This window comes from Streptomyces sp. NPDC096048 (assembly GCF_044763415.1).
GTDB lineage: Bacteria > Actinomycetota > Actinomycetes > Streptomycetales > Streptomycetaceae > Streptomyces.
Map to the genome: position 1 here is coordinate 115,344 of NZ_JBIWGG010000010.1, position 57,162 is coordinate 172,505.

The window sequence follows — 57,162 nt, forward strand, 5'->3', positions numbered from 1 at the left end:
GGCGCTGCGCCGCCTGGAGCAGGACCGGCTCGTGGAAAGGACCGGGCCCCGCTCTGTGCGCATCGCCAAGTATGCGGAGGAGGAGCTGCGGGAGTTCTCCATGATTGGAGACTCGCTGCGTGCCCTGGCCGCGCGTCTGGCCGCCCACAAGTCCACCGCGGAACAGACACGGCAAATGCGCAGCGTCCTCGACAGAGCCGACCAGATGCGCGTCCAGGCACTTCCACTCGCCCCGGGCAGCGACGACGAGCGGAAGCTGATCGAGGAAATCCTTGACTGTATGCAGGAGTTCCATACGCTGGTGAACCGGGCCAGCGGGAACGCGACCCTGCTGCAGATGCTACAGATGGTCGATGCTTTCGGTTCGGACGAACGGCGCGATACCGTCCTGTCCGACGTCGGCGGTGACCGGCGCAGCGCCGTGGAAGCGCGTTACCACCAGCACCGCGCCATCCTCGACGCCATCACCGCCGGAGACGGCGGCCGTGCGGAGGAACTGATGAAGGCACACAGCCGGTCATCGAGCTCCTCTCTGCTCGCGGCGCGCTTTTCGCACTAGGAGAGCCGCCGGAGTTTTACCCCTTCCTCTTGATGCTATAGCACATAGCCTCATACGCGCCTCACCCTCCTCCCGACAGCCGCACCCCTCGGACACCTGGCAGGCAACGGGCGAGCGTTTCATGCCATGCTGTTTATGCTATGGCATATGGCAAAGGAGCCTCCATGCCTGACACCGCACCTCAGCCCGAGCCGCTTGAGGACACCTCCGTCGACAGGTCGTCCAAGGAGAAGCCCGCCCCGCCACGGCGGATGAGCGCCAAGGCGGTCCTGTGGGTCGCCCTCGCCGTCTTCGCACAGGAGTCGGTCTGGAACTTCTACGACGCCCAGGTCCCCTCCGAGTTGCGGCAGTACATCGCCTCTGCCGGCCTCGTCGGACTGATCATGGGTATGGACAACTTCCTCGGGGTCGTGATCCAGCCCTGGATGGGGTTCCTGTCCGATCGTCGTGCCCGCCAGGGCAGGGGCCGATGGGCCATCATCCTGACCGGTGCGGTCCTGGCCTCGGTGCCCTTCGCCCTGATCCCCTGGACGAACAGTCTGCTGCTGCTCATGGTCTGTGTCGTCAGCTTCGCGGCCATGGCCAACGCGTTCAAGGGGATCACGGAGACCCTCGTCTCCGACTACGTCGAGCCTTCGCACCGGAGCAAGGCCCAGAGCTTTGTCAAAGCGGGGGTCAGTCTCACGATCGTCGTCTCTTCCCTGATCAGTCTGTTCGTCGTCGACCGCAGCATCACTCTGGCGTTCGCGATTCCGCCCGTTCTCATGCTGCTGATGCTCGCAACGTCCTTCCTGGGCCGCCGGCACCACGCGAACACGCTGCCGCCCGCCGGTGAGCCGACAGCCACCGGGACGGACTCCGCCGAGGAAGCGGGCCAGACCGACTTCACGTCGCCGTGGGCGGTCATCAAGGACATGGTGCGCGACCCATCTCGGGCGCGGGCCCTGCTCATGCTCGGCATCTTCTGCTTCGCCGGCATGTGGTCCGCCCTGCGCGCACTGCTGACGCCGTACGGCATCGAGGCGCTGGGATTGTCCCGCGGCGCGGCGGGCGGACTCGCTCTCCCGGGCGCCATCGCCTTTCTGATCTCCGTCGTCCCCCTCGCCTACGCCTCCTCCCGGCTGGGGAAGGTGCGGGCCATGCGCTACGGCGTCGGCCTGTTCATCGTCGGGCTGATCGTCGGCTTCGCCGTCCCCACGGTCCCCGGCACGGTCACCTCCATGGTGATCGCTTCCGTCGGCTATGCGACCTTCGCCGTCAACGCCCTTGTCGCCCTGTGGGACCTCGCTCCCAACAGATACGTCCTGGGCACCTACACCGGCCTCTACACCGTCGCCTCCTCCACCGGAGCGGCACTCGGCCCCGCCCTGCTCGGCCTCACCGTCGACGTGACCGGATGGCGCTTCATGCTCCTGAACGGCGCGGTGTTCGCCGCGATCACCTTCGCCGTCTTCGCACGCCTGGACCGCCGTACCAGCCCTCGCGCCGCCTGACCAACCACCCCAACGCCCCTCACCAAGGACGCTCCCGATGGAATTCCGCATCCTCGCTCCCACCGGAGCTCTCGGAGCCGGTTTCGATGCCGCCGCCTTCCAGCGCGGCGTCGATGCCCGCCCTCATGTCATCGCCTGCGACGCGGGGTCCACCGACTCCGGGCCCTCTGCCCTGGGCTCCGGTATCCCCAAGCTGTCCGATCAGGCCGTCGCCCGGGACCTGCGCCTGCTGCTCACCGCGCGCCACGAGCTCGGCGTGCCACTGATCATCGGCTCGTGCGGCACCAGCGGCCGCGACGTAGGAGTCGACCGCGTCGCCGCCCTCGTCCGCGACATCGCCGCAGCCGAGGGCTTCCACTTCCAGCTGGGCCTGATCTACTCCGATCAGTCGGCGGAGCGTCTCGAAGCCCTCTTCGACGCCGGCCGGGTCCAGCCTCTGACGCACGCCCCCGCCATCGACCGGGAGGTGTTCAGGCGCGGTCACACGGTCGCCATGATGGGCGCCGAACCCATTGAGGAGGCACTGCGCTCCGGCTGCGACGTCATCCTGACCGGACGGGCCAGCGACACCGCGCTCTTCGCCGCGCTCCCCCACATGGAGGGCGCCGACCCCGGGCTGACCTGGCACATGGCCAAGACGATCGAGTGCGGCGCCGCCTGTGCGGTTCCCGCGTCCGCCAACGGGCTGCTCGCCTACCTGCGCGACGACCACTTCGACGTCACCACACTCGCCGAGGACAGTCGCCTCACCCCCCGATCGGTCGCCGCCCACACGCTGTACGAGAACGCCGACCCCTATCGCATTCTGGAGCCGTCCGGCACCCTCGACACCAGCGAAGCGACCTATGAGGGCGTCGACGACCGCACCGTCCGGGTGCGTGGGGCACGCTTCATTCCCGCGGACGGCTATACGAACAAGCTCGAAGGGGCCGAACTCGCGGGCTATCAGACCGTCATCATCGGAGGAGTGCGCGACCAGGTGGTCATCCGGCGCCTGCCCGGCCTCGTTCCCTTCGCCAAGAAGTACTTCGTGGACAAGATACTCGACGTGTTCGGCGGCAGTGTCGACCCCGGCGACGTCGACATCGACTTCCGTCTCTACGGTGACGGGACCGTACTGGCCGCCATGGAACCGCGGTCGCTGCAGCCCCGCGAACTCGGCGTCCTCATCACCGTGACCGCCCCGGACCAGGCGACCGCACACGCCGTCGCGACCTTCGTCGCCCATGCCAGCAGCCACCTGCCCATTCCTGAGTACGAGGGCCTGGTATCCACCCTCGCCTACCCGTACTCGCCTCCCGAGATGGACCGCGGACCGCTGTACCGGTTCACCCTCAACCACGTCGTCACCGACGTCGCTCCGACCGAACTGTTCCGTACCGTCACCGAGGAGCTGTAACCCATGGCCACCCTGCTCGACTACTGCTCCTTGGTACGTTCAAAGAACGCTGGCCCCTTCACCCTCACCTTCGACTTCCTGTGCCACGACCAGGCCGCCTACGACACCCTCGTGGCCAGCGGATTCCTCAACAGGGAGCTGTTCGCCGACCTCTACGCCACCGACCCCGCCGACATCCTGCTCGTCAACCACCCGCTGGCCCTCGCGGTGAAGGTCTCCCTGCCCCGCCCGGTGGTCCAGGGCGACCTGCACGACAGCGACTGTTACGCGGGGCAGCAGTACGCCCCCCTGATGGATCTCGCCGTGAACGACGTCGACAAGGAGCCCGGCGCATGACGACCGAACGCCCGCTGGCTCCCTGGGACCTACCCGCCGGCCATCCCGGGATCACCTTCCTCACCGGCCCCACCTCATTCTTCGCCCTTTCCAGCGACCCGCGCTTCTCCTACTGTCTGTACGTCCCTAGCGGGCACACGCCCGACGGCCCGCCCAGCCAGCTGGTCGTCACCGTCCATGGAACCCGGCGCCGCTGCGAATCGCTCCGCAATGCCTTCGCCGACTTCGCCGAAGCCCACGACTGCGTCATCCTCGCCCCCCTCTTCCCCGCCGGAATCACCGGACCGAATGACGTGGACAGCTACAAGCTTCTGTCCTCCGACGGATTCCGCGCCGACGAAGCACTGCTCGACATGGTCGCGGCAGCAGCGGACCGATGGCACCTGCGGAGCGACCGCTTCCACCTCCACGGCTTCTCCGGGGGAGGCCAGTTCGCCCATCGTTTCGCCTACCTCCACCCCGACCGGCTGGCCTCCCTCTCGGTGGGTGCGCCCGGACGCATCACTCTCCTCGACCCGGAAGCGACCTGGTGGCACGGCACGGCAGACATGAAGGAGCAGTTCGGGATCGAAGCCGACCCGGCGGCCCTGCGCGACCTGCCCGTTCAACTGGTCATCGGTGAGAAGGACACCGGCACGGCCGAGCTCTCGCCCGAGCACAGGCACGCCCCAGGGCCCGCAGGGCTGGGGCGCACCGAGCAGATCAACTCCCTGCGAGCCAACTGGCGTGTGCACGGCATCAACGCCCGCCTCGACATCGTTCCCGACACCGCTCACGACCACTTCGCGGTCCTGTCCGCGGTGCAGGAGTTCCTTGCCACCCAGCTGGCCACGTAGGACACGGCGCCACACCGGATCACCCGCGTGAAACGTGTGGACCCCATTGGCGTGACCACCCACATGCCCCTGTCCGGCCTCGGCGCCGGACAGAGTAAACCTCGGACCCCTGTGGTCCCCGCCCCTCTTCTCCCCCGGCACCGGAGGTCCCACACGTGGTCCCCCATGGAATCGATCCCCAGGTCGCCAAGCTCATGGCCGCCCGTACCACCGTCAGGCACGACGCCCCACCCAACCTTCGAGCGCTGCGTGAGTCGGCAAGCGCCGTAGCGGGCGCCGACCGTGCGAAGCGGTCGGCGGACGACTCTTGGGATGACGTCGTTCCCCTCGACGGGCGCTCACTCCCCGTCCGCGTGTACCCCGGCACACCCGACGGCTGTATCGTGCTCTTCTTCCACGGGGGCGGCTTCGTCAAGGGCGACCTCGACACCCATGACACGCAGGCGCGGATGCTGCGCGATGTGACGAAGCGATACGTCGTCTCCGTCCACTACCGCCTCGCGCCCGAGCACCGTTTTCCGTGTGCGCACGACGATGCCGTCGACGCCGTCCGGTGGATCGGGGCGAATGCGAACGCGCTGACCGGCCACTCCTCCGGGCCGACCAGGATCGCGGTGGCCGGCACCAGCGCGGGGGCCAACCTCGCCGTCGGCGCCGCACTCGCCCTAGCGGGCACGCCGTTCGCGCCGGTTGCCCAGCTACTGGCCTATCCCCTCCTCCACGGGGACCCCACGACGCAGTCGCGCACAGACTTCGCGGATGGATACGGCCTGACCTCGCAGGCGATCGAGTGGCTCGTCGACCAGTACCTGACTCATCCGGCCCAACGCCAGGACCCTCGCTTCGCTCCCGCGCTCTCAGCGGACCTCGCCGCCCTTCCACCGACCGTGCTGGTCGGCGCGGGCCTCGACCCCCTGCGCGACGACGCCCGCGAGTTCTTGGGCCGGCTACGTGCGGAAGGCGTGCGGACGCTCGCCTTCGAAGAGCCGACTCTGCCTCACGGATTCTGGAAGTACGCCGCGCTCGCCAACACCGTGTCCGAGGCCGCGATCAGGATGTGTGAGGCCTTCCGCGGTCTCCTCGACGACACCGCCGGCCCAAGGGCTCCCTGAAGCCGACCACCTACGAGACTGCTTGGCATTCGGCGGCCGTCCTGCATCTGTCAAGCTCAACGCGGTGATCGATCCTCTCGGCATTCACGACAGGCTGATCGGCCCTCATGCAAGGTGTCGCAGCCCCGATGCGACAGGGCCTGACGCCTCGTCCCTTCGCTCCGTGCCCCCTGGCTGTTGCTGTAGTCAGTTCAGGTTGTTCAGCCTGGGCTGACTATCTATTGTGGGAGCATGACCGCGGACGAGGAACCCCTGACCGAGGCCGCCCTGCAGGCGGCCGGCGACATCTGGGTGGTGTTCAGCCGCATCCGCCGCAGGCTGCGGGCCCTGGAAGCGGCCGATGAGCAGGTCGGGCGAGACCAGAACAATAAGAGGGAGCGGGAGCCGTCCCCACCGCAGAGTTCCGTCCTGCGTCGCCTCGCTCGCAGCGACTCCGCCTTCGCCAGTGATCTCGCCGCCGCCGAGAGCGTACGACCTCAGTCGATGGCCAAGACCCTCGTGGCCTTGGAACAGGCAGGGTTCATCGCGCGCAGGCCGGACCCCGATGACGGGCGGCGGCAGTTCGTGTCACTCACTGACCGGGGCCGAGAACGACATAGGGGCGACAGCCTCGCCCGGCAGACATGGCTCGCCGGGGCCCTGCAGGAGTACGGCACCGAGGAGGAAGTGCGGGCGGTCATCACCGCCATGGCCCTGCTCGACAAGATTGCGCAGGCGTGATGCGACTCTCCGAGCGGATACGCCGACAGCGTCGGGCCGAGAAGGGTGGCTTCGACCGACGTCTGATCGCACCGATGGTCCTGGGCTCGATACTCAATCCGATCAACTCCTCGATGCTCGCGGTCGCGCTAATCCCCATCAGCCGCGCCTTCGGCGTTCCACCGTCGCAGACGGCATGGCTGGTCTCCGGCCTCTACCTCGCAACCGCCGTCGGCCAGCCGGTGATCGGTCGTCTGGTCGACGTCTTCGGCCCGCGTCGGTTCTATCTGCTGGGCACCGCGCTGGCCGGCCTCGCCGGACTGCTCGGCACCCTCGCCCCCAACCTCTGGGTGCTGGTCGTCTCCCGTGTCCTCCTCGGATTCGGCACCTCGGCGGCCTTTCCGGCGTCGATGTCGCTGCTGCGCTCCGAATCCGCGCGCACGGGCAGGAGAAGTCCGAGCAGCGTCCTGGCCATGCTGTCGATTTCCAACCAGGTCGTCGCGGTCGCCGGCCCGCCCCTCGGCGGTCTGCTGATCGACGCCGGTGGCTGGCAGCTGATCTTCGGCATCAACGTGCCGCTCTCACTCGCGTGCCTAGTCCTGGGCACACTGTGGCTGCCGCGAACGGGCCCGGCAGGCGGTACGACCCGCATCGATGTGATGGGCATGCTGTTGTTCGCCGGCTCCCTGACGGCGTTCATGTTCTTCCTGATGGAGCCGGCCGTCGCACACTGGTACCTGCCGGTGATCGGCCTGGTAGCGGGCGCGGTGTTCGTCCGCCGCGAACTCGGCACCGACCAGCCCTTCATAGACCTGCGCATCCTCGGCGGGAATATCCCGCTGCTCACCACGTTCATGCGCCAGTTCCTCGCCTACACCACGTCGTACGCCTTCTTCTACGGTTACAGTCAGTGGCTCCAGGAGGGCCGAGGACTGAACGCGTCGCAGGCCGGTCTGCTGCTGCTGCCGCTGTCGGCGACAGCCATCGGTGTCACCGCGCTCACCGGACGCCGTGACCGAGTGCGAGGCAAACTCGTTGTCGGCGCGGCCTTCCAATGTCTCGGCTGCGCGGGACTGCTGCTGCTGCACGCCGGCACTCCCGTCTGGCTGCTCGTCCTGCTCAGCTCACTCGTCGGCGTACCCCACGGACTGATCGGGCTGGCGAACCAGAACGCCCTGTACGCACAGGCCGACCCCGCCCGCATGGGCTCGTCCGCAGGGCTGCTGCGCACCTTCATGTACATCGGCGCGCTGTTCGCGTCGGCGGCGAACGCCGTGTTCTTCAGCAACGGTGCCACCAGTTCCGGGATGCATGACTTGGCCTGGCTGCTCATCGGCGTGGCTGCTCTGTTCCTCCTCGTATGCATAGCCGACCGGTCGCTGAGCAGTGTCAACATCGCTCCCGACCACACCGACCGGACGGGCAAGCCCGCCTCCTAGTGCTCTGACCGGGAAGGTACGCCGGGTCGGCGGTTCCGGCGGTTGGATGTCCGGAGACGTCCGACCCAACCGTTGCGGGTGTGGTGGCTGAGCCTGTCCGTGTGCGCAGATTGACCGACCAAGAGGGGCAGAAGCTGCAGCAGATCGTGCGCCGGGGCAGTACCAGCTCGGTGCGATCGCCCGACCGAAGAAGAACCGAGTCGAGCTGCGCTTCACCCCGACCTACGCCTCGTGGGCCAACCCGATCGAAGCCCATTTCGGGCCACTGGCCACTGCGGCAGTTCACGATTGCCAACTCCAACCGCCGCAACCACCGCGTGCAAACCCGGGCCCTGCATACCTACCTGCGCTGGCGAAACATCAACACCGGCCACCCCGGCATCCTCGCGGCGCAGCGTCGCGAGCGTGCCCGCGTCCGAAGCGAAAAGGGGATCCGCTGGGGCGGACGTCTCTTGCCGTCGCAACTGAACGCTCTGACAAATCCATGCGGTCGCGGCCCGAACGTGCAGCAGAGCACCGGACAGACGAATCACTCGCGCATACGGCCTGACGCGGGCGAGGCGAGCATCGCTTTGAGGATGCGTTGCAACTCAACGCGGTCCTGGGGGGTGACCCTCGCCAACCTGCGGTCGTACTCCGCCGCGAGAGCTGCAAGTGCTCGATCGCGTGCTTGCGTGCCCTCAAGGGTCAGTACGAGCCGGTGACGCCGCAGGTCCGCGTCGTCGATCTCGCGCCGGATGAACCCCTTGGCGACGAGGTTGCGAACGTAGACCGTCACGCTCGCCTTGGGCAGCAGCAGTGCCGTCGCGATCTCGGCCGGGTACGGCGATGCCTCCACCTCGGCCAGAACGAAGAACTCCTTCGTCTCCAACCCGAGCTCGGCCAGCTCCCCCGTGCAGGCATCCATCACGACACCCAGCAGCCGCTGGTTCAGCGTCCACAGCTGCGCCCCGTCGACTGACATCGACCCTCCATCCAGATGATACAGTTTCGTATTAGTTTCAGATCGTACAAGATATTGTTTTGTACTGGACTCCTATGGAACAACAGTCTCACGAAGGAAGCCAGGCATGCTTCAGCACCTCACGATCCCGCGCGGTCCCATCCACCTCGCCGCGGACCTCCACCTGCCCGACAACGCCGACAGCAGCGCACCGCTGCGCGCCGTGGTGCTCTCCACTCCAGGCAGCAGCGTGAAGGAGCAGATCGGCGCCAACTACGCCTCCCGTCTCGCCGCTCACGGCATCGCCGCCCTTGTCCTCGACCCCGCCCACCAGGGCCGGAGCGAGGGCGAGCCCCGCGACCTCGAAGACCCCTACCGCCGAGGCGAGGACATCTCCTACGCCATCGACGTGCTCACCACGACCCCCGGCATCGACCCTCAGCGCATCGGCGTCCTCGGCATCTGCGCCGGTGGCGGCTACGCCGTGCACACCGCTCGCACGGACCACCGCATCAAGGCGGTCGGCACGGTCGTCCCCGTCAACATCGGCGCCGCGTTCCGCAGCTTCTCCCCCGACGGTCCGGCCGCAGCACTCGACGCCCTCGCGGACGCACGGACCGAAGAGACCCGCTCCAGCGAGACGACCCGCGTGAACTGGCTGCCCGACACCCTCGAGGACGCCGCGGCAGCGGGCCTGACCGACATCGACACCACTCAGGCCATCACCTACTACCGCACCGAGCGCGGCGGTAACGAACAGTCCACGAACCGACGCCTCCTGCGCGGCGACTCCCTCCTGCTGGGCTACGACGCCTTCCACCTGGCCGATCAGCTCATGACCCAGCCACTCCAGGTCATCCTCGCCGGACGCATCGGCAACACCGGCTCCTACGACACCGGCATGCAGCTGTGGAAACTGGCCCCCGACCCCGTCGACCTCATGGTGATCGACGGCGCCGGCCACTACGAGATGTACGACGAACCCGAATACGTCGACGCCGCCGTCGAACGACTCACCAGCTTCTATGCGAACAACCTGTAAGGCATCCGAACCAGCGAACCTTCCCGGTCAGAGCACTAGCGACGCGGCAGGCCGTCCCCCTGTCGAGCACGGCCGGCCGCGGCACTCGTGATCGCCAGGTTCCTTCGGCCTGGCCGCGTCGCCCGGGGCTGAGGCACGGGTCTCAGGCCAAGCCGTGCCCCGCCTCCGAACGGAGCCGGCGCAGGCATCCCTGGTGGAGCCGCTGAATCCGCCGGGACCCGCAGTGATTGTGACGGCAGGGGCGGCCGGACCGGTGACACAGGCGACCGGCGCGCGTCGAGAAGGTGTGACGAGCCCCCTCGTGCCTCTTCTTCCGTCCACGCGCCGAGCGTCCCGCTCTCCGGTTCGTCGAGAGCACGGAGAGAGCGGGCAGTCCGCGCTGGTCAGTGGGCGAGTCGGTGCAGCCAGTCCCGGAGCAGGGCCGCCTCGGTCGGGCGGAGCGGGAGGTCGGCCGGGTCCACGGCGGTCAGAGCGGCGTCGAGGGCCAGGGCCTGGGAGGCGAGGCCGGGGCCCACGGATGGGGAGGGATAGGTGGTCAGGTTTTCGATCAGGGCGTCCCGCATTCTCGAGGAGAGCTCGAGGTCACGATTCTCGGCAGGCGTGCCGATGAGCGACAGGGTGACGCCACTGGCCGCGGCCTGGAAGAGGCCGGCGGCCAATGCCGGCGGGACCCTGAGGCAGCCCGCCGCGGCAACGCGATCGAGCCACTTCAACAGGAGGTCGTGGGCCTCGTGCGCGGCGGGCGGTCGACGGTACGGGCGGTCGGTGCCGAACATCAGCAGGTAGAAGGCCGGATGGCACAGGCCGAACTCGACGTGCGCGTCCCAGCCGCGGCGCATGTCGTCGATCGGGTCACCGGTGAGAACGAGCGCCTGCTTCTCGGCGAGGTAGACGTCGAAGGCGTGGAGGGCCAGAGCTGAGAGCAGGCCCTCCTTGTCGCCGAAGAACTGGTAGAGGGAGGCGGGTCGGATGCCCGCCGCGGCTGCGACCGAACGGGTGGAGACCGCCTGGGCGCCCTCGCGTTCCAGGATTCCGGATGCCGCTTCGATGATCCGCTGCCGGTTTCGGGTCTTCGCTTCATCCACGCTTGCAATGCTACGGCATTCGACGTAACACTGATACGGTCACTGATACGGATGATTGCGTATCACCGATACAGCAAGGAGCAGCCGATGAATCGAGTCGGATACGGCGTCATGCAGCTCGCCGGACCCAACGCCTGGGGACCGCCGGACGATCCCGAGTCGGCGCGGCGGATACTGCGCCTGGCGGTCGAGCTGGGGGTCACATTCTTCGACACCGCCAACGCCTATGGACCGCGTACCGTGAACCAGCTGATCGGGGGGACGCTGCGACAGCTCCCGGAGACGGTGATCATCGGTAACAAGGTGGGCGCCGATCGAGGTCCGGACGGATCGTGGCTCATCACCAACCACCCGCGCACCGTCCGCCGCCAGGTCCACGAAGCCTTGACGGACCTGGGGACGGAGACGAGTGAGCTGACCTATCTCCGGCTTGCCGGAGACCTGCCGGGCGCTCAGGACGAAGCGCCGCTGGAGGAGGCGCTCGGCGTGCTCGTCGAGCTGCGGAACCAAGGGCTCATCCGCCGTATCGGCCTCTCCGGCTCGTCACCGGAGATGCTGGCACGCGCACAGAGGATGACGCCGATCGCCGCCGTGCAGAACCGCTTCAACCTGTTCGACCGCAGCGGCGTGCAGGTCCTCGCCGACTGCGAGGACCAGGGTGTCATGTTCGTCCCGTACACCCCGCTGGCCTCCGGTCAGCTCTCCAACTACGCGGAGTTGACGGGCCCGGCCCAGCGGCTGGGTGCGACGCCGACCCAGGTCGCACTGGCCTGGCTGCTGCGCCGTTCCCCGGCCATGGTCGTCATTCCCGGCACGACGAACCCCGATCACCTCCGCGCGAACACGGCCGCGGCCGACGTGGCCGACCGCCTGACCGATGCCGAGGTAGCGCGCCTCACCGGCCTCGTCGACGAGGCGCACGCCGTCATCGACCAGCCTCCTGGGCCCACAGCCGCCGTTCTCAGGTCCGCGACGAACAGCCACTGAGTCTCTCGGCGGCGGGCCGGCGGATCAACCGTCCACCACCGCCGCAGCCGCTCTCCCTGCCGCACGCCCCACAGCGACGCACCGACCGCCCCGGCTGGACGTCTACCTCGACTGGAGAACGCACGCGGTCGGAATGCCCTGGCTCTGGGACATCCATGAACTGCGCCCTCCCGAATACCTGCCCGGCGCCCCGACGATCCACCGCACACGTGACGGACTGTCTACCCGGGTAAAGGCATGAGCATGGTGAGCGACGCCGAAGCGAGGCAGGAGTTCACAAAAGGGCATGTGGCATGCGAAATGGCGCACGATTGGAGAGGCGCGCTCGACGCGATGACCCACAGGCCGTTCCACGAGCACTACCCGCCGGGCATCCGAGTGCGCGGCCGGGCGGCCGTCAAGGAGATGTGGATCCGCCTGGTAGAAATCCGGGCTCATCGAGAGCGAACGCGTCTACTGCGACAAGAGCGCTGCACACCTGGCGGAGAAAGAGCTTGACGGCGAGGGGTTATGGGGATCCGCAGCGTCGAGCGCATTCCCGGAGACCGAAACCGAAACCGCGGCGTGGCAGCGGCCGAAGGCTGGGCGCCCACGCAGCGGGCGCCGGCAGACACGGGTTCACCGTCACAGCGTCGGCGTCAGTCGTTGTCGTCCGCGTCAGGAAAGTACAGGTACAGGTCCATGGCCTGCATCATGCTGCGCAGCACCCGCTGGAGCTGTCGTTGCTGCTCGTCGTCGAGGAAGGCCAGGGTCCGGTCCTCGACCTTCTTGATCGCCGCCTGTGCGCGCGCAAGGAGCTCGGCTCCTTCCGGTGTGATCCGCACCTGGAGGATACGCCCGTGCGTCGGATGCGGCTCGCGATCCACGAGTCCACGCTCCCGCAACCCCGCGATCGCCGTCGACATGGACTGCGCGGTGACCCCGATGCGCTGCCCCAGCGTGGCTCCGGAGAGCGACTCGGGGGCCACGAGACCGAGCTGGGCCAGCGCGCCCAACTGGGCGTGAGTGAGGGAGAACTCCCGCAGCGTCCGGTCGACCCGCTGAGTGAGCGCTGAACTCACTCGCCGCATCAGATACGGCAGCCGTTCCTCGAAGTTCTCTGCCACCTTGCCCCTGCTCCGTCGCCCGCGTCGAGCCCGTGCCCGCCTCGCCACACTAGCAACCTCCGCCCGCCCCCCTCTTGATCGTCCGGTGATCCGGCCGGTCACCCAGGTCACCCGCCGTGCGGTGCGGGACACGCGGTCGCTGGGTGAGGAGCGGCGGCGGCGAGGCGGGTATCCGAACGCCGACACCGTGCGGGGCGGGAACCAACGTCCACTTATAAGCTATCTGATAAGGTGGCTGATACACAGTGGATCGGATCAGAAAGGGCAGCCATGAACGCCCAACGCACCGTCGTGATCACCGGCGCCGCCGGTGGTATCGGTTCCGAGATCGTCAACCGGTTCCTGAACCACGGTGACACCGTCATCGCCAGTGACGTCTCACAGAAAACGCTCCACAAGTGGCGCACCCGGTGGGACTCCGCCGCCCCCGATGGGCGCCACCCGTCGCTGCGCACCGTCGCCGCGGACGTCTCCAGCGAGGAAAGCCTGGCGAGGCTGGCCGAGACCGTGCAGCAGACCCACGACACGGTCGACGTCCTGATCAATTGCGCCGGACACTTCCCGCAGACCGCCTTCGAAGAGATGAGCGCCGAGGAATGGCGTCGGGTCATCGATGTCAACCTCACCGGCACCTTCTATACGGTCCGGTCCTTCGTTCCTCTCATGAAGAAGAGCTCCCGCGGCCGCATCGTGAGCATCGGATCCGGCTCGGTCTTCGCCGGCACTCCGAACCAATCGCACTATGTGGCCGCCAAGGGCGGCGTCCTGGGGATGACCCGGACTCTGGCCCGCGAGCTCGGCAAGTACAACATCACGGTCAATCTCGTGACTCCGGGGCTCACGATCACCCCGGCGGCCGCCAAGGTACTGCCCCCGGCCCTGCTGGAGATGCAACGCAACACCCGCGCCCTACAGCGGGACGAGTTCCCTGAAGACGTGGTCGGTCCCGTCTTCTTCCTCGCCTCTGACGACGCAGCCTTCATCACCGGCCAGACACTCAACGTGGACGGAGGCCGCCACCTGCTCTGACCTCGAACTGCTGTGGGTGCGCGAGGGTGACCGCAAGGATGGATGGGGGCAGCAGGCCCCTGCATGCCGCCAAGGCCGAGGCCGAGCGACGCGGCTGTGACCGCGTAGCTGTCTCTTCCTCTACTTTCCAGGCCCCCGACTTCTACCGGCCGGCACGGCTGTTTCGAGACCGGGCGAACCCTGGGCATTCCCGGCGAACATGCGGACGCGAGCATGTTCAAACAACTAGCGTCAGGGCAGACGGCCTCAGACGAGGCGTGAACGTCGGCCTCATAGCCACTCATCGCTCGCGACGATCAGCACGGGGGCTCCGTAGCGCACGGCGAGTCTGTCGTGCGGGTGGCCGGCCACCGCGGAAGCCGAGCTTCTGGCGGTTGCGTGCCTGGGCGGCCCTATCCGGGATGGTGCGGCGGATTCCTCGGTGGCGCAGGTAGGCACGGTTCCCACGGGAGGCGTACGCCTTGCCCGCGCGGACCCGATTGGGGCGGACGTGTGGTCGGCCTGGTCCGATACAGGGGCAGCAGCAGCCGGGACCAGACAGACGGCCGCCCCACCTTCGCCTCCTCCGGCAAGATGGACGCGCTGGAGTGGCGGCCGACCGCGCCGGAGGAGGATCAGGTCGCCTCGGCCGACTTCCGGCGAGGTCGGCTCGCACTGTCGAGAGCGTCCGTAACCTTCGGTATGGTCGGCTCAGCCGCGCGACGTACCGCGGGCTGTCCAGGCGCTCGCGTCCTGGCCGTAGCGGGTGAGGAAGCGGGCGAACTGCAATCGGTCCGCCCTGTCCCAGCGCGCGGTGATCTCCTCGAAGACACGACGCTGCTCAGTGGCGTAGGCCCTGCGCGCAGCCTCTCCCGCGTCGGTGAGTTCGAGCAGGGTGCTGCGCCCGTCCTGCTGGGAGGCGACGCGGCGCAGCAGGCCCTCCGCTATGCACGCGGCGACGGCACGGCTGGCGACCGGCTGGGCGACGCCCATCTCCTCGGCAACGCCCCCCACCGTAATCCTGCCCGCCGCCTCACCGACCACGTTCAGGACGATGTTGCGCGTCAGATCCCCGCGTCCGGAGCCAACGCGCCTGCGTAGCCGGGAGAGCGCCGGCCCCACGTTGTCGAGGAGCGAATCGTCGTCGGCAGGCACAGGTTGCCCTTGGCTGGTCACGCGCACAATCTACGACACCACCGATCGACATGCATATTGCATGTATATGACTTAAGGTATCAATGAAAGGTTGGTCCACCGAAGCGAGGCACGATCATGAGCACTACCGCCATCACCGGCGCGCAGGTCTTCGACGGGGAGAAGCCGCTCGGCGTCACCACCGTGGTGATCGAAGGAGACAGGATCATCCAGGTCGGCGGCGGCGTCCCGACCGAGGCCGAGGTCTTCGACGGGGCCGGGGCGACACTGCTGCCGGGCCTGATCGACGCGCACGTCCACACCGACCACGCCTCTCTCGCGCTGGCCCTGAAGTTCGGCGTCACCACGGAGCTGGAGATGCAGGGCGTGAACACCCGCGACCGGCGCGGTGCGATCAGCGAGGATGACTCCGTCGCCGATGTGCGCTCCTCGGGCTTCGCGCTGACTCCGCCCGGTGGGCATCCCAGCGAGCTGTTCCCCAAGGACTTCAACCCGGGCAAGCCCGCCGGCGGCGAGGCTGGTGGGCATCAGGGCGAGCCTCCGTACCACCCCGACGCCACCAGCCCCGAGGCTGCGGCGGCATCCATTCCGCAGCTGCTCGCGCACGGCTCGGACTACATCAAGTTCATGATCGACGACGGCAGCGTCGAGGGGCACCCGGGCCTGCCCATGCTCGATCAGGCCACCTTGAACGCCGGGGTGGCCGCGGCGAAGAAGCACGGCGCGCTGACCGTCGCCCATGCGTTGACCATCGACGCCACCCGCATGGCCATCACGGCGGGGATCGACGGCCTGGTCCACCTGTTCGTCGAACCGGCCACCGCCGAGATCATCACCATGATCAAGGACGCCGGGGTGTTCATCGTGCCCTGCTCTGTGCTGAACGCTTCCATGATGGGCATCACCGGTGACCAGCTGGCCGACGACCCGCGCGTGGCTTCCCGCCTGGACACCGACTGGGACGCCACCTTGCGCTCCTGCTTCGGCCACTACCCGCAGGGCAAGCTTCAGGACGTCCTGGATAGCGTCAAGGCGCTGGCCGAGGCCGGGGTCGACCTGCTGGTGGGTACCGACGTCTCCCGGCCCATGCCGTTCCTCGGCGGCCTCGCGCACGGCGCCAGCGTCCACCAGGAACTGCAACACCTCGTCCAGGTCGGCCTGACCCCCACGGCGGCGCTGCGCGCGGCCACCGCCACGACCGCCCGTCGTTTCAACCTCTCCGACCGGGGCCGCATCGCCGAGGGTTTGCGTGCCGACCTGCTCCTGGTCGACGGCGACCCCACCACCGCCATCACCGACACCCTCAACACCCGCGCGGTGTGGCGCCGCGGCACCCAACTGATCGCCTGAAGCCGGTGACATCCAGGGCCGGGAGCCGAAGGGCCCGGCCCCGGTCCGTTCTCTTACCCCTTCCTCCTCCTTCACACAGCGAGGTGACTGCGCCACGCCCGCCCACCGCATCGACGTCCACGCCCACTACTTCGGCGGCGCCATTGCCGCCCCGGCCTGGAAGCAGCCCGCGCCCGGTGCAAGAGCACCGTGGAGTTCCGAGGCCACGCTGGAGGCCATGGAGCGCACCGGCACCGCCGTCCAGATCCTGTCGGTCCCCTTCATTCCTCGGTCCCGAAACGGCGGGGACGCCCGCGCCCTGGCCCGGCGCATCAACGAGGACCTGGCCACTCTGATCGAGCAGCATCCCGAGCGGTTCGGTGGGCTGGCCTGTCTGCCGGGCGACGACCCTGATGCCATGCTCGACGAACTCGCGTACGCGCTGGACGTCCTGCGCCTGGACGGAGTCGGTCTGACCTCCAACGTCGCCGGCCGCTACCTCGGCAACCCCTGGTGGCAGCCCCTCCTGGCCGAACTGGACCGCCGCGCCGTCCCGACCTTGGCCCACCCGGCCAGCTGCCCCCACGTGACCGACCTGGCTCTCGGGCGTCACCCCTCGGTGATCGAGTTCCCCTTCGATACCGCCCGCATCATCACCGATGCCCTGTTCGCCGGGGTCTTCCACCGGCACCCCGACCTGACTTTGATCCTGCCCCACCTGGGGGGCCCGCTGCCTGCCCTGGCCTGGCGCATCGCCGAATGCACCACCATGCCCGGCCTCCACGACCCCACCACCGTCACCCCCGAGCACGTCACCGACGTCCTGGCCGCCCTCTACTACGACACCGCCATGGGCGGCAGCCCCCACACGCTCCTTCCCGCCCTCCAGGTCACCAGCACTGACCACCTCCTGCTCGGCACCGACGCCGGCGCCGCCCCGCCCCGCCCGCCACCATCGACCGCGCCATCGCCGCCCTAACCACCACCCTGCACGGCAGCGACCTGCACGCCGTCGAGCACGACAACGCTCTACGTCTCTTCCCTCGCCTCGCCGCCCGCTGACAGCAAGCGCGCCTGACGAACGACAACGACAGAGAAGCATGTGTCCCACCCGTGGGTACACCGCTGGCGCGCCGAGAGCGACGCCGGCCAGTTCGACCGCCCGAGTCGGCCCCGGACAGCTCCGCACCGCACTGCCTCAGACGCCGAGGAACAGGTCTGCACGCTGGGGCGGGAACAAAAACTCGGCACCGTACGAATCTGCCCGATCCTGGGTGTACCGCCTCCACCGCCCACCGCTTGCTCACCCGCCACGGGCTGAACCGGCTGAGCTGGATCGACCGGCCCACCGGCCACATCATCCGGCACCACAAACGCGCACGCTCCGTCGAGGTGATCCACACCGACGTCAAGAAGCTCGGCAACATCCCGGACGGCGGCGGGCACCGCATCATGCCCCGCCTCGACGTGGCTGTATCTCGACATGCCCGCGGCCGCCCGCGCGGTGGCTGGGTGGACGTGTCGTCTTCCACACGGACAGGAGCACCCAGCTCGCTCTTGCCCGCGTCCATGGCCCCTGATCAGGTGACAGCGCCGGCACCCGCAACGCACAAGTGTGCTGGCAGCGGTGGGTGCCGGAGCAGGCGTCAACTCAGCGGCCGCCTCCCTGGTGAGGCGTAGTCGGGATGACGGAGGAAGCCGGGGCCTGGTGCGGGGGCGGGCTTGGTGAATGCGAGGGGGTGTCGGCGGGATGAACCGGGCTGTCTGAAACGCCGTACCTGAAGGCGAGCAGTACACAAGCAGCAGCCGCAATCAGGCCGAACAAGACGGTGACGGTCCGGCGAGAGGGAAGAAGACACCATCTGGGCCTGGCGGGGAGGGCGGCTAGCCGCAGGTCTTTCACGGCAACGCTGTCGGCGCGGGCTTCCAGGGCGTCGCGCAGTCGTTGTTCGATCACCTCGTTGCGGATCCGGTTGCGGCTCATCGCCAGACGTCCACAGGCTGCCGACGGCGGGAGGGTCGAGAACGCGACTGAGAGGGGTGCTCGGTCATCGAGGTATCTCCAGGTGTTTGCCCAGAGCGTCCAGGGCCCGGCTGGCAGTTGACTTGACCGTCCCGCGGGAGACGTTGAGGGTGTCGGCGATCTGGGCTTCGGTGAGATCTGACCAATAGCGCAGGACCAGAACCTCGCGCTGCCGGCGGGTGAGACGCTGCAACGCGTTGATCACTTCTTGATGGGTCTCGGCAAGGAGCACGCTCTTGTCGGCGGGCGGGGCATGGCGTTCACGCTCAGGAACATGGGCGCGTGCCGTACGGCGTCGGCGCAGAACCGAGCGCGCCGCGTTGACCACACTGGTGCGCAAGTACGCCTCGGGGTCGTCCAGGTCAGCGAGCCGAGGACCGTGGCGGCGCAGGAGCGCGGCGAAGGCGTCCTGCACCACATCCTCAGCTGTGGGAAGGTCGTCCACCAGAAGGACGGCCAGCCGCACCAGTGCCAGGCGGCGATGCTGGTAGAGCTCGCTGAAACCGTGCTCTTCCCCGGTCTTCACCGTTCCGGAAAAGCGCGGCTTTGACCAGTCTTCTCGCGCTGTCCCGTCGGCTTCCCGGAAACGCAGGGCGAGTCGGTCCTGCGTTCGGCGCATCACATCGACTCCGCCGCGGCACAAGGGGTGCAGCGGTCTGCACATGCTCTGCCACCAGGCGACCGACGTTGCGGCGATGGGGAACGTCGCTGTTCTCACATGTCTCCTGGACTTCGCGGTACCGGTCCGTCCGCCCAGAGTCCCGGGCAGACGGACCGTGCGTGCGTGGCCCGAGCCGCGCAACGCGCAATCAGCTGATGTCGCCGAACGACTCAGCGTCCGTCAGCGGGCCAGACCACTGAAGAGCCTCACTGGGCCGGAGCCGCGGGCGGCTGCGCCGGCTGCGCGGGCAGCGCGTCCGCGGGGACATCGGTCTCCGAGCTCTCCCCGGGTTCGGACAGCTGCGCGGGCAGCTGCGCGGGCTGGGCCGGCTGAGCGTCCGCGGGCACGTCCGTCTCGGAGCTCTCGCCGGGTGTCTCCGATCCGGACACGTAGGGCTTGGCGTGCTTGCCGGTGGAATTGGGGGCCAGCGGAGAAGCCTCGTGCGCCTTCTGCGTATCGGACGGGGCATCCGTCGTCGCGGATGCGGCGTGGGCCGTGAAGGCTCCGCCGAGGGCCAGCGCGGCGCCCACCGCGCTGACACTCAGAGCGGCGCGGATCCGCCCCGGACGCAGGCTGCGGGCGGTGTGACGTACTGCCATGTTCGGTCCTCGAATCATCGGTTTCGGCTTGTTGGCTGACCGCCCGTCATGGGTGGCTTCCCTTGCGGCGGCCCTCTGCTGGAGGCGCATCCATCCCGATAGACGTCCGAAGGCCCTCGGGGTTGCCGGTCGGTGAGACAACTACGGGGGAAAGTGCAGTGATCCGCGTCACTGAGCTTCGCCACCCTTGCCGTCCAGGGTGAGGACTTCCTTGGCGAGTGATGCCAGCGGTTGGGTCTCCGGGATCTGCGGCGGATCCGCCAGGACTTGAACGCGCGGCCCAGGTGGGCCAGGGCGGGGGCGTCATGGCGCCCGCAGATGGTGAGGATCGGGTAGCAACCCACCGCCCTGATCGGTGACCAGCCGCATGTGCACACCGACCGCGGGCTGGGCGAGGGTGTCCCAGTGAGGGGTGGCGGATGCGCGCTTTCGGTCGGTGCGCCTGATCGCCACGTCGCGCTCCGGGCGGGTGAACTCCTCGCTACGCCTACAGGTGGTCCCGCTCATCGCTCGTGAGCCGCAGGGCACGAGCCAGCGCAGTCGGCACCCGCTCCGACGGCTCAGCCACGCCGCGCTCGATCTCTGTGTAGAAGTCGGTCGAGGCCCCGCCCAGCATGGCGACCTCGTCGTGACGCAGCCCCGGGAGCCGCGACCAGACCGACGTCCGAGGGCTGGACCCGATCACGCCGGGACCTGACGAACGCGCCCGGCTCGGTCGGATTCACCCTCCCAGTATCCGCACCGGCCCTCCTGAGCCAGGGGATCCCATCCCCTGGGTCAACGTCCACTGGTTACCATCGGCCGACGGTCCCATGGTGGAGGCGTAACCGAGGAACCCCCGGCAGAGGTAACTCCATGTCCACCACTGGGATTGCGCTGGTCACCGGCGGCAACCGCGGTATCGGTAGCTCCATTGTCGCGGCTCTCGCCGCCGAAGGCAGAGACATCGTCTGCACCTACGACTCCCACGAGGCAGAGGGTTCTGACCCGCTGGGCATAAACGCCCAGGATCTTCGGTCGTATGCGTGAAGCCGTGTGACAAATGCTCGGCATCGAGAACCCCCCGGACGTCGATACTCACTGATCCGAAAGGCGGGACGATTTATGGCAGGCGTTGTGCAGCGAAGGGAGCACCGCAATCGTGGAGACAGCGAACCGCCGGTACTTCCTGGCCGGTTCCCCGTCTTCGGACACCTGCCGAGAATACTCAGGGACCCACTCTCCTTTTGGGCGTCGCTGCCGAAGGAGGATGAAATCACCACCGTGTACATCGGTAAAAGGCCGATCTACTTCCTCAGGTCTCACCGGCTCGTCCGGTCCTTGCTTACCGGGGAGTCGCGGGCCTTCACTCGTGGGCTCGTCTTCGAGAAGGCAGCCAAGATCTTCGGTCAGGGCATCATCGTGTCTGACGGCGAGCAGCACGGGCGGAACCGACGGCTGATCCAGCCAGCCTTCCACCACCACAAGATCGAGCACTATGTCGATATCATGCGCTCCGTCGTGGAGGAAAGGTCCAGTACCTGGACGGCGGGGCAGCCTTTCGCCCTGAGCTCCGAAACCCATGAGACCGCCGTTGAGGTCCTGACTCGAACGCTGTTCCGAGCCGACCTCGCGGCCCGGGCTGTCGAGGACGTCAAGCGGGCGTTCTCCGGGATCGTTGAGGGCATTACCGCACAGGCGCTCTACCCATATCCATGGATGGAGAAGCTACCTTTCCCGGTGAACCGGCGGTACGAACGCTCCGCCGCCCTGTTCCACGACGTCGTCAAGGCAATGATCGCCGAACAGCGGACCTCTCCCCTTCAGGACGACAGCCTTCTGGGTACGCTGATCAACGCCCGGGACCAGGACAACGCCCTCAGCGAAGAACAGCTTCGAGATGAGACCGTCACCATGCTGGTCGCCGGCGCCGAGACAGTATCGACGGCGCTCGCCTGGCTCTTCCACGAACTGGGGCGCTGCCCCCAGGCCGAGCAACGGCTGGTCGACGAACTGCACACCCAGCTCGGCGACAGGCCGATCTCCTACCAGGACTTCCGCAAACTGCCCTACACAGCCGCCGCGATCAACGAAGTCATGCGTCTCCATCATCCCAACTGGTTTCTCTCCAGGCGAGCCGTGTCTCCCGTGTCCCTCGGCAACCGTTGCATTCCCGCGGGAGGTGAGGTGGCCTTCAGCTTGTCGACGATGCACCGGGATCCCGAGGTCTTCGACCACCCCCTGCGCTTCGATCCTGACCGCTGGCTCGACGGCCGGACCGATGACCTGCCCCGCTCCGCCTACATGCCGTTCGGTGTCGGGAAACACAAGTGCATCGGCGATGCCTACGCCGTGGCCGAACTCATGGTTTCCATCGCTTGCATCATCCGGCGCTGGACTCTTGCCCACCAGCCGGGGACACGCGTCCGGGAAGTCCCGTGGACGACCGTCCAGCCCGCCGGCCTGGTCATGGTCGCGCAACCGCGGCGAAACGCATGAACGATATCGGTGATCACCTTGCGAGGCATGAAGTAGGAACGATGCTCGAGCCGTACCGAGAAAAAGTGATCGTCCTGCCCTTTCGCATCCGCAGGCATCAGAACGAGGACGCAGTACAACGAAGCGTCGAACAGTGGGCCACACATCACGGACTGCTGGCAGACACAAGCGCGTTGTCGCGATTCCGCCGACACCGAATCACCAGCCTGATGACAGCCGGGTGCGACACGGCCGATGCCGACGTGGCGGAACTCGTCGTCGAGGTCGCGACTTTGGCGTTCCTCCTTGACGACCAGCAGAACAACGCCGCTCGGACGCACCGCGCCGCCGCTTACGACCGGCTGAACACACAACTGTGCGCGGTGATTCTCGGCACCGACGTCAAAGGCGAGGACAACCCGATGGTCACTGCGCTGTCTGACGTGCTGGAGCGTCTCCGGCAACGCGCCGCCCCCGACTGGCATTCCAGGTTCCGCCGCAACCTGACACTCGCGCTCGACGGACACAGAGCGGAGAATACCTTCCGGCGAAAGGCGTGCATCCCCGATGCCAGCATGTTTCCGGCACTACGCCGGGATGCGTCTTTCTGCTATCCACTCCTTGACATGCTCGAGCTGTGCCGAGGCACGCCAATTCCATCAGCTGTGCACGACAGCCGCTCCTACCAAGCGATCCGTGAAGCGATCGCCGACATCATGTGCTGGACGAACGACGTCCACTCCCTCCACATGGAACTGGCCGCCGGTGAACCGATGAACTACGTCACCGTCCTCCAGCACACCGAGGCACGCACCACGGCCCAGGCGGTTGCAGAGGTCTGCCGGCGCATCGACCACCGGGTGAAAGATGCACTGGCGGCACGGCGGGAGTTGGACGCATTGCTGACCAGGCTCGCCCTTCCTCGCCGAGTCCAGGAGTCGGTCGCCTCTTGTGTCAGCGGCTTCGAGAGCTGGGCCGGTCGCATGGAGGAATGGGACCGGACTGGCACTAACCGCTTCGACCTTTCCACCATAGGCACGTCCGGGCTGCCGTCCTACGTGGAGGACCTCCTGCCCCGGTGAAGGGTTACCGCGTGGCGCCGAGCAGCCACCACCGCGGGGCCGGCCTTCTTTGTGGTCGGAGGGCCGGATCCCGCACTGCGCTTCTTCCTCGACCTCGCCGAGCCCCACGAACGGCCGGCCCACCGCCGGGCCGCTCCCCGCTGTCCGGCCGGGGCCTCACAACCACCCATGCCCCGCCCCTGAAGCCGTGGCGGCTCCCCTTGCACGAGCTGGCGGACCTGGGGATGAACTGCTCTACGGTCCGGACCGCATCGAGCAGAGTATCGACACCTTCACCTACGCGATGCACGACCGGCAGATCCGGCGTGAGGTCCGCGTCCTGTCCGGCAGCCCGCCGCGAAGACGTGGAGAACGTGGCTGTGCAAGGGCGGGCCGTGCGGAGCCGACTGCGCGATGCGGAGTGGCGCCGCCAGGGGCAGCGCATTGCGGAGCTCACTGCTGCGGGGGACCTCCCTTTCCCCGCAGCCACCGACGACTCCCGGCGTCTGGCACGGGCCTGGCTGGGCCGGTACCTTCCGGAGAAGAGGAAGACGCTGGTACGCCGACTGGCGGCAGACGCGGGGGCCCCGCCACCGTCCACCCGCTCCATACCTGAAAAGATCACACGCTGCATCGACAGCGGATGGCTCACCGCCCCTCTCTCGGAGAACTCGCCGACCGCCGACACCTGTTCGCCGCCCTGCCGCAACGTCGCTCCGGGTCTGTCCGGCTGAACACCTCGCTCAACGACGGGATGTCCCTGACCGAGCGCCGGGATCTCAGCTACGACATACCGAAGAAGGCCGGGGACCAGGCAACGACGAACATGCGGGGCAGTGCATTAATCAGGCCCGGTGGCTTCGTTCTGTTTCTGATCCTGTGGCACAGGATGGCTCGGCAGCCCGATCAAGCGGAGCGCGGGCCAGGTGGTGGCCACCGACACGGGATCGTGTCGTTGCGTGCCCGTCAGCTGTCGAAGCGGCCGCGTGCACTTTCGATGTGACCGAGGTGCTGGTGGGTCCAGCCGCATATGGCGTCTACCGCAGTGCGCAGGCCCCGGCCCGGTTCGGTGAGGGTGTACTCGACTCGCGGCGGCACGGTGGGGTGCACCTTCCGGTCGACCAGGCCATTGCGCTCCAGCATGCGCAGGTTCTGGGTGAGCATCTTGTGGCTGATGCCCTCGACCTCGTTCCGCAGCTCGCTGAAGCGCAGGGTGCGCTCGCCGAGCACCTCGATGATCAGGAGTGCCCACTTGTTGGCGACGTCCGAGAAGATCTCCCGCGCCAGGGAGTCTGCGCGCCGCAGGTCAGCGTCCTCGGGGAGGCTCTTGAGCAGTTGCTTGGTCACCATCAGGTTCCTCAGTCACCGAAAAGTGCGTTCTTCCAGTTCAACCGTCACTCTCCTACAGTTTCTGAGTAACTACAAGAGAGCAAAAGGAAGGACGGCGAGCATCGTGGCCACCATTGATGTCTTCCACTACAACGTGCCGGCCGAGAGCGACTTCGGCTACTCACAAGCGATCAAGTCCGGCGACCTGATCCACGTCTCTGGACAGCTCTCGTTCGATGAGGCAGGCGCATTCCTCCACGCGGGCGACTTCGCCGCCCAGCTCAAGCAGACTCACGCCAACATGGACAGGGTCCTGGACCACTACGGCGCCACCCGGAACCAGGTCGTCTCGCAGATCCTGTACGTGGTGAACCTGCGGCAGAATGCCGCAGCGGCGGCGGAGGGCAACCTGGGGTACTTCGGCGACCACCGGCCGGCCAGCACGGTCTTGGGCATCACTGAACTGACCTTGCCCGGCCAGGTCATCGAAATCAGCTTCGTCATCGACACGAAACTGCCCGCCTGAGGTCTCCTCCTCACCCGCCCCACCGCCATCTGGGGCTGTGTTCGTGGAACAGTCACATTGACCCGTTCCACGAACGCCCCCCGTACCGTCCGCCGGGCGACGTTGTGCTTGCGCTCCCAGCGACGACAAGGTGGTCCGGGTGGCGGCGCATCTGCCCCTCACTCATGTCGCCGTGCCTCAGAGGAGCGACAAGCACAAGGCGATGATGGAACGCATCGCCCGCACCGCTTGCCTGAGCGCCGTCCCCTCTCCATCCTCCCGCCTCTCGGCCTCCCGACGCCCCGTCCCGCCCCGGATCGAAGGACCGCAGATGACAGCCACCGCATCGGACCTCGCGCTACGTGCCTGGCGCGACCTCGACCATCAGGCACGTGACCTGCCGGGCATGTCACTGGGCCACCTGCCGGTGACTCCGGTGCCCCAGGACGCCGACCGTCTCCGGGCCCTCGGCGTACGTCCCGCCGAACTGGACACGGCGGTCGACCTGTCCGTCGACGATCCCGTGACGCATCGGCGGGCCGTCGACCGCCTGTGCCTGATCCGCGACCTCGCCGCCCGGGCCGTCTCGGTCGACGGGACCTCCTTCTGTCGCCCCAGGGGCCCGAACTCGTCGAAGGTGAACACCCGGGCGGGGAAGCGGTCCAGCACGTGCTCGATGCGGCCGAGCTTGGTATCGCGTTCGAGGTCAGGCGACTCCTTCCACGTCTTGGTGCGCTGGAAGGTGATGCCGCGGCGTAACAGCAGGCACCGCAACGCTTCACGACCGACACGAATGGCGCGTCATCGCACGCGGCGCAGGTAGGCGGCGAGTTCACGGACCGACGAGCGGGTGCAGGGCTGGCCGAGCCTGGTGGGGCGGGTGGTTACCGTCTGGATATGTAGGCCTCGCACACTGACGACGTGCGAGGGCTGCGCCGGTCACCGTGGGGACGGAGTCTTCGGAACCCTTTCGGTACCCGTCCGGGCGGCGGGCGTGTGATGCCTGCGCAGAGGGCTGTGAAGGCTGTAGACCTGTCCCAGTCCCCGGTCGTCCACGTAGCTTGGGCGATCGCTGGCGAAGGCGTTCTCCGAGGCGTAGCGGGCGCGTTCCGGATGGAGGTCCTGGACGCCGCGGATGATGGCGCCCCTCCCCGTACTGATGCGGGCGATACCCTCACGGTCGGATACCTGAAGGCTGAGACGAGCACTCAGGATCTGCGACTGCTCCTGCGCGGCCAGGAACATGGCGATGGTGTCGTCGTTGACCCGCCGCGCGTGTTCGAGGGCCTCCGTCTCGTTGCATCCGTGGTGCGCCGTCAACCGGCTGGGAGGGGGGTGCGATCACGTCAGCGCTGGTCGCCGTTCGTGGCGGGGAACGCCGCGCACAGCGCCTCGGCGTGCACCGCGTCCCATTGGCTGATGCGCAGACGCTCCGCTGCACCGTCGGGACGGCGCAGTTCGATCTCCTGTCCCCTGTCCAGCTCCACCCGTACCCGCGGTTCGGTGCGGACCGCCTCGGCTTCACCGCGCGGGATCTCGAACCAGACACCGCGTACGGCGTACCGGAGGTCGTTGCCCCGGTGGCGCAGCACCCGTACCCGACGGTCGGTCAGCAGGAGCGAGGCTCGTCGCGGGACCAGGCCCCACAGCGCGCGTCCGTAGGTCACCGCGCAGCCGGCTGTCATCCGCTCGCCCTCGGGGACCCACTGGGACAGGCGTTCGCGGTCCACGGACCACTTGGCTGCTTCCTCCAACGCCCCTCCCTCGTCTTCCGTACGGCAGCGTCGCTGTCCAGTGCCCGTCTGCCCGGAAGCGGCGCGGCAACCCGCGCCCGGCCGACCTTGTGCGCGCCGCCGGGGAAGGTGGGGTGGCCATCCGGCCGGTCCGGCCCTTGAGTCGGTCGCCGTCGTGGCCGGCCCCGTCCGCGGCCGCGCACCGTCCGCGGCACACGAAGGACGCCTCGGCCCGCGGCGGCGGGGTGTCCGCTGCGCCGGTCGGGGGAGCACGCCCGGCTGCTCGGGTGCGGCGGCGGCCACCGGCCGGGGAGGCCCGGGACGATGTGGCGTCCGCGGGAGTCCGTGGCGGAGGAGCCGGCGCCGGTGGACCGCCGGGAAGGGGTGCCGATGCCGAAGCTGCCGTCGCCAGCCGAGTCGTTCGGTGGGAGCGGGCGTGCGGTGCGGGTCTCTCTCGCCGCTGCGGCCGGCTTCTATCCGGCTGCCTACGTGATGGACCGGCCGGTCGTCGCGCTGTACGCCCTCTTCACGCCCGTCGCCTTCGGTGTCCTGTCCCCGTTGCCGGGCTCGGGGCGCCGCTGCGCGGGCAGTGTGCTGCGTGCCGTGCCGGCCGCCGCCGCGCTGGTCTCGCTCGGCACCGCGCTGGCGGTGACGACGTGGGCGGCGGCTGCGGGCATGCTTCTGGTCGCCCTCGTCCTGACGTTCGGTGCGGCCTGTGCGCCGCGGCTGGCAGGCGTCGTGCCCGGTCTGCAGCTCTGCTACATCCTGGCCTGCTTCCCGCCCTACGCCCCCGCCACCCTGCCCGAGCGGCTGGGCGGCCTGACCCTGGGCGCGACGGCGCTGCTGCTGGGCGAGCTGTTGCTGTTCCCGCCGCCGCGGCACACGTCGTACGCCGAGCGGGTCGCGGACGCCCTGGACCTGGCGGCCCGCACGGCCGGGCTCCTGCTGCGGGCGGAAGCAGCCGACCGTGGGACGGCCCGCCGACTGCGGACGGTCGGCACGGAGCTGCGGTTGTCCCGGCAGCCCCACGGCGGGCGGCCGACCGGCGCCGGACGGTCCGACCGAGCGCTGGCCCAGGCGGGTTCGGCCGCCCGACGGGTGCTGGACCAGCTGGCCGCACTCGGTGAACTCCCGCCCGCTCCCGCCGACACGGCCTCGCAGAGCCTGCTGCACGGCATCGCGGCGGCCTGTTCCGACGCCGCGGACGTGCTGCGCGGCGGCCGGTCGGTACACGGCGCCGAACTGCTCCAGGAGCTGACGGCACGGTTCATGAACGAGCGCGGCGGGGGGCCGGAGGGCCGCGACGAGTGTTCTTACGTGCTCCTGCGGCACAGGTCGACGCTGCTGACGGTGGCGGTGTCGGCGGTGACCGTGCGCGCCGCCGCGGACCTGGCGGCGGGCGGGCCGGCGCTGCCCGGGCTCCCCCGCGAGCAGTTCTGGTACGCGGGGAAGCCGGCGGTGCGCCTGTGGTTGGTGCGGATCAGCGGCAACCTCACGCCGCGCTCCGTCGTGTTCCAGAACGCGGTCCGCACGGCGCTGGGCCTCGCCCTCGCCCGTCTGGTGGCCGGGTCGCTCGACCTGTCGCACGGCTTCTGGGCGCTGTTGAGCGTGCTCACACTGGCGCGGACGACGGTGGTCGGTACCTGGTCGGCCGTGCGGTCGGCCGCCGCGGGGACCCTGTTCGGGTCCGTCCTGGCGGGGGTGCTCATCATCGGGGTGGGTGAGGCGACCGCGGTCTACGCCGCGCTGCTGGTGCCGATGATGCTGCTCGCCTTCTCGGTGGGCCCCGCCGGCGGGCCTGCCTGGGCGCAGGGGCTGTTCACGCTGGTGGTGTCAACGGCGTTCGCCCAAATCTCCCCGGTGACGTGGCGGCTGGAGGAGGCCCGGCTTGTGGACGCGCTGACCGGCAGCGCGATCGGGCTGGTGTGCGGCATCCTGGCGTGGCCGGCCGGTGCGCGTACCGAGATGCGGCGCAGCGTGACGGCGCTGCTGCGGGCCGCCGCGCCCGTGGTGCGGGACGCCGCCGGTGCGGTGGCCGACCGCGGTATCGGTGCTGGTGCGGGTGCTCGCCACGGCACCGGCACGGAGGCTGGTGCCGGTGCGCATGCTCACTGCGGCATCGGTGCGGGCGCCGGCCTCGTCGGGAGGCCCTCGACCGACTCCCTGTGGCCCGTCCTGCACCGGCTGCGTATCGCGGAGGCGGCGTACGCGCAGTTCCTCACCGAGCCCGCCCCCAGGGCGGGCGACGACGGCCCGGACTGGCTCGCCGCCCTCAACTTCGGCTCGCGCGTGCTCACCGGCGCCTACTGGCTGCCGCCCGCGCGGGACGCGCCCGAACTTCCACCCGGTGCACGGCGGTGGGCGGAGACGGCCGCGCGGCAGGTCGCGGCCGCCGCGGTGAGGGCGGCGGACCTGCCGCTGCGAGGGGTTGACGTCCGGATCGCACCGTTGCCTCCGGCCGTTCCGCCCGGGACGGCGGCTGGGGTGTGGCCCCTTCTGGTCGACCTGGAGGTGTGGCTGCACGCCCTCGCCGCGGACCTCGCCACCATGAGCGGCGCGCGCCGCGGGGCCCCGGCGGAGGCGGCGGGGACCTGACCACGGGGGCGGGCCGGGGGCGCCGCCATGCCCGGCCGGCGTCGAGCCGGGCAGCAGACGAAGGGTGCGGCAGACGGGCGGGGCGGCAGACGGGCGGGGCGGCAGGTAGGCGGAACAACAGACCGGCCAGGCAACACACTCGCAGCGCGACGAACGGGCGCCGGCAGCAGACCGGCGGAGAGGTCGGAGTACCGGCGCTCCTCGCCGCAGGGGCGCGACCGGCCAGGGCCGTCCACATGACCCTCGTGGCGGGGGGGGACAGCCCCGCCATCCTGTGTGCGGTGGTGCTCTGCGCTGTCCGGTCGGCACAGCCTGTTGACGGCCGTGCGCGTGGTCTTCTTGCAGACTGCCACGGGCGCGGCCTCGAAGCCGCCCGTCTCTCTCCCCCCTCCCACACACACCACGACCGTGACGGTCCTGCCGTCCCTCCCGACCGACAGTAGGGAGAGGTCGGCGGCACCCCAGGACGTCTCGGTGCGCAGGCCGCGAGCACGAGCGCCCTCCTCGACCGGCAGCCTGCCGTAGTCCCGGCCCTCGGCCTCGACGCAACGCCGGGCGAGGCTCCTCGTTCGCTTCCTCGCACGGCCGGGCACCGGGCGGCGGAGACCACGTCATCGATACCATCGAGGCGGCCCGGCCCGCCTGGGTCCAGTGGCTGAGCCCGCCGCGCGCGGCGGAGGTCGCAAACCATCAGCCCCGGGTGCCCGAGGAGCCGGTGGTCGCCGACAGCTGTTCACCGCCCCTCGACCTGGCCGGGCGAGCCACCGCGCCGTTCCGGCGAGCGCGACCGCCCGCAGAGGAGGGCCCGGGCCGACGCCCTCCGTCCTTCGGCCCGGCCACGCCACTGAGCCTTTCCGGCCGTTCACCGTCGCCACGCTTCTCGCCATCCGGTTCGCAGGCCGCCTCGCATCACGGAAGAGTCGCGCTTCGGAGTCGTTTCCTGTTTCTTCCCGCGGTGGCCGGGGTCTGCACGGTTGCTCCGGACAGGGCGGACGGTGGGTCCGTCGTTCGCAACGGACACCGCGCTTCGGGGTGCCGCCGGCCACTGACCTGCGACGCCGAGTGGTTGTCAGTGGCCTCTGCCACGATGTGCCGCATGTTGAACCGAGAGCAATTCATCGAAGCCGCTGTGAGGCGTGGCGTACCGCCGGACGCGGTGGAGGAGATCCTGCGTTGCCTACGGCCGTGTGTGTGGGTGAACAGGCACGGCGAAGGGACTCCGGTGGGCACCTGGGCCGACGAGGACGAGATGTCCTTCGTCCTGGATTGCTCGGCCCTGCCGGCCCAGCACCTCGACCTCGGCCTCGGCCTGCCCGGCAACGGCTTCCTGCATCTCAACGAGGGCATCGCGCCCCGGTGGTATGCGGAGGATCCCCAGACGGAGTTGGGTCACCGCGCCGAAGACCGGCGGGACGGCGGCGACCTGCACGCGCTCGCCGCCTGGACACATGCCGAGTGGTGGCGCCCCGTGCAGGAGGGGCATTCCTCCGAACCGCACCCCGCGTTGGAGGAAGCCATCGCCGAGTACGAGAAGCACTGCGGGAGACTGGAGCTGGTGAATCACACCATCACGCCGTGGTCCAGCACCAGCGTGCAGCTCGGCGGCTCCCTCGTGCACACACTCCAGGATCCTCCGGAGCTGCACCTGATCGATCTGCCCGAGGACTGGGACTGGCGATTCGACGACGAGATACTGCGCAAGGCGTCGATATGGCGGTTGTTCGCCCAGATGCCCATGGAGAACGGCCTGGTGAACGACTGGCTGATCCACCAGGACGACCGAACCGTGGAACGCTACGACGAGGTGATGTGGCTTGAGGAGGCCGACTGACCTCTGTTCTGCCTGCGGCAGAGGACCGGCCGGACCGGGCTCGGCGATCACTACAGTCCGGTCTCATGACGACGATCACCACGCGCAGGGTCGAATACCCGGCCGACGGCTTGACGATGGTCGGGCACCTCGCACTCCCGGCCGGTGTCGACCGCCGGCCCGCGGTACTGCTCGGACCGGAAGGCATGGGACTCAGCGACGTCGAACGCCGCCGGGCCGATGCTCTCGCCGAACTGGGTTATGTAGCGCTGGCCTTCGACCTTCACGGCGGGCGCTATCTGAGTGACCCCGAGGAGATGCTGGCCCGCTGCCTGCCGCTGCTCGCTGATCCCGACCGGATGCGGAGTGTCGGCCATGCTGCCCTCGATGTGCTGCGCGCCGAGCCCCGGACCGACCCCGACGCAATCGCCGCCGTCGGCTACGGCACCGGTGGCGCCGTCGGGCTGGAACTCGGGCGCGCTGGCGTCAGCCTGCGCGCGATCGGGACGGTCAACGCAACCACCACGGGCCGGCCGGGCGAGGCGGCGCGCATTCGCTGCCCGGTGTGGGCCGGGGTCGGGTCGGAAGACCCGATCATGCCGCCCGCGCGACGAAACGCGTTCACCGCCGAAATGCAGGCCGCGGGCGTCGACTGGCGCCTCACGGTATACGGCGGAGCCCTGCACGCCTTCCATCACCCGCCGGTCGACCATCCCGTGGTCCCCGGCGTCGGTCACCACCCACGGCACGCGCGGCGAGCCTGGCGCGACGTCGTGGACCTGCTCACCGAGTGCCTGCCCGTGACGGAGGAATCGGGGGCATGACCCAGCGAACGTGTGGCAGGGGTCCAGTCAGCGAATGGTGTGTCCAGGTGGATGAGGTGGCGGCGCACGGTGGCGTAGCCGGCCACGCGGCGTGGGATCCGCCGGCGCCACGCACAACCTTCACTCCCGTGTGCGGCTCGTCCGCCGCTTCGAGTCGGGAAGGCGGCGTGTCTTTGGCTGGTCGCCACAAGCAGTGTTGGCCTGGGCCTGGAGGGTTGAACGCCATGTACAACTCCGACAGCGTCGGCCATGCCCTGCGCGGATTCCTTCCCCCCTGGCGGCCGTCACCGCCACCCTCTCCGCCATCCTGGCCCTGCTCCCCCCTGTAGCCACACTTCGTCGACAGCCCCGCTAGCGGGCCCTCCCGATCCGGCCGCGGAACCAGGACGGCCCGGCTACGGTCGGCACGGGTCGACCTGAGGCACCAGGGACCTGAGACACCTGTGAAGGTCGCATAACGCCGTCCAGGCCGGTGTCGCCGGAAGTTGCGCGAGCGCGGCGTCGAGAATCTCCGGGAACGAGGCGGTCATGTCCGTGCCCTGTCTCGAGCGCAGCAGCACCCGGCCGTCGGCCCAACGGGCGAGTTGGGCTCGGAAGCCGTCCCATTCGGGCTATGCGGCGGTGCCCGAAGGCAGGTCGGAGCTGGCCACGGAAATGGTGGGCATGGGGTCCGACAGCATCCAGGTCACGGATGACGCCTCCCACAGCAGCGCCGGGCGCCACGCGACAGATTGCGCCGCGCGGCTCAGGCGTTCTCTGCTCAGCGGCTGGAATCGTTGATACCGGGCGACCAGCTCCCCCACGCGGGGTAGTCCCAAAGGCCATGGATCGACTGTTCTGCATATATGGGTCATGTCGGATATTCCTTTGTTCCTTCCCGAGGAGTCGCGATGTCCTACGGTTCGACGGTGGGCCCCGGCAGCACCCTGGCGGCCACCGGCCTGGCGACGGGGCAGGTGTGGCTGATGGTGATCAGCGTGGCCGCCGTGCTGGTCGGCGTGGTCGCGGTCAGAACATCGTTCCGGCGCGGCAAGAGCGCGGTCGAGAAGTGACAGGGCACTTTGTGCCTGGTGGCCGTGGTGGGCGGCCGACCGCCGCCGATGACATCGCGGCACCCATGCTGCAGGTGCCGAAGCGGTGGCCGGGTGTGGCGCCACTGCCGCGTGCCTGGCACGTGTCCTCCCCGGGGAGGGTATTGCTGGGTGCGGTGCCATTGACGGCGTTCCTGGCCTGGGGAATCGCGCATGCCTACAGCACGGTCGTCACGCTGACGGGCGGCCGTCAGGGGATGGCGCTGCCGTGGCTGGTGTCATTCCTGCTGCTGTGGTGGGTACCGCTGTCTTGGCTGGAGCGGCCCCGTACCACTTCGCCACAGGATCAGGCAGAACTGGACCGTCTGACCGTGACCGTGCAGATCCCCGTCTACAACGAGGACCCGGACACGTTGCGCGCCTGTCTGCACTCTGTCCTGGTACAGACCCGGCCGGTGGACCGGGTCCGGATCGTCGATGACGGCTCCGTCCACGACGACGGCACGCCGATGACCTACGCCGACGTACGGGCCGAGTTCTTCGAGCGCACCGCCGCCCGGGGAGTGGAGGCGACCTGGGACCGCACTCCGAACCGGGGCAAGCGCCACGCCCAGATGCACGTGCTGGCCACCGACGATGCCGACGTGTTCGTCACTCTCGACAGCGACTCCCTCCTGGACCCGGAGGCGATCGCCGAGGGCCTGAAGCCTTTCGCCGACCCCAAGATCACCTCCGTGGCCGGTCAGGTCGTCGTCCTCAACCACGATGCCAACGCGCTGACCCGGATGAGCAACCTGCTCTACCTGCCCTTCACTCGCGGGTTGCGCTCCGCCCAGTCCGTCCTCAGGCGGGTCACGATCAACTCGGGCACCCTCGCGTTCTACCGGGCGCGCATCGTAAGGGATGTGGCCGGCGTGTACGAGAACGAGATGTTCCGGGGCCGGCCGATGCAGATGAACGACGACTCCATGCTCACCTTCTACGGACTGCTGGCCGGCGACACCGTTCACCAGCCCTCCTCGCTCGTGTTCACTCTTGTCCCTCAACGCTGTTCGCACTACCTGCGCCAGCAGATGCGTTGGATGCGGGGCACCACCGTCCGCCACCTGTGGTGGCTGCGTTACATGCCGCCGACCGGCATCGTCTTCTGGTCTGCGGTGGCCGAATACGTCCACATCGTCCTCGGAATCGCCATCCCGGCCGCCGTTATCGCCGACCCCCAGCTGCGCGCCAACACCGGAACGCTCGTCGCCGCCGGCCTTATCATCGGCACCGCCATGAGCTATCTGATGGCCCTGCGCCTGTTCACCGTCCACCGCACCGACATGCGCCTGCGCCAGGCCCTGCTGCTGTTCGCTCTCGCCCCGCTCGCCGCGGCATGGCGGACCTTGATCCTGCGCCCGATGTACTTCTACGCGATGGCCACCTGCCACCGCGTCAACCGATGGGGAACCCGCACCAGCGTCGAGGTCACCCACTCCCCCCGTGAGCAACCCGCCTGACAACTCCGCGAAGAAGAGAGAGGCGCGAGCGGCGTGGCCGCCCGGTCAGGTGGCGTCGATCAGGGAGCCGGACGCGATACTTCCGTCGGCGTTCACTACGCTCAGCACGGGCCTGCCTTCCCGACCCGCGCTGCGAACGTGGGCCTACTCGGGGACCTTCAAGGGATCATCGGGAAGGTGCGCCCTCCGCGTTCCTCCCAGCACCGATCCACAGGTTCCGAGCATTGCTCGGCGAAGAGCTCCGCGTCGACTTCGAGCATCGCGCCCAGCACCTCCCGCTCCTCCAGCTTCGGGTTCGCTAGCGCCCACAGGACCGGCATGCCGGTCGGGGTGCACACCAGGTACGGGCGTAGACCCCAGAAGAAGCGGGAGTGGGAGGCGCAGTAGCCGTAGCCAGCCCAGCCCGCCATGTTCGACCGTTGGAAGGTCGGGCGCGACATGCTGAACGCCCACCCTGCCCACGGATGCGTGCTCGCGGCCGGGGGTGGGGTGAGCAGGTTCGTGCGGTTCAGCCCGTACTGGATCAACCAACCGAAGCCGGTGGACCAAGCCCGCAACCGGCTACGACGGGGCTCACAGGGCGGTCGGTCACCTGCCTTCGTCGCTGATGCCCACAAGCAGCCCAACACCGTCGATTGATGCATCAACCGCCTGAGGCAGTGGCGCGGCCTGGCCATGCGCACCGACCGAACTCGCCATCGCCTGCCAGACCCACTCCACCTCGCCGCCATCTGAGCATGTACGCCTTTGGTATTGGCGTTATGGCGTCTGTGCCTGGATTGGCATGGGCATTTACGATAGGGGTTGAGGGCGTGCGGTTGGCGAGCGGGCGACCGCGGAGCGCTCGTCAGGAGGGCTCATGGTCTTACCGACCTGCAACGCCCCGGTGGCGCCGGGGGCGCTTCCGGTAATTGGCCACGCGTGGCCGCTGGTGCGGCGTCCGCTGCAGTTCGCACGACAGCTTTCCGATCAGGGCGAGTTGGTAGAAGTCCGTCTGGGCGGGGTTCGGACACTCGTGCCTTGCCGGCCGGAGTTGTTGTGGCGAGTGCTGACCGATGACCGGATCTTCGACAAGGGTGGTCCGTTCTTCGATCGGGTGCGCGCCACGATCGGCAACGGGGTAGGAAGCTGCGCGTTCGGCGAACACCGCCGCCAGCGTCGGTTGATCCAGCCGTCATTCCACCCCACGCGACTGGCCGGATATGCGGCGGTGATGGAGCAGGAGGCTGCTGCGCTGGTGGGAGGCTGGCACGAGAGCCGGGCCGTCGACGCCTATCAGGAACTGTTCGGCGCTGCTCTGCGTACGGTGCTGCGCACATTGTTCGCCGCCCGAGATACAGATGCAATGGTGGACCGCTTCCGCAGCCCGGTGGAGATGGTGCTCCATCAGCTCACCTTCCGCATGTTCGTCCCACCCTTGTTGCAGCGCCTGCCGCTGCCGGTCAATCGCCGCTTTGACCGTGCCGTGGGTGAACTGCGCCGAGGTATCGCTGACCTCGTCGGCGAGCTCCGACACGGCGGCACCGACCGCGGCGACCTGGTGTCAGCCCTGATCGCCACGCGGGACGACGAAGACGGAGCAGAGGGCGGGCTGGAGGACGACGAGATCCACGACCAGGTGCTGACCCTCGTGGTCGCCGGGGCAGACAGCGTAGCCGCGACCGTCTCGTGGGCCCTGTACCCGCTGCACGACCATCCGAACGTCCGTGACCAGCTGGAAGACGAGGTGGACACGGTGCTCGCCGGCCGCCCAGCCGGTGTCGGTGACATCCCCGATCTGCCCTGCACGGTCCGGGTGATCACCGAGGCGTTGCGCTTGTACCCCCCGGGCTGGCTTTTCACGCGAGTGACCACTGACGACACCGAACTGGCCGGACGCCACCTGCCCCCTGGCACCACCGTGGCCTTCTGCGCGCCGGCGGTGCACCGCAACCCGTCGGTGCACCGGTACCCGGACGTCTTCGATCCTGACCGGTGGCTGCCGGAACGTGCCCGCGGCCTGCCACGGGGAGCTTTCGCGGCTTTCGGTGGTGGCGCGCGCAAGTGTGCCGGGGAAGCCTACGGCCTGACCGAGAGCACCCTGCTGTTGTCCACGATCATCGCCCGGTGCCGGTTGCGTCTCGCGCCGGGCAGTGATGCCCGGCCGGTGGCGCTGTCCACGGCCTTGCGTCCCCGCCGACTTCTGATGGAGGTCACCACCCGACGGGGCCGAGCCACGTGACCTGCCCGGCACCGAAGGGATCCCCGACCGTCCAACCGATGTGTTGCCGCCGATGCGCGTGGTGCGGCTGGAGGTGAATCTATGCCCGACTACGAGACCGTGTCGGTGGACATTCCTGCCCGGTACTGTCCGCTGCCCACCGTCCGCCATCCCGAAGAAGGCGTCATGGCGAGGCGCACGGCGGAGTGGATCGACAGCTTCGGCCTCCCACTGACCCCGCAGCAGCGCGTTCGTCTGGGAGGCAACGACTGCCCCGGCTTCTACGGGCGGATCATGCCCCGGGCACCAACTGACCGCCTGCAACTCGCAGTGGACTGGTGCATGTTGATGTTCCACTTCGATGATGTGCACTGCGACGAGGGCCCGCCCAGCGGGCGCGCGGCCCGATTCGCCGCCCAGATCGTACGGACCCTGGAAATGCCGCAGGCGTACCCGGACGGCCCTGAGGACGACCCTGTGCTGGCAGCGGTGGGCGACCTGGCGCGCCGAGCACACCGGTGGGCCACCCCCACTCAGATTCGCCGCTGTGCCGACGCCCATCGAGCCTGGTTTCTGGCCGTGCTGTGGGAACTGGGCCACCGCGCCGCGCGGAGCACCCCGACCCTCAATGACTACGCCCACATGCGGCAGCACACGGCGGCAGGTGCCGCCACGCTGTGCTGGGCGGAGATCATCGAGGGCGGGGAAATCCCCGAGCGGGAATTGTCCTCACCTCCGGTGCGAGCCCTGACCGAACTGGCATTCACCACCGCGGCATTCGACGACGACCTCTTCTCCTACGGCAAGGAACTGTGGCTCGAGCAAACCGGGGGCAGCACTCCATCAGGGCTCAGCCTGGTGGACGTGCTCAGCCGGGAACACGAATGCCACCGAGCAGAGGCCATGGAACGGGCAGTAGGGCTGTGTAATCGGCTCACTCACCGTTTCATGACCTTGCACCACCAGATCCTGCCCGGCGGGAGTCCGCCACTGCGTGACTATCTTGCTCACCTCGCCCACCTTCTGCCCGGCAACCTCGACTGGGGTCTGACCGCCGGCCGTTACCGCAACCCCGACGGTCTTCATCCCGGTGCCGTCGCCACCACCGCCACCCGCACCTACTCCCCGCCGGCCGACACCTCACCGCCGTCGATACCGTCCATCGCTTGGTGGTGGGACTCGTCTCTCGGATGACGCTGTACAGACGCGCAAGGGACGAGAGCCCGTCCCCCTGCGGGCTTCCCGTGTGAAAAGACGGTGGTGGCCGCGCTCGGAACTGCCATGGCCACCTCCAGCCCCGCAGCCGCTGGAGGTATCGGCGTTGTCGGCAGCTGTTCGCGTCGGTCCGGGAAGGCGACAAGGCCACCCGTGCGCCACGTCCGACCCGGTGGCCCCCCGGCGATCCCCCCACCGGAGTCGCGCACAGGGCTTCCCGGGCGCGTGCGCGAGGTCAGATGCGCGAGTTGCGCAGCGACTGCCAGGCCGCGCCGGCCAGCGCCCGTGTCGCCCGCGGGAGCGACAGGTGCTCGTGCTCGCGGTACAGGGACCAGTTGTACTGCACGAGGGACAGCTTGTTGGACGACAGGGATCCCGCCTGGTGGGCCCGGTACACCGCGAGCGGTTCAGCCAGGCCGCGCGCGTCAGCGCCGTCCCGCATGATCGACAGCCAGAGGGCGTAGTCCTGGCGCTTGCGCATCTCCGGCATCAGCCTCGTGCCCAGGACCCTGCGGTCGTACATGGCGGTGAGAGCACCGATGTGGTCCTGGACCAGCATGGCGCGGTAGTCCACGTGCTCCCGCGCACGGATCACCCGGCCGTTGGGGACCCAGTCGGTGCTCTCGCCGTCGTAGTCGGCGTCCATCTTGAAGTACGAGGTGAACGTCAAAGGCGCACGGCCTTCTGCGGCGAAGGCGAGCTGCCGTTCGGTCTTGTGCGGCAGCCACATGTCGTCCGAGTCGAGAAAGGCCACGTAGTCCCCGCGGGCCCGCTCGATGGCGAGGTTGCGGGCTCGGCCCGCACCGCCCCGCTCGGGCGCTGCCTCTGGCAGGAGGCGCTCGTCCTGGGCGGCGAGCTCGCGCAGCAGGTCCATGGAGCCGTCGGCGGACTGGTCGTCGGTGACCAGCAGTTCCAGGTCAGCGTGGGTCTGCGTGAGTACCGATCGGACGGCTGCGCCGAGGGTGGCCGCCGAGTTGTACACGGGCATCACGACAGACACCAGGGGCACTGTGCTTCTCCTCGCCGGATCGGAAACGACGGTCCATTCAAGCACCGCTGGCGAGTCGTAGGTGACATGCGGACAGTCGTCGCTGGTCAGGGCTACGCAGCTTGCCGCCGGCCTCTCCTACGTCGAGGAGGTGGCCTCCGCACGGTTACGCGGTGTGCGGGACCGCCCTCGGGCCGGTGTCGGCGGGCACTGTCCGCCCGTCTGCTCGCTGTTCCTCCCGTGGAGGTCCGAGCAGGAACTGGGTCCGGCGCCGTTTCGCAGGACCCGCCGACGACGTGAACCAGGCCAGGCCCGACCACGTCGCGGAGGGTCTCGGCGCCGACGTCCACGGCACCGCCCCGAACGTTGCGGAGTGGGACATCGGCACGAACGCGCCTGAGGTCGACGCGAGCCGTCAGGAGGTGGCCGCCGCCGCTGCCGTGGTGCGATCCGGGGTCCTCGCCCACGGCCATACCAGCGGTCAGCTGTCCGCGGAGAGGTCCCCGTCAAGCAGCCGTGCCGTGAGTTCCATGCAGCGCGTCCGGGCGGCAGAGAAGCCATAGGGCATCTTGGTCACCGCTTCGAAGGCACTCATTCGGGCGTCCTCCTCGCCGGTCGCCTCGGCGTCGTGGCTTTCGAAGAGTTTCTCCTCGGCCACGTCAAGTCCGCTCGCTTCGATGGCCTGGAGCAGTGCCTTGTGGTGTGCGCAGTGTTGCGCGGCGAGTTCCTCGACCCTCGGGTCGTAGGGATCGACGGTGTCGTCGAGGGCGGCGTCGGCCGCGTCGAGGCGGTCCGCCTCGGCCCTCAGGCCGGGATGGGTCGCCAGGGTGATGAACACGCTGGCCTGGATGGCGGCTCCCAGCGGCCCGAAGATCCGTTCTGTGATCAGCAGGGCATCCAGGTCGGAGGGGCGCAGTGCGCCAGACGGCAGGTGGCTGAGCCGGTCGGTGACCAACGGGGAGAGCAGGCCCAGTGGGCTGCCGACGGCCCGCAGGCGCTGGACTGCCGTGCGCTGGCGCCTGATGTCGGCCTCCTGGGCAGCCAGGGTCTCCTCCAGCCGGCCCAGGACGTCCTCGACGTCCCGGGCTTCGTCGTAGGCGGCCCGCATGTCCTCCAGGCGGATGCCGGCCTCGGACATCCTGCGGATCCACAGCAGGCGGACCATGTCGTCGTAGCCGTAGCGGCGGCGGCCGTCTCCGCCTCGCTCGGGCTCCGGCAGGAGACCGATCTGGTGGTAGTGGCGAATGGCGCGCGGGGTGGTTCCGGCGAAGGCGGCGGCATCACCGATCTTGACCTCGCGGGGAGGCGTGGCGGAGGGGTACATCGCAGACAGGGCCTTTCTTGCTGTGGTGCCCTCGACTCTTGCTGTGGTGCCCTCGACAACACCACATGCCGCTACGGCATGTGCAACTACACAACTACACATCACCCGGACCCTGACGGGCTGCCGGGCGGTTCCTCGCCGTCGGCACCCCGTGTCGAGCGTCTCGGAGGCGCCGCCCCCGACGAAGGCGGCCCGGAGGGTGCCGCCGGAGCGGGGCGAGGAGCCCGGTCCCGACTTCGCGTCCGAGCCGGGTCATCGGTGGAGCACGCCGAACGTGTCTTCACCCGGCTGCCGCACAGCGGGGCCCGGGCCGTGCCCGTCGCGGGCGCCGCGGGCGTGGCGCCGCCCGGACGCGAGAGCGCGTCGGTGCCGGTGGCCGGCAGCCTCCAGCGTCACCGATCCGGTTCACGGGGCGCCGTCCCGTGTTCAGGAAGTGGTGGTGCCGCCGAGGACGCGGTCGAGCGCGCCGCCGGGGCGGCTGGTGAGTTCCTCCCAGGTTCCCTCTTCCGTGACGAGGCCGTCCTCCAGCACGGCGATGCGGTCGGCACGGCGGATGGTGGCCGGGCGGTGGGCGATGACGATCGTCGTGCGGCCCTCCTGACGCAGCGCGCTGGCGAGTTCGGCGTCGCCGCTGTTGTCGAGGTGGGCGGTGGACTCGTCGAGCACGAGGACCCGTGGCCGGACCAGCAGCGCGCGGGCCAGGGCGATGCGGGCCCGCTGACCGCCGGAGAGTGTGGCGCCCCGTTCGCCGACGAGGGTGTCCAGCGGGGCGATCCGGTCGACGCCGCACAGCCGTGCCGCCTCGGCCAGCGACCGGTCGTCGGCGTCGGGCGCGGCGAGCCGCAGGTTCTCGGCGAGCGTGCCGTGGAACAGGGGGGTGTCCTGTCCCACCAGCACCACCGCACGCCGCAGCTCTTGGTCGCTCACCTCCCGCACGTCCACCGGGTCACCGTCGGCGGGCAGCAACTGGACCGCGCCGGCGGCCGGGTCCCAGAAGCGGGCCAGTAGGTGCGCGCAGGTGGACTTGCCGGCGCCGGAGGCGCCGACGAGGGCGAGTGTCCTGCCGGGGTGGACGGTGAGGTCGACGCCGTTCAGCACGGGCCGGCCGCCGTAGTCGAACCTCACCCGGTGCAGCCGGACACCCAGTGGCCCGGGAGGCAGGGGACGTGGTGCGAGGGGCGGCGGTGCGAGGGCGGGTGCCTTGACGGCCGCGTCGACGCGGACGGCGGCGGCGCGCAGGGCCACGGCCTGGCTCAGGGCGCGGGCCGACTCCGCGACCGGACCGAGAACGGACAGGGCCAGAGCCATCGCGGCCGGGGCCCAGGCGCCGTGCAGCCGCCCGGAGGTCACGGACTGGGCCGCCGCGGCGACCACGCCGAGGACCGCGACCACGATGAGGAGGTCGCGAACGGCGGCGGCGACGGCCTCCCAGCCGGCCTCGGCGCGCTGGGCGTCACCCACCTGCCGCCCTCGCTCCGCCAGGCGGCGGCGGTGTTCGGCCAGGCCGCCGAAGGCGAGCAGTTCGCGCAGCCCGTCGACGGTCTCCACCGTGTCGGCCGACAGCGCGGCCACGGCCGTGCGGGTGCGGCCGCCGCGTGCCGTGCGGGCGCGGGCGTCGGCGAAGGGAGCCGCGGCGAGCAGGGCCGCGACCGGCAGGACGGCCGCCAGCAGCCACGGTTCCACCAGGGCCAGAAGCACCGAGCCGCCGGTGAACACCGCGCCGGACGCGAGCAGTTGGGCGGTGGTGTGGGCGTAGAAGAACTCCAGCGCCTCCACGTCGGCCATGGCGGTGGCGGCGAGGTCGCCGCTGCGCCGGCCCGCGATGCGGGCGGGCGCGCTGCGGGCGAGCCCGTCGAAGACGCGTACCCGCAGTGCGGCCAGTACCCGGTAGGCGAGGTCGTGCGAGAGGTCCATCTCCCGCCAGGTCGTCAGGGCGCGGGTCAGGGCGAGGGCGACGAGCACGGTGGCGGTGCCGGCGGAGGGAGCCTCCCCGTCGATGACGGCGGCGCCCACGGTGTGCGCGGCCAGGGTCAGCAGCGCGACGAGGGAGCCCTGTTCGAGGAGGGCTGCGGCACAGGTGCGGGCCGTCATGGCGCGGTGGGCGGCGAGGGCGGGCAGCAGGGCGCGCAGCGCGCCGTGCGGGGGGACGTCGCCGCCGCGGACGGTGGGGCCGGTGACGGTGCTCATGCGGCGAGTTCCCCTCGGTGGGCGTGGCCGGCCTCGACGAGCCGGGTGTAGACACCGCCGGCCTCGACCAGGCCGGTGTGGTCGCCGACGGCGTCGATCCGTCCCGCGTCGAGGACGACGATGTGGTCGGCGTGCCGGACGGCGGCCAGCCGGTGGGCGACCAGCAGGACGGTCCGCCCGCCGGCCGCCTTCAGCAGTTCCCGGACGATGTCCGCCTCGCGTCGCTCGTCGACCGCGCTGGTGGCCTCGTCGAGGACGAGTACGGGGGCGTCGGCCAACAGGGCCCGTGCGAGTGCGAGTCGCTGCCGTTGACCGCCGGAGAGCGTGGCGCCCCGCTCGCCGAGGACGGTGGCGTAGCCGTCCGGCAGGGCGACGATCTCCTCGTGGATCCCGGCGGCGCGCGCCGCTCGGGCGAGTTCGCCGTCCGTGGCGCCGGGCCGGGCCAGACGCAGGTTGTCGGCGATGGTGGCGTGGAAGAGGTATGTCTCCTGGGAGACCACGGCGATGCCGCGGCGCAGCGAGTCGAGCGTGTACTCGGTCGTGGGGCGTCCGTCGAGGTCGATCCGTCCTTCCTGCGGGTCGTGGTGGCGCAGGAGCAGTGCCAGGAGGGTGGACTTGCCCGCGCCGGACGGCCCGACGATCGCGGTGGTCCGCCCTGCCCGCGCGGTGAAGGAGACACCGTCCAGGGCGGGCGCGGGGGCACCGTCGTAGGTGAACCGGAGGCCGTGGAAGCGCAGTTCGGGCGGAGCGTGTCGGTGCGCGGGGGCCGTCCCGAGGTCGGGTACCGCCGGCTCGGCCGTGCGCAGGGCCGCCAGCCCGTCGGCGGCCGACGCGCCCAGGTAGCCGGCGTGCCACTCCCGGGCGAGGTCGCGGACCGGACGGAAGCACTCGGAGGCCAGCAGCAGCACCAGGTAGGTGCCGGCCGCGGTGGTGGATCCGGTGACGGCCGACCAGCACGCCAGGAGCGCGGCCGCGGCGGTGCCGCCCTGGATGGCGAGGTCGGTGATGCCGGTGTCGACCAGGGAGACCCGCAGCTTGGCGACGGTCGCGCGGTGCAGGGCCGCGGACCTCTCCTCCAGACGGGCGCGGGTGCGGTCGACCGCGCCGGCGGCGCGCAGGGCGGGCATGCCCTGGAGCGCCTCCAGGTAGTCGGCGCCCAGTCCTTCGTAGCTGTCCCAGTGCTCCTTCCCGCGTGCGGCGAGGAGCCGGTCCCAGGCGCGCGGCCCCAGCAGGGCCAGGAGCAGGGCGGGGACCAGTCCGAGGAGGGCGCGGGGTTCGACCGCGGCGAGGGCGGCGAGGACCAGGGGCGGTACCGCGAGGGTGAACAGGAGTTGGGGCAGGTAGCGGGAGACGTAGGCGTCGACGCCCTCCACGCCCTCCACCAGGGTGGTGCGGACGCCTCCCGCCCGTGCCGTGGTCAGGTAGGCAGAGCCCAACCGGCCCAGGTGGGCGACGAGTTCGTCGCGCAGTGCCACTCTGACCCGGGCCCCGGCGCGGGTGGCGGTGCGCCGCTGCCACTGGGCGAGCCCCGCGCGGGCGGCGACGACGGCGAGCACCGCCGCCAGCAGCCACGGAAGCCGGCCGGTGTCGCCGCGGGCCACGCCGGCGAGCGCGAAGGCCAGCAGCACGGCCTGCGTCAGGTGCGTGAAGGTGACGGCGCCCTGCAGGACGGTGGCGGCGAGCAGGGGGCGCCGTGCGCGTCCTGCGGCGCGGCGCAGCTCGGGGTGGACGATCATGTGCGGTTCTCCTCGTCGGCGTGGCGGGTGCCGAGGGCCAGGGCGTGCACGACCCAGTCGCGGCCCGGCGCGGCGCCGAGGGCGGCGCCGAGGTCCGCCTGCTGCCAGGAGCCGACGGGCCGGGCCGCCAGCCCGTGGCGCAGGGCGGTGACATGGGCCAGGTGGACGGCGAAGCCGGCCCGCAGGTGAGTGCGGCGGATGTGCGCGGCGTCGGCGTCCGCGGGGCAGCCCCGGGCGAGCAGGACGGCCCCGGCGTCCGCGAGCCACGCCTGGCCCGCCGCCCAGGCCGCGAGCGTCGGCCTTGCCTCACCGGACGCGTGGTGCCGCAGGGTCGTGCCGTCGGGCGCCAGTTCCACGAGGCCTGGCCGGGGCGGGCCGACCGCGGCGCTCCAGCGCAGCTGATCACCGCCCCCGGCCTGCTCGGCGGTGGCCAGAACTGCCCCCAGTGAGTCGTGCGGTGGCGGGCCTTGCAACGGCGGTGGGGTACTGCGGCGCGCCAGCAGTTCGGCCGGGGCGAACGCGGCCTCGCTCTGCGCGGGGCGCCTGGGGCCGCCGTCGGGTGGCGGGATGTGTACGACGACCAAGGGGTTCTCGGTGCCTCCGTCCCACCGCGTGTCGGGCTCGCCCGCGTTCAGGGCGCGGGCCGCCAGGAACAGCGCCGCGGCGGCGTGCCCGGTGTCCAGCAGCAACAGGGGCCAGGAACGGTGCCCGTAGTGGGACACCGTGCGCCGTGCGGTGACGGAGAGCGCGGCGGTCACGCCGGGCGGCGTGCCGTCGACGGGCGGGCCCAGGTGGTGGACGCGGTGGCGCAGCGGGTCGTAGCCGTAGCGACCGGGTGGTAGGGAGCAGCCGGCGCCCACGGTCAGTTCGGCGTCCACCGGGTGCAGCGCGCCGGCGGAGGGGGCGGGCCTGAGGCGCCCGGAGGCGTCCGAGGCCGCCAGGGACAGGCGCAGCAGGGCCCGCAGGTCGAGGTCGCCGGCGCCGGCGACCGGTATCGGGCGCGGCGGCCCCGGCCAGGGCCGGACGGCGGGCCCCGGGGACGTGTCGGGGCCGGGGCGCTCCGGGGAGCGGGCCCGGGTAAGGGCGGCGACGAGGCCCGTGGGCGGGTCCTCGCGAAGGTCTTCCACGGCGGCCCTCACATGTGCGGCGGAGGCGCCAGCGTGAAGTCGCGCGGCGCGCTCGGCGGAGTAGCGCGCCATCCCCGCGCGACGGCGGCCTCGGCGAGCCGCGGGCAGCCGAAGTAGCCGAAGGCGGCGGGGGCGTTGGGAAGGAGGCCGGAGACGAGGACCCGGGCGACGCGCAGCGAGGTCTCCGCCACGTCCTCGGTGGTGAGATCGAAGGTCATGACGCGGTGGCCGCCCGCGTCCAGGGCGTGCCGCGTCCGCTCCCGGGTCCCGGGCTCGACCTCGTCGATGGGAACCGTTCCGAGCACCGGCGCGGTGAAGCGCCTGGCCTCGGCCGCCATCCGCTCGTCCAGCCACACCTGCACGTGCGCGCCCAGGTCGCGCACGTGCTCGAACTGCTCGCCGCACGCGTCGAGGTAGCGGCCGTCGGCCCGGTGGTCCAGGTAGAGGCCGCGGGCGAGCAGCCCGGCCTCTACCGCCTGGAAGACCCAGCCGTCGGGGTCGGTGAGGCCCTGGGTGAAGACCCAGGTGTGGACGGCTTCGAGGACGGCCTTGCGGGCGGCTTCGGCCGGGTCGTGCTTGCAGGCGAAGCCCGCGGCGTACAGGCCCAGGCGCGGGTCGTGCACGAGCGCGGCCATGCAGGGGGCGAACTCGGAGGGCATCTCGACGATGTGGACGTCGAGCGCGGAGCCGGCGAGGTCGTCGGCGAGGCCGGGCACGCTCGCCGGGTCGATGCCGCGGGCCGGGCCGTCCAGATGCCACCACAGTTCCAGGGCGTCGCGTTCGACGATCTCCAGCATGCCGCGCTCGACGGCGTCGTCGAAGCCCTGTCCGGTGGCGATGCCGGCGTAGTTGAGGTGGTGGGTGCGGGGCAGCTCGCGCAGTGCGCCCTGGCGCCAGTTGAGGTGGGTGAGCGAGACCGGTGCCCAGACTTCGGCGGCGGTCCCGTCGGGCAGTCGTTCGGTCCCCCTGGTCCACAGCGCCGGGGTGTCGGCGGTGAGCGGGCGGTAGGGGAACTTGGCGCGGCTGTACTGCCAGGGTGCGTAGGCGGGCAGATCGGCCGGGCCGTACAGGCGCAGGCCCTTGTCCGCCAGTTGGGCGGCGGTGGCCCGCAGGGGTGCGTCGGGGTGGCCGGGCGGCGGTACCCGGTTGCCGCAGTAGCGCTCGATCCCCTCGGCTATCGCGGCGACGCGGGCCTGCTCCGGGTCGCCGAAGGTGGTTCCGAGGGAGACCCGGTCGGCGGGCCACAGTCCGAGTCTGCGGGCGTCGGATATCTCGGCCGTGAGCGCGGTGTAGCGGGGCGGGGCGCCCGCGGGGTGCTCGACGGGCTTGACCTTGCGGACGATGCCGCAGACGGGGTCGACGAGTGCTTCCAGGGGCAGCGCCGTCATCTCAGGATCTCCTCGGCGGGGTCGGTGGGGGCGGGACGGGACGCGAGCACGGGCAGGTCGAGAACCACGCCGTCCGGGTCGACCTCCCGCCGGGAGGCGAGCAGTTGTGCGGCCGTCATCGGGTCCTCGCCGGTGTGGGGGTTGCGGGCGTGGGCCGGGAAGTGGTGTCCGGCGATCTCCAGGCGCAGCCGGGTGCCGGCTCGGAGCCGGCGTGCGAGCCGGCCGAGACCGATGGTGAACTGCGTTTTCCGGCCGGACGGTTCGGTACGCCGGACGGTGCCGACGGCGAGTCGCTCGGCGGTCCCGTCGGGTGGGAGGGCGACGAGCCGGGCGACCCAGTCGGCGGACGGGGTGTGCGCGGTGGCCCGCAGCCGCACGCTGACCGGGCCGACCAGGTCGAGCGGACGCGGTGACGGCGGCGTGACCAGCAGGCACCGGTCGGGTGGGCCGTCGGTGGGAACGGTCAGGTCGTCGGAGCGGACGGGCCGGGCGGGGTCGGCGGTGAAGGCGGAGCCGTGGAGCGGGCGTGCGCGGTGGGCGCGTGGTTCTCCCTCGGCGTGGGCGGGCAGCCAGAGGTCGGCGTCGCCGAGCGCCAGTGCGCCGTGGAGGCCGGGGGCGAGGTCGCCGGTCAGCGCGCGGCGGGCCCAGCGCACGTACAGCTCGCCGAGGTTCAGCCGGTGGGCGGGTCCCGCGTCCGGACCCGGGGCGGAGGTCAGCTGGTGCCCCCAGGGGCCGAGCAGCAGACGCGCCGAGGGTCCGCCCCAGGCGCGCCACAGCGCGACGGTGTCGTCGGTGAAGTGGTCGTGGTGGCCGCCCACCGTGAGCAGGGGCGGCCCGGCGTGCGCCGTCCGCCCCACGAGGTGCCCGCGGTCGGCCCCGCGCCACAGTCCCGCCCACGAGGGCAGGGCGCGTCCCAGCCGCTCGGGCAGGGCGGTCAACGGCAGGTGTTCCAGCAGGCCGGGGTCCTCGGCGAGGGCTCTGTCCAGCGCGCTTTCGTCGGAGTCGCGCCGGTCGCCATGGGCGGCCCACCATCCGGCGCGGGAGAGCAGCCGTTCCACGCCGGACGTCTCGCGGGCCGTCTCCGCCGGGCCGAGGGCGGGCACGGCCGCGATGACGGCGTCCGGCCGGGCGTCTCCGGGAGCGTCGAGGGCGAGGACCAGGGCGCAGTGGGCGGCGTAGGAGGCGCCGGCGGCCACCAGCCGGCCGTCGCTCCAGGGCTGCCGCCGGATCCAGCGCACGGTCGCCGCGCCGTCGGCGGTCTCGTGCGCGTAGGGGTGCCACTTTCCCGGCGACGAGAATCGGCCCCGCACGTCCTGGACGACGGCGGCGAACCCGTGACGGGCCCAGCCGCGCGCCTCCGCCCCGTGCCGGGTCCGGTCGTAGGGGGTGCGCAGCAGGACGGCCGGGAAGGGGCCGTCACCGGTCGGAAGCTGGACGTCGGTGGCGAGTTGTACCACAGCCGTGCTGAGGGCCGTCATCCGTCCTTCTTCGGCATCGGCGCCACGCCGGGCACCGGCAGCACGGGGTGCTCGGTGACGGTCAGCGTGCGCAGGTCCACCTGTCGCAGCCGACGTCGCGCCGGGAGTCCCGCCGGGTCGGGGGCTCCGGTGGCCCACCGGCCGAGATCGTCGGCGAGCAGTGCCGTGAGCAGCGTGGCGGCGGGCACGGCGAGCCGGACCGGAGCGCCGGAGGTCCGGGGCCCACTCCAGTAGGCGGCCAGTTCGCGGTGAGCGGGCGTGGCGGCGAGCCGGCGGGACCGGACGTGCGCCGAGGTGACGTCCCCGGGAGCGGCGGCCACCGGTTCGACGTACGCCTGCCAGCCCTCGCGGTGGCTGCGCAGCCACGCGACACCGTGCTCGGGCAGCCGGTCCGCGGCGTCCCAGAGCCCGTCCGGCACGGGTCCGTCCAGGCACCACACGACCGCGCAGGGGTTTCCTTGGAGCAACTCCCCGACGCCCACCGGTGACCTGCCGGAGGCGGTCACCGCCAGAGTCGTACGGGGCCGTGCGCCCAGGGCGGTCAGCTGCGCGGCGAGTGGTTCGGTCAGCACCGGGTCGCCGAGGATCCTGATGTCCCGGCGGGCGGCGGGCCACTCCGGGGCCGACGGCCCGTCCGCCAGGTAGCCGGCTTCTCCGAACGCCCGCACCAGGCGGTCCAGCCCCTCGTCCGCCGAGTCGGCGGTCCCCCCGGCGAGCAGGGAGAGCAGGGCGTTCTCGTCGACGTCACCTGCCCTGACGCTGAGGAACTCCCCCTCCGGGGTGCGGACGGCGAGCCCCCGCCCGGGCACGGCGAGGACCTCGACACCGGGGACGAGTCGGCTGTGGGACACGGTGTTCCTCCTGTCGATGGGAGCTCGGACGGGTGTGGGCCCGCCCGGAAGGCATCGGGCGGGCCCACGATCGAGGGCGGTGAGGCCCTGCTTACTCCTCGGTGTCCTCGAAGGGGTTCGCGACGAGCGCGTTGGAGTGGGAGGCCGAGTCGTGAGCCAGCTGACCCGGGTCGGCGATCGGCGCGAAGACCTGCTCGTTTTCCATGAACTCTCCTTCATCAGCAGGGAGATACGGCGTTCGGATGAGCGCCGTGAGGACAATCTAATGAATCTGATTTTCATATTCTAGTGTTCCGATGGGGTGATCTGGATAACACACCGGCCAGCCTCCTTCCGGATCCTCGCCCACCCGCCCGGCCACTCGCAGTACCTCTGCCAGCAACCCCGGCGTGACCACCTGCTTCGGCGTTCCGTCGGCCACCACACGGCCCTCTTTGAGAGCGACGATCCGCTCGGCGAACCGGGCCGCGTGGGCGAGGTCGTGCAGCACCATGACCACGGTGAGCCCGCGTTCCTCGCGCAGACGCACCACGCTCTGCAGTACGTCGAGTTGGTGGTGCAGATCCAGGTAGGTGGTCGGCTCGTCGAGCAGCAGGACCCGGGTGTCCTGGGCGAGCGCCATCGCCAGCCGGACACGCTGCCGCTCGCCCCCGGACAGAGCGTCCACGTCGCGCTCGGCCCAGTCCTCCACCCCGACGTCGCACAACGCCCGGCGCACGACGGGGTCGTCGCCCTCGCGCAGCATGCCGAGCGGGCCACGTGCCGCGTACCGCCCTTGACGTACGAGGTGACTTACCGTCATGCCCGGGACGGCCGGGGCCGACTGGTGCAGCAGCGCCACCCTCCGTGCCGTCGCGCGCCGGGACAGCCGGGCGACGTCGTCCCCGCCGAGCAGCACCCGCCCTTCGTCCGGCCGCAGCAGCCCGGCGGCCAGGCGCAGCAGGGTCGATTTGCCGCACCCGTTGAGGCCGATCAGGGCGGTCAGTTCGCCCGGCCGGACCGTGAGGTCGACACCCCTCAGCACAGGTCGTCCGGGATAGCCGAAGTGAACCCCCTCGACGTGGATCCCCACGGACTCGTTCATGCTCTGTCCTCGATTCGACATCAGAACGTACGGATCGGCGTGCGGCGCACGACGACCAGCAGCAAGGCGGCGCCGAGGCAGGCGGTGAGCGCCCCGACCGGCAGCGTGAACCGTCCGGAGTCGAGCCCCGCCGCCAGCAGCCGCGAGGACAACTGCGCGGCCGCGTCGGCGCCGCACACCACCACCGCGCCCGTCAGAGCGGCACCGGGAAGGCTCCGGCGCAGGTCCGCGCCGAAGACGGCCACGGCCAGATGCGGGACGAGCAGTCCCACGAAACCCAGCGCTCCGACGGCGGCCACCGCGCCCGCCGTCAGCGCCACCGCGCACAGCAGGGCCAGGGTCCGGGCCCGGCGAGCGGCAAGGCCGGCCGCGAGGGCGATGTCGTCCCCGCAGCGCAGCAGGGTCAACGGCCCCGCCAGCAACCAGGCGGCAGCTCCCCAGAGGAGCGCCCACGGCCACAGCAGGTGCCAGTGCTCCCACACCCGGCCCTCCGTGGTGCCCACAAGCCACTGCACGATGCTGCCGAGTTCGCCCGGCTCGACGAGCAGCACCATGGCGGTGAGCCCACCGAGCACCGCCGAGACCAGCACCCCGTGCACGGCGGTCTGCGCGGGATCACCGCGCCCGCGCCCGGCCAGCAGCCATAGCAGCGCCGCGCCGGCACACCCGCCCACGCACGCGGCGAGGACCACCGCCAAAGGCGAGTCCCAGCCGGCGAGCCCCAGGGCGGTCGCGGTGACCGCGCCGAGCACCGCCCCCGGTGTCACGCCCGTCACTTCCGGCCCGGCGAGGGGGTTGCGCAGAGCGGACTGCAGGACCAGTCCGGCCACGGCCAGGCAGGCGCCCGCGCCGAGGGCCACCAGCATGCGGGGAAGGCGCAGTTGGAGGAGGATGTGGCGCTCCGTCGCGTCGCCGCCACCGTTCAGGACGTCCCAGACCGCTGCCGGGGACATGCCGCGCCCGGCCACCAGTTCCACCGCGGCGCACACGACGGCCAGTGCCACGAGAGCCGCGAAGCGCCGGGTCACCGTACGTCCTCCGTTCCGGTCGTCCCGAGAGGCAGGGAGGTCGGACCGCCGGGCCCGCGTCCGTCCCCGAGAGCCTGCTGCGGCGCCCGGGTGCGCGGCACGGCCTCCACCGCACCCGGGACCGCCTTCCGCGGCCCGGTCAGCGGTTCGCGGGCCCCGGCCGAATCCGCCGGTCCGCGCCGAGCCGGCCGGCGACGGCCACCCGACCGCATCAGCGCGACACCGGCCGGCACTCCCAGCAGGGCAGTCCAGGCGCCGGCCGGCGTCTCCACGGGTGCCAACGCCAGCCGGGCCGGGACATCGGCGACCACCACGACGACGGCGCCCCAGACCGCGGACCACGGGAGCCAGCGCACCGCCCCCGCGGCGGGGTCGAACCAACGGGCCAGGTGCGGTGCGAGGAAACCCACCCACGCGACGGGCCCGCACACTGCGGTCACCGGGGCGATCAGCACCACGGCGATGGCCAGCGCGGTCAGCCGGGCGCGCTGAGCCCGCACACCGAGCGCCTCGGCGTCCTCGTCCCCCAGCCGCAGCACCGACAGCACCGGCGCGCACAGCACGAGCGCGGGAGCCGCGACGAGCAGCCACGGCCACAGACCCGCGACGTCGTCCCACGTCCGGGCGGACAGGGAGCCGAGCAGGTAACGGTAGATGAGCTGGAGGTCCAACTGGTCGGCCATCACCATCAGCACGAGCAGCGCGGCCTGCAACGCGGCCGCCACCGCCGCGCCGGTCAGCAGCACCGCGGACGGACTGCGACCGAGCCCGGCGGCCAGGAGCGTGAGCCCGCCGCCGAGCGCGGCCCCGCCGATGGCCAGCATCGGCTGGACGACGGCGGGCAGCGCCAGGCTCAGGACCAGCGGCGCGGCCACCCCCAGCGCGGCACCGGACGACACCCCCAGCATCTCCGGCACCGCCAGGGGATTGCGCAGCGCCTCCTGGAGCACCAGCCCGGCAGCGCCCAGACAGGCTCCCGCGACCAGCGCCAACAGCAGCCGGGGCAATCGGAGTTCGGTCACGACGATCCCGGCGAGCGTGGTGTCACCGTCCAGCACCGTGGCGACCAGCCGGTGTGGGGGGACGTAGGGGGTGCCGAGGGTGAGCGCGCAGCCCGAGGCGACGGCCAGCAGTACGACGACCAGGAGTGGCTGCCACCTTCGTGGGCCGCGCTTCGGTCGCGTTCCGTCCGCCGCGCCGGGCGCCGACAGGAGTGCCCTCACCGCAGCGCGGCCGTGGCCTCGTCCAGGACGATGCCCAGCGAACGGGTGCCGCGCCCCTTGGCCCACACCTCTGAGTTCACCTCGTGGACGTCACCGTTCTTCACTGCCGGGATCTTGCTCCAGAGAGGGTTCCCGGCCAGCTTCTCCGAGAGCTGACCGTCCGCGTCGCCGAAGCTCAGCGTCTCGACGAACAGCACGTCGACGTCCTGGGCGAGGATCTCCTCCAGGCTGTAACTGCCCTCCACCCCCCGGGATTTCCACGGGTAGTCGGAGATCTTCGGGAAGAGGCTGGCGGCCACGTCGCCCTCCGGGGTCGCGACGCCGAAGTTCTCGTCACTGCCGTAGATGATGAGAGCGGTCTTGTCGCTCGGTGCCTTCTCGGCCGCGGCGAGCTTGGCTCGGAAGGTCCTCTCGGCCTTCTCTCCCTGTGCGGTGCGGCCGGTGAGCGCGGCGGCGTCGCGCAGGTAGCCCACACTGTCCTCCCAGGTCTCGGGCTGCATGGCCCAGAAGGTGGTGGCGCCTTTGAGAGCCGGGGCGAGTTTGCCGTGGGTGTCCCCCAGGCCGATGACGAGATCGGGCTTGTGGGAGAGGATCGCCTCGACCTCCGGGGCGATGAATCCGCCGGGTATGACGTCGACCTTCTCGGCCTCCCGCTCCCCCAGGAAGTCCGGGTGGGCGAGCAGCGTGCTGTTGGTGGCGGTCGGGACGATGCCCAGTTCGGTCAGGATGTCGTCGCAGAGCGCGAACAGGCAGACGATCCGCTCGGGTTCCTTTTTCAAGGAGACCTCGACGCCGTTCGTGTCGGTCAACTGCGTTGCGGCCTTGATGGGTTCGACGGTGACCTCGGTCCTCGCCGTCGGCCTGGCCTTGTCGCTCGCGGGTTCCTCGGACGACGATCCGCATCCGACCAGGACGGAACCCACCACCGTTGCGGTGATCCAACTGCGGACGAATCTCGACGGTGAGCGCGGCATCGATGCCCTCGTTTCTTCAGGTGCCGTGAACGCCTAGAAGATACATGATAATCGTTTTCACCAGTCCCGTTTCCGAAGGAGGCCCTCATGTCCGAGGCCGCATGCGTCCTGCTCATCTCCGACCACGTGGACGGGGCCGTACATGTGCTGACCGTGCCGGACGGCACGGTCGCCGCACGCCTCACCGGCCGTCATCTCTCCGAGCACGCCGGGTTCCTGGCGCTGCCCGGAGGGCGGGTCGCCTGTGTCGACGACCGTCGGGGAGAACTGCTGGTACTCGATCCGTTCGCCGGGAAGCTCATCGAACGAACGGTCCCGGTCGCCGTGCCGGCCGAGCACCTGGCCTGCGACCCGACCGGTCGACGACTGGCCGTCACCACCGGCCTGGGCAAGAACACCGAACCGTGGTCGGACGTGCTGACGGTCATCGATCTGGTCACCGGAGAGGCCGCCAGGGTACGCACCCGCGTCGGCGAGCCGGGCGTGACGGTGCTGGGGGGCGACGATCCGCTCGTCGTACTGCGGCACCGGGAGCCCGGTGCGCTGGCCGTCCACCGGTTCGCGGACCTCCTCTCGGCTTCGCCCGGCTGCCCTCCGGTCACACCCCACGCACTCCTGCCTCTGCCGGACGACGGACACGGGGACGCACAGGCACCCGACTCGGAGCGCGTGTTCGCCGCCACGGGCGAAGGAGTGCACCGGGCCCGGAGGACGGGCGACACGCTCGCCGGCGAAGCGGTCATTGCGTGGGGATCGCCCGCCCGGGGCTGGTACCTCCGGCTCGACACCCGTCGGCAGGCACTGTGGACGACGCTGCGCGGGGGTGACCCGGACCCCCTGCGCTGGCCGGAGTGGACCAACCAGGCCTGGACACACGACCTCGCGGAGGGTCGCACACGGCGCACCGACCTCGGCCCCGGCCTCGTCTTCCGGCTGGCCCTCGCCCGGCGCCACACCGCCTTCACCCGTGTCCACCCCGACGGCGACGAGCTGGTTCTTCTCGGCACCGACGATGCCGTCCGCCGCTTCCCCCTGCCCGGCATGGACGGAGCTCCGCGTCGCGGCGGCACCCCCTGGGAGGGCGTCCAGCGCCGGGCGGTGGCCGCCTCGCCGGGCTCCGACTGGATCGCCGTCACCCGGGGCGGCCACGGCGAGGTGCACCTCGTCGACGCGCAGACCGGCCACGAGGCGACCCGTCTGCGGCCGGGCACACCGCTGCACCACGGCGGCCACATGACACTGCGCGTACAGAACGACGGTGCCGAGGGCGATCCCGTAGGACGGTGACGTCCTGCAGGGGGCGGCACGGGCGCTCTGTTTCCGGGCACCTTTCCCACTGAGGCCAGGACGTCGGACACGGCCCACGCTCGGGAAGGATCGACGGCCCTCACGACCCCGGCGCACGGTGTTCATCCAGCTGTACCTGCCGTGACCGGGACGCGACGCCTGACCGTGAAGCGGCGGGACACCCGCGACCGCTTCGTGGCGGCGGCCGCTCAGCTGATGTATGAACGCGGCGTGGCGGGCACGTCGGCCAGGAGCTTGACCAGCCCTGACTGGCGGGCGTGGGTGATATCGGCGCAGCTCGCCGGCCGTACCGGGCTGCACCACAGCACGCGCCCCTCGCCATCCGTGCCCACCATGGACTTGACGGCGTTCTGCTTGTTCTTGCCGGAGATGAACTTGTCGCGGTCCTTGCGTCCGGCGGCTGGCCGACGAACTTGGATCTCGATGCCGTCAATAATGCCGGTCGACCCGCTCGCGCCGAGGTGGTCGATGACGTCGGCCAGAGACCCCAGCCGCACGTCGGGGCTGACGGTGCAGCCTCGCTCAGCGAGCAGGGGGCCGTACCTCACCGATGGCCCGGGTAACCCACAGTCCGTTTCCGCGGCCGGGAAGTGAGCCGGGCTCGGTGACGCTCATGCCACAACGGACCGATCTCGGATACGAGTTCAGCAATCACGTCAACAGACAAGCCCGTGATCCTCCGGTCGCTGATGATCACTGCACGAGACGCGTTCCCCACCACAGGAACATGATCGACGATCAGGAGTCTCGACGTCTCACCGCTTACCGTGCACGAGCTCGTGAAGGGTGCTGCAGAAGGCCGCGAACGGGGCATCTCCGTTCCGTGGCCAGGGCGTTGAGGGCCGGGCAGGTGTGGGTGGGGACGTGCACGGGACTGCGGGTCGATCAGTTCGGTCGGCTGCTGCGGGCGGTGCGGGAACGTGGTGGCGAGAGCTGGCGCCTTCCGTGGCGGCTGCCGCTGGCCGAGCGGTGCTGCTGGTGGCCGTGTACTACCGCACGAGCCTCACAGGGGCGGCGGCGGTGACCGCTCTGGCGGCGCGGCACGGCGTGACGGCGACGCCCATGCGACAGCTCGCCCCGCCTTTCGGCGTCTCACCGGCGACCGTGTGCCGGGGGATCCAACGGATCGGCCCGCTGCTCGCACTCGCGCCGGCACGCACCTCGCAGGAAGCAGTCAAACGGCTGTGGATCGTCGACGGAACCCTCGTCCCGGTCCGCGACCGCAAGGTCGGAGCGTCCTCCCGCAACTACCGGATCTCCGCGAACGTGCAGGTCATCGTGGACGCCGAGACGCGTCTGGTGGTGGCAGCGGCCCGGCCGGTGCCCGGCAACACAGCGGGCGCGAAAGCCTGGCGGGACTCCGGCCTGGCCGCGCACCGCGAAAGTGGGACGGTCCTCGGTGACGGCGCCTACATCAACACCGGCCTGATCGACCCGCACCGCAAACGCCCCGGAACCCCGCTGACGAGGAAGACTCCTGCATGCCCTAGTGAAGCTCTACCAAGGTGAAGCCGTGGTCTGCTACGGCACCGGCGGAGACACCACCTTCGAACACGCCACGGTCCCCAGAAACCAACGCCCCTGGGCACCTTACGAGTGGTGCTGACCAACGAGGCTGCCGCTTCCGCCGTCACGCGGTAGCCGGCTCGGGCACTTCGAGACACGCAGCGACCCGGCAAGCCATCGCGGCCACCTGCGGAGACGCGTAGCTCCCGCACGCATGTTTCCGCCGACGCACGGGCGTGCGGGAGCTTCTTTCACTCCACCCGCCTCTACCTCGGCACCCGGTCGCGGTCGCCCTTGACGGGACGGAACTGCGCAATGAGGAAACGGTATCCCGGTGACAGCGCGTCGCCCCCCCTCCGCCCGTCCGCCTCGCGGCGGCCAGGAGTATGTCCAGTTCAATTCACCTCTTACGTTTCTGAATCCCAGAAACCACAACTGTTGGATTTCTAGATCGCTGATTCCTACAGTGACCACGTGAGTCGCGGGGCACCGGTCACAAGAGCGTCCGGTGCGAGAAGCCTCGACAACAGCGCCCCGTGGCCATCGGGTCGGCTCCGCGGCCGGCCTGGGACTCACAATCGACCGGTTCGCGTTCCTGTCCGCCTGATCCGTCCGAGCCACAGCGAAAGAGCGGCATGAAGACCTTCACTCTGCCCGGCACCGACATGTCCGTCCCCAACGTCGTCCTCGGCCTGATGCGTATCCAGGAGATGAGCGACGAGGCGGTGCGCACGCTCGTGCACACGGCGCGGGACGCCGGCATCACCTTCCTCGACCACGCGGACGTGTACGGCTCGGGCAGCCACGGCTGCGAGCGCCGCTTCGCGGAAGCCATGAAACTGAGCTCCTCGGAGCGCGAGCGGTTCGTCATCCAGACGAAGGCCGGC

General features: G+C 70.2%; 48 protein-coding genes and 7 pseudogenes (2 of these 55 running past the window's edge). 29 read left to right on the forward strand and 26 right to left on the reverse strand.

Annotated features, from left to right (window positions below):
- The 9 genes and pseudogenes from ACIQ6R_RS27145 to ACIQ6R_RS27185 all read left to right on the forward strand — a co-directional run.
- Positions 1-559, forward strand: the 3' portion of a protein-coding gene (locus tag ACIQ6R_RS27145; protein WP_404224007.1) for a GntR family transcriptional regulator. The gene continues 161 nt to the left of window position 1, outside the view; the window shows 559 of its 720 coding nt (coding positions 162-720); its start codon lies beyond the left edge, outside the window; it ends in the stop codon at positions 557-559.
- A 164-nt stretch (positions 560-723) separates the two neighbouring features.
- Positions 724-2,052, forward strand: a complete 1,329-nt coding sequence (locus ACIQ6R_RS27150; protein ID WP_404224009.1) for an MFS transporter — start codon at positions 724-726, stop codon at positions 2,050-2,052.
- A 37-nt stretch (positions 2,053-2,089) separates the two neighbouring features.
- Positions 2,090-3,451 (forward strand): acyclic terpene utilization AtuA family protein, encoded by a 1,362-nt coding sequence (locus ACIQ6R_RS27155; protein ID WP_404224010.1) that lies wholly within the window; start codon positions 2,090-2,092, stop codon positions 3,449-3,451.
- A gap of 3 nt (positions 3,452-3,454) precedes the next feature.
- Positions 3,455-3,787 carry a DUF4387 domain-containing protein gene (locus tag ACIQ6R_RS27160; RefSeq protein ID WP_404224012.1) on the forward strand — a complete coding sequence of 111 codons (333 nt, stop codon included), beginning with the start codon at positions 3,455-3,457 and terminating at the stop codon, positions 3,785-3,787.
- Complete coding sequence (locus ACIQ6R_RS27165; RefSeq protein WP_404224014.1) at positions 3,784-4,623, forward strand: poly(aspartic acid) hydrolase; 840 nt, start codon at positions 3,784-3,786, stop codon at positions 4,621-4,623. Before ACIQ6R_RS27160 ends, ACIQ6R_RS27165 begins: the two co-directional genes overlap by 4 nt.
- Positions 4,624-5,006: 383 nt before the next feature.
- Complete coding sequence (locus tag ACIQ6R_RS27170; RefSeq protein ID WP_404224016.1) at positions 5,007-5,735, forward strand: alpha/beta hydrolase; 729 nt, start codon at positions 5,007-5,009, stop codon at positions 5,733-5,735.
- 231 nt (positions 5,736-5,966) lie between these two features.
- Positions 5,967-6,455 carry a MarR family transcriptional regulator gene (locus tag ACIQ6R_RS27175; RefSeq protein WP_404224018.1) on the forward strand — a complete coding sequence of 163 codons (489 nt, stop codon included), beginning with the start codon at positions 5,967-5,969 and terminating at the stop codon, positions 6,453-6,455.
- Positions 6,455-7,873, forward strand: coding sequence for an MFS transporter (locus ACIQ6R_RS27180; protein WP_404224345.1), 1,419 nt, complete (start codon positions 6,455-6,457; stop codon positions 7,871-7,873). The genes ACIQ6R_RS27175 and ACIQ6R_RS27180 overlap by 1 nt, the downstream gene beginning before the upstream one ends.
- Before the next feature lie 190 nt (positions 7,874-8,063).
- Positions 8,064-8,325, forward strand: a pseudogene (locus tag ACIQ6R_RS27185) (IS630 family transposase); the annotation flags it as partial.
- Between the two features lie 77 nt (positions 8,326-8,402).
- On the opposite strand, the gene ACIQ6R_RS27190 reads toward ACIQ6R_RS27185, so the two are convergent.
- Positions 8,403-8,837, reverse strand: a complete 435-nt coding sequence (locus tag ACIQ6R_RS27190; protein WP_404224019.1) for a MarR family winged helix-turn-helix transcriptional regulator — start codon at positions 8,835-8,837, stop codon at positions 8,403-8,405.
- Positions 8,838-8,943: 106 nt separating this feature from the next.
- Here ACIQ6R_RS27190 and ACIQ6R_RS27195 point away from each other — a divergent pair, with 106 nt between their 5' ends.
- Entirely contained in the window at positions 8,944-9,858 is a 915-nt protein-coding gene (locus ACIQ6R_RS27195) for an alpha/beta hydrolase (protein WP_404224020.1), read from the forward strand.
- A gap of 383 nt (positions 9,859-10,241) precedes the next feature.
- Here the strand turns inward: ACIQ6R_RS27195 and ACIQ6R_RS27200 are convergent, their stop codons facing one another.
- Positions 10,242-10,943: a TetR/AcrR family transcriptional regulator gene (locus tag ACIQ6R_RS27200; RefSeq protein WP_404224022.1), complete on the reverse strand. Its 702-nt coding sequence runs from the start codon at positions 10,941-10,943 to the stop codon at positions 10,242-10,244.
- Between the two features lie 87 nt (positions 10,944-11,030).
- On the opposite strand from ACIQ6R_RS27200, the gene ACIQ6R_RS27205 reads away from it, so the two are divergent.
- A complete protein-coding gene (locus tag ACIQ6R_RS27205) occupies positions 11,031-11,930 on the forward strand; it encodes an aldo/keto reductase (RefSeq protein ID WP_404224024.1) in 900 nt (299 codons plus the stop codon).
- Positions 11,931-12,568: 638 nt separating this feature from the next.
- Here ACIQ6R_RS27205 and ACIQ6R_RS27210 read toward each other — a convergent pair.
- Positions 12,569-13,036: a MarR family winged helix-turn-helix transcriptional regulator gene (locus tag ACIQ6R_RS27210; protein WP_404224026.1), complete on the reverse strand. Its 468-nt coding sequence runs from the start codon at positions 13,034-13,036 to the stop codon at positions 12,569-12,571.
- A gap of 291 nt (positions 13,037-13,327) precedes the next feature.
- Between ACIQ6R_RS27210 and ACIQ6R_RS27215 the strand changes: the two genes are divergently transcribed.
- On the forward strand, positions 13,328-14,065 hold the full coding sequence (locus tag ACIQ6R_RS27215; protein WP_404224028.1) for an SDR family NAD(P)-dependent oxidoreductase: 738 nt from the start codon (positions 13,328-13,330) through the stop codon (positions 14,063-14,065).
- 690 nt (positions 14,066-14,755) lie between these two features.
- On the opposite strand, the gene ACIQ6R_RS27220 is transcribed toward ACIQ6R_RS27215, so the two are convergent.
- Positions 14,756-15,220: a MarR family winged helix-turn-helix transcriptional regulator gene (locus ACIQ6R_RS27220; protein WP_404224030.1), complete on the reverse strand. Its 465-nt coding sequence runs from the start codon at positions 15,218-15,220 to the stop codon at positions 14,756-14,758.
- Positions 15,221-15,316: 96 nt separating this feature from the next.
- Between ACIQ6R_RS27220 and ACIQ6R_RS27225 the strand changes: the two genes are divergently transcribed.
- Together ACIQ6R_RS27225 and ACIQ6R_RS27230 are read left to right on the forward strand one after the other, a co-directional pair.
- Positions 15,317-16,549: an amidohydrolase family protein gene (locus tag ACIQ6R_RS27225; RefSeq protein ID WP_404224031.1), complete on the forward strand. Its 1,233-nt coding sequence runs from the start codon at positions 15,317-15,319 to the stop codon at positions 16,547-16,549.
- A 109-nt stretch (positions 16,550-16,658) separates the two neighbouring features.
- On the forward strand, positions 16,659-17,507 hold the full coding sequence (locus tag ACIQ6R_RS27230; RefSeq protein ID WP_404224346.1) for an amidohydrolase family protein: 849 nt from the start codon (positions 16,659-16,661) through the stop codon (positions 17,505-17,507).
- Between the two features lie 1,069 nt (positions 17,508-18,576).
- Here ACIQ6R_RS27230 and ACIQ6R_RS27235 read toward each other — a convergent pair.
- The 3 genes and pseudogenes from ACIQ6R_RS27235 to ACIQ6R_RS27245 all read right to left on the reverse strand — a co-directional run.
- Positions 18,577-19,170 (reverse strand): SigE family RNA polymerase sigma factor, encoded by a 594-nt coding sequence (locus tag ACIQ6R_RS27235; RefSeq protein ID WP_404224033.1) that lies wholly within the window; start codon positions 19,168-19,170, stop codon positions 18,577-18,579.
- Between the two features lie 248 nt (positions 19,171-19,418).
- Positions 19,419-19,811: a hypothetical protein gene (locus ACIQ6R_RS27240; protein WP_404224035.1), complete on the reverse strand. Its 393-nt coding sequence runs from the start codon at positions 19,809-19,811 to the stop codon at positions 19,419-19,421.
- Between the two features lie 490 nt (positions 19,812-20,301).
- Positions 20,302-20,536: pseudogene (locus tag ACIQ6R_RS27245) on the reverse strand (helix-turn-helix domain-containing protein); the annotation flags it as partial.
- 130 nt (positions 20,537-20,666) lie between these two features.
- On the opposite strand from ACIQ6R_RS27245, the gene ACIQ6R_RS27250 reads away from it, so the two are divergent.
- From ACIQ6R_RS27250 to ACIQ6R_RS27260, 3 genes are all read left to right on the forward strand, one after another.
- Positions 20,667-20,840 (forward strand): hypothetical protein, encoded by a 174-nt coding sequence (locus ACIQ6R_RS27250; protein ID WP_404224037.1) that lies wholly within the window; start codon positions 20,667-20,669, stop codon positions 20,838-20,840.
- 75 nt (positions 20,841-20,915) lie between these two features.
- The gene (locus ACIQ6R_RS27255; protein WP_404224038.1) at positions 20,916-22,289 is read left to right on the forward strand and encodes a cytochrome P450; all 1,374 of its coding nucleotides are present in this window, start codon (positions 20,916-20,918) and stop codon (positions 22,287-22,289) included.
- A gap of 41 nt (positions 22,290-22,330) precedes the next feature.
- Positions 22,331-23,350 carry a terpene synthase family protein gene (locus ACIQ6R_RS27260; RefSeq protein ID WP_404224040.1) on the forward strand — a complete coding sequence of 340 codons (1,020 nt, stop codon included), beginning with the start codon at positions 22,331-22,333 and terminating at the stop codon, positions 23,348-23,350.
- A 945-nt stretch (positions 23,351-24,295) separates the two neighbouring features.
- Here the strand turns inward: ACIQ6R_RS27260 and ACIQ6R_RS27265 are convergent.
- Positions 24,296-24,679 (reverse strand): winged helix-turn-helix transcriptional regulator, encoded by a 384-nt coding sequence (locus ACIQ6R_RS27265; protein WP_404224042.1) that lies wholly within the window; start codon positions 24,677-24,679, stop codon positions 24,296-24,298.
- Positions 24,680-24,782: 103 nt separating this feature from the next.
- On the opposite strand from ACIQ6R_RS27265, the gene ACIQ6R_RS27270 reads away from it, so the two are divergent.
- Both ACIQ6R_RS27270 and ACIQ6R_RS27275 read left to right on the forward strand, forming a co-directional pair.
- Entirely contained in the window at positions 24,783-25,184 is a 402-nt protein-coding gene (locus ACIQ6R_RS27270; protein ID WP_404224044.1) for a RidA family protein, read from the forward strand.
- Between the two features lie 385 nt (positions 25,185-25,569).
- Positions 25,570-25,716: pseudogene (locus ACIQ6R_RS27275) on the forward strand (hypothetical protein); the annotation flags it as partial.
- Between the two features lie 5 nt (positions 25,717-25,721).
- Here ACIQ6R_RS27275 and ACIQ6R_RS27280 read toward each other — a convergent pair.
- Positions 25,722-26,060 (reverse strand): annotated as a pseudogene (locus tag ACIQ6R_RS27280) (IS630 family transposase); the annotation flags it as partial.
- A 449-nt stretch (positions 26,061-26,509) separates the two neighbouring features.
- Positions 26,510-26,917, reverse strand: a complete 408-nt coding sequence (locus tag ACIQ6R_RS27285; RefSeq protein ID WP_404224046.1) for a hypothetical protein — start codon at positions 26,915-26,917, stop codon at positions 26,510-26,512.
- Between the two features lie 369 nt (positions 26,918-27,286).
- Here ACIQ6R_RS27285 and ACIQ6R_RS27290 point away from each other — a divergent pair, with 369 nt between their 5' ends.
- On the forward strand, positions 27,287-29,491 hold the full coding sequence (locus tag ACIQ6R_RS27290; protein ID WP_404224047.1) for an FUSC family protein: 2,205 nt from the start codon (positions 27,287-27,289) through the stop codon (positions 29,489-29,491).
- A gap of 308 nt (positions 29,492-29,799) precedes the next feature.
- Here ACIQ6R_RS27290 and ACIQ6R_RS27295 read toward each other — a convergent pair.
- A pseudogene (locus ACIQ6R_RS27295) lies at positions 29,800-30,036 on the reverse strand (hypothetical protein); the annotation flags it as partial.
- A 677-nt stretch (positions 30,037-30,713) separates the two neighbouring features.
- Here ACIQ6R_RS27295 and ACIQ6R_RS27300 point away from each other — a divergent pair.
- The 4 genes from ACIQ6R_RS27300 to ACIQ6R_RS27315 all read left to right on the forward strand — a co-directional run bounded on the left by ACIQ6R_RS27300 (position 30,714) and on the right by ACIQ6R_RS27315 (position 34,658).
- Entirely contained in the window at positions 30,714-31,322 is a 609-nt protein-coding gene (locus ACIQ6R_RS27300; RefSeq protein ID WP_404224049.1) for a hypothetical protein, read from the forward strand.
- Positions 31,323-31,387: 65 nt separating this feature from the next.
- A complete protein-coding gene (locus ACIQ6R_RS27305) occupies positions 31,388-32,125 on the forward strand; it encodes a dienelactone hydrolase family protein (RefSeq protein WP_404224050.1) in 738 nt (245 codons plus the stop codon).
- A gap of 890 nt (positions 32,126-33,015) precedes the next feature.
- Complete coding sequence (locus ACIQ6R_RS27310; RefSeq protein ID WP_404185120.1) at positions 33,016-33,177, forward strand: hypothetical protein; 162 nt, start codon at positions 33,016-33,018, stop codon at positions 33,175-33,177.
- Between the two features lie 161 nt (positions 33,178-33,338).
- Positions 33,339-34,658, forward strand: coding sequence for a glycosyltransferase family 2 protein (locus ACIQ6R_RS27315; RefSeq protein ID WP_404224052.1), 1,320 nt, complete (start codon positions 33,339-33,341; stop codon positions 34,656-34,658).
- Positions 34,659-34,894: 236 nt separating this feature from the next.
- Here the strand turns inward: ACIQ6R_RS27315 and ACIQ6R_RS27320 are convergent.
- Positions 34,895-35,095: pseudogene (locus ACIQ6R_RS27320) on the reverse strand (IS982 family transposase); the annotation flags it as partial.
- Between the two features lie 422 nt (positions 35,096-35,517).
- On the opposite strand from ACIQ6R_RS27320, the gene ACIQ6R_RS27325 reads away from it, so the two are divergent.
- The gene (locus ACIQ6R_RS27325) at positions 35,518-36,879 is read left to right on the forward strand and encodes a cytochrome P450 (protein ID WP_404224054.1); all 1,362 of its coding nucleotides are present in this window, start codon (positions 35,518-35,520) and stop codon (positions 36,877-36,879) included.
- Positions 36,880-36,960: 81 nt separating this feature from the next.
- A complete protein-coding gene (locus tag ACIQ6R_RS27330) occupies positions 36,961-38,052 on the forward strand; it encodes a terpene synthase family protein (RefSeq protein ID WP_404224056.1) in 1,092 nt (363 codons plus the stop codon).
- A 256-nt stretch (positions 38,053-38,308) separates the two neighbouring features.
- On the opposite strand, the gene ACIQ6R_RS27335 is transcribed toward ACIQ6R_RS27330, so the two are convergent.
- From ACIQ6R_RS27335 to ACIQ6R_RS27395, 13 genes are all read right to left on the reverse strand, one after another.
- Entirely contained in the window at positions 38,309-39,082 is a 774-nt protein-coding gene (locus ACIQ6R_RS27335) for a glycosyltransferase family 2 protein (RefSeq protein ID WP_404224057.1), read from the reverse strand.
- A gap of 460 nt (positions 39,083-39,542) precedes the next feature.
- On the reverse strand, positions 39,543-40,385 hold the full coding sequence (locus ACIQ6R_RS27340) for a MerR family transcriptional regulator (protein WP_404224059.1): 843 nt from the start codon (positions 40,383-40,385) through the stop codon (positions 39,543-39,545).
- 426 nt (positions 40,386-40,811) lie between these two features.
- A complete protein-coding gene (locus tag ACIQ6R_RS27345; RefSeq protein WP_404224061.1) occupies positions 40,812-42,572 on the reverse strand; it encodes an ABC transporter ATP-binding protein in 1,761 nt (586 codons plus the stop codon).
- Positions 42,569-44,308, reverse strand: coding sequence for an ABC transporter ATP-binding protein/permease (locus tag ACIQ6R_RS27350; RefSeq protein ID WP_404224062.1), 1,740 nt, complete (start codon positions 44,306-44,308; stop codon positions 42,569-42,571). The genes ACIQ6R_RS27345 and ACIQ6R_RS27350 overlap by 4 nt, the downstream gene beginning before the upstream one ends.
- Positions 44,305-45,435, reverse strand: a complete 1,131-nt coding sequence (locus ACIQ6R_RS27355) for a SagB/ThcOx family dehydrogenase (protein WP_404224064.1) — start codon at positions 45,433-45,435, stop codon at positions 44,305-44,307. The genes ACIQ6R_RS27350 and ACIQ6R_RS27355 overlap by 4 nt, the downstream gene beginning before the upstream one ends.
- Before the next feature lie 8 nt (positions 45,436-45,443).
- Positions 45,444-46,823, reverse strand: coding sequence for a YcaO-like family protein (locus tag ACIQ6R_RS27360; RefSeq protein ID WP_404224066.1), 1,380 nt, complete (start codon positions 46,821-46,823; stop codon positions 45,444-45,446).
- Positions 46,820-48,301: a CocE/NonD family hydrolase gene (locus ACIQ6R_RS27365; protein ID WP_404224067.1), complete on the reverse strand. Its 1,482-nt coding sequence runs from the start codon at positions 48,299-48,301 to the stop codon at positions 46,820-46,822. Before ACIQ6R_RS27365 ends, ACIQ6R_RS27360 begins: the two co-directional genes overlap by 4 nt.
- On the reverse strand, positions 48,298-49,152 hold the full coding sequence (locus ACIQ6R_RS27370) for a hypothetical protein (RefSeq protein ID WP_404224068.1): 855 nt from the start codon (positions 49,150-49,152) through the stop codon (positions 48,298-48,300). The genes ACIQ6R_RS27365 and ACIQ6R_RS27370 overlap by 4 nt, the downstream gene beginning before the upstream one ends.
- Positions 49,153-49,243: 91 nt before the next feature.
- Positions 49,244-49,357: a streptamidine family RiPP gene (gene amiA / locus ACIQ6R_RS27375; RefSeq protein ID WP_404185083.1), complete on the reverse strand. Its 114-nt coding sequence runs from the start codon at positions 49,355-49,357 to the stop codon at positions 49,244-49,246.
- 57 nt (positions 49,358-49,414) lie between these two features.
- On the reverse strand, positions 49,415-50,236 hold the full coding sequence (locus ACIQ6R_RS27380) for an ABC transporter ATP-binding protein (RefSeq protein ID WP_404224070.1): 822 nt from the start codon (positions 50,234-50,236) through the stop codon (positions 49,415-49,417).
- A gap of 20 nt (positions 50,237-50,256) precedes the next feature.
- On the reverse strand, positions 50,257-51,264 hold the full coding sequence (locus ACIQ6R_RS27385) for a FecCD family ABC transporter permease (RefSeq protein WP_404224072.1): 1,008 nt from the start codon (positions 51,262-51,264) through the stop codon (positions 50,257-50,259).
- Positions 51,261-52,394 carry a FecCD family ABC transporter permease gene (locus ACIQ6R_RS27390; protein ID WP_404224348.1) on the reverse strand — a complete coding sequence of 378 codons (1,134 nt, stop codon included), beginning with the start codon at positions 52,392-52,394 and terminating at the stop codon, positions 51,261-51,263. Before ACIQ6R_RS27390 ends, ACIQ6R_RS27385 begins: the two co-directional genes overlap by 4 nt.
- A gap of 89 nt (positions 52,395-52,483) precedes the next feature.
- The gene (locus ACIQ6R_RS27395; protein ID WP_404224073.1) at positions 52,484-53,461 is read right to left on the reverse strand and encodes an ABC transporter substrate-binding protein; all 978 of its coding nucleotides are present in this window, start codon (positions 53,459-53,461) and stop codon (positions 52,484-52,486) included.
- An 87-nt stretch (positions 53,462-53,548) separates the two neighbouring features.
- Between ACIQ6R_RS27395 and ACIQ6R_RS27400 the strand changes: the two genes are divergently transcribed.
- Positions 53,549-54,748 (forward strand): YncE family protein, encoded by a 1,200-nt coding sequence (locus ACIQ6R_RS27400; protein WP_404224075.1) that lies wholly within the window; start codon positions 53,549-53,551, stop codon positions 54,746-54,748.
- A 209-nt stretch (positions 54,749-54,957) separates the two neighbouring features.
- Here the strand turns inward: ACIQ6R_RS27400 and ACIQ6R_RS27405 are convergent, their stop codons facing one another.
- Positions 54,958-55,266 (reverse strand): transposase family protein, encoded by a 309-nt coding sequence (locus ACIQ6R_RS27405; RefSeq protein ID WP_404224077.1) that lies wholly within the window; start codon positions 55,264-55,266, stop codon positions 54,958-54,960.
- A gap of 326 nt (positions 55,267-55,592) precedes the next feature.
- Here ACIQ6R_RS27405 and ACIQ6R_RS27410 point away from each other — a divergent pair.
- Positions 55,593-56,233: pseudogene (locus ACIQ6R_RS27410) on the forward strand (transposase); the annotation flags it as partial.
- A 677-nt stretch (positions 56,234-56,910) separates the two neighbouring features.
- Positions 56,911-57,162, forward strand: the beginning of a protein-coding gene (locus tag ACIQ6R_RS27415; RefSeq protein WP_404185068.1) for an aldo/keto reductase family oxidoreductase. It continues 681 nt past the right edge of the window; 252 of the gene's 933 nt are visible here — the first part of the coding sequence; its start codon is at positions 56,911-56,913; the stop codon falls past the right edge of the window.

Excerpts from the sequence above, each read along its gene's own strand:
- ACIQ6R_RS27150 (WP_404224009.1), top strand. The coding sequence starts at position 724 with ATGCCTGACACCGCACCTCAGCCCGAGCCGCTTGAGGACACCTCCGTC.
- ACIQ6R_RS27155 (WP_404224010.1), top strand. The coding sequence starts at position 2,090 with ATGGAATTCCGCATCCTCGCTCCCACCGGAGCTCTCGGAGCCGGTTTC.
- ACIQ6R_RS27160 (WP_404224012.1), top strand. The coding sequence starts at position 3,455 with ATGGCCACCCTGCTCGACTACTGCTCCTTGGTACGTTCAAAGAACGCT.
- ACIQ6R_RS27165 (WP_404224014.1), top strand. The coding sequence starts at position 3,784 with ATGACGACCGAACGCCCGCTGGCTCCCTGGGACCTACCCGCCGGCCAT.
- ACIQ6R_RS27175 (WP_404224018.1), top strand. The coding sequence starts at position 5,967 with ATGACCGCGGACGAGGAACCCCTGACCGAGGCCGCCCTGCAGGCGGCC.
- ACIQ6R_RS27180 (WP_404224345.1), top strand. The coding sequence starts at position 6,455 with ATGCGACTCTCCGAGCGGATACGCCGACAGCGTCGGGCCGAGAAGGGT.
- ACIQ6R_RS27190 (WP_404224019.1), bottom strand. The coding sequence starts at position 8,837 with ATGTCAGTCGACGGGGCGCAGCTGTGGACGCTGAACCAGCGGCTGCTG.
- ACIQ6R_RS27195 (WP_404224020.1), top strand. The coding sequence starts at position 8,944 with ATGCTTCAGCACCTCACGATCCCGCGCGGTCCCATCCACCTCGCCGCG.
- ACIQ6R_RS27205 (WP_404224024.1), top strand. The coding sequence starts at position 11,031 with ATGAATCGAGTCGGATACGGCGTCATGCAGCTCGCCGGACCCAACGCC.
- ACIQ6R_RS27225 (WP_404224031.1), top strand. The coding sequence starts at position 15,317 with ATGAGCACTACCGCCATCACCGGCGCGCAGGTCTTCGACGGGGAGAAG.
- ACIQ6R_RS27235 (WP_404224033.1), bottom strand. The coding sequence starts at position 19,170 with ATGCGCCGAACGCAGGACCGACTCGCCCTGCGTTTCCGGGAAGCCGAC.
- ACIQ6R_RS27240 (WP_404224035.1), bottom strand. The coding sequence starts at position 19,811 with ATGGCAGTACGTCACACCGCCCGCAGCCTGCGTCCGGGGCGGATCCGC.
- ACIQ6R_RS27250 (WP_404224037.1), top strand. The coding sequence starts at position 20,667 with ATGTCCACCACTGGGATTGCGCTGGTCACCGGCGGCAACCGCGGTATC.
- ACIQ6R_RS27255 (WP_404224038.1), top strand. The coding sequence starts at position 20,916 with ATGGCAGGCGTTGTGCAGCGAAGGGAGCACCGCAATCGTGGAGACAGC.
- ACIQ6R_RS27260 (WP_404224040.1), top strand. The coding sequence starts at position 22,331 with ATGCTCGAGCCGTACCGAGAAAAAGTGATCGTCCTGCCCTTTCGCATC.
- ACIQ6R_RS27265 (WP_404224042.1), bottom strand. The coding sequence starts at position 24,679 with ATGGTGACCAAGCAACTGCTCAAGAGCCTCCCCGAGGACGCTGACCTG.
- ACIQ6R_RS27290 (WP_404224047.1), top strand. The coding sequence starts at position 27,287 with ATGCCGAAGCTGCCGTCGCCAGCCGAGTCGTTCGGTGGGAGCGGGCGT.
- ACIQ6R_RS27305 (WP_404224050.1), top strand. The coding sequence starts at position 31,388 with ATGACGACGATCACCACGCGCAGGGTCGAATACCCGGCCGACGGCTTG.
- ACIQ6R_RS27310 (WP_404185120.1), top strand. The coding sequence starts at position 33,016 with ATGTCCTACGGTTCGACGGTGGGCCCCGGCAGCACCCTGGCGGCCACC.
- ACIQ6R_RS27325 (WP_404224054.1), top strand. The coding sequence starts at position 35,518 with ATGGTCTTACCGACCTGCAACGCCCCGGTGGCGCCGGGGGCGCTTCCG.
- ACIQ6R_RS27330 (WP_404224056.1), top strand. The coding sequence starts at position 36,961 with ATGCCCGACTACGAGACCGTGTCGGTGGACATTCCTGCCCGGTACTGT.
- ACIQ6R_RS27340 (WP_404224059.1), bottom strand. The coding sequence starts at position 40,385 with ATGTACCCCTCCGCCACGCCTCCCCGCGAGGTCAAGATCGGTGATGCC.
- ACIQ6R_RS27345 (WP_404224061.1), bottom strand. The coding sequence starts at position 42,572 with ATGAGCACCGTCACCGGCCCCACCGTCCGCGGCGGCGACGTCCCCCCG.
- ACIQ6R_RS27350 (WP_404224062.1), bottom strand. The coding sequence starts at position 44,308 with ATGATCGTCCACCCCGAGCTGCGCCGCGCCGCAGGACGCGCACGGCGC.
- ACIQ6R_RS27360 (WP_404224066.1), bottom strand. The coding sequence starts at position 46,823 with ATGACGGCGCTGCCCCTGGAAGCACTCGTCGACCCCGTCTGCGGCATC.
- ACIQ6R_RS27365 (WP_404224067.1), bottom strand. The coding sequence starts at position 48,301 with ATGACGGCCCTCAGCACGGCTGTGGTACAACTCGCCACCGACGTCCAG.
- amiA (WP_404185083.1), bottom strand. The coding sequence starts at position 49,357 with ATGGAAAACGAGCAGGTCTTCGCGCCGATCGCCGACCCGGGTCAGCTG.
- ACIQ6R_RS27380 (WP_404224070.1), bottom strand. The coding sequence starts at position 50,236 with ATGAACGAGTCCGTGGGGATCCACGTCGAGGGGGTTCACTTCGGCTAT.
- ACIQ6R_RS27395 (WP_404224073.1), bottom strand. The coding sequence starts at position 53,461 with ATGCCGCGCTCACCGTCGAGATTCGTCCGCAGTTGGATCACCGCAACG.
- ACIQ6R_RS27400 (WP_404224075.1), top strand. The coding sequence starts at position 53,549 with ATGTCCGAGGCCGCATGCGTCCTGCTCATCTCCGACCACGTGGACGGG.